Origin of the sequence: Helicobacter pylori (assembly GCF_006440215.1) — a bacterium.
Taxonomy (GTDB): domain Bacteria; phylum Campylobacterota; class Campylobacteria; order Campylobacterales; family Helicobacteraceae; genus Helicobacter; species Helicobacter pylori_CS.
In genome coordinates this window covers 1-56,832 of record NZ_VEZH01000006.1, presented here as the reverse complement: position 1 = coordinate 56,832, position 56,832 = coordinate 1, and the positions used below count along the sequence as shown (strand labels likewise).

At 39.0% G+C, this 56,832-nt stretch carries 55 protein-coding genes and 7 pseudogenes; 38 read left to right on the top strand and 24 right to left on the bottom strand.

The annotated features are described in order from the left end of the window. Positions 1–163: 163 nt before the first annotated feature. From FIM44_RS03965 to FIM44_RS03930, 8 genes are all read right to left on the bottom strand, one after another. Positions 164–628 carry a CiaD-like domain-containing protein gene (locus tag FIM44_RS03965; RefSeq protein ID WP_194148691.1) on the bottom strand — a complete coding sequence of 155 codons (465 nt, stop codon included), beginning with the start codon at positions 626–628 and terminating at the stop codon, positions 164–166. Continuing rightward, on the bottom strand, positions 619–882 hold the full coding sequence (locus FIM44_RS03960) for a tetratricopeptide repeat protein (protein WP_001951219.1): 264 nt from the start codon (positions 880–882) through the stop codon (positions 619–621). The genes FIM44_RS03965 and FIM44_RS03960 overlap by 10 nt, the downstream gene beginning before the upstream one ends. A 33-nt stretch (positions 883–915) precedes the next feature. Continuing rightward, positions 916–2,196 carry a peptidase U32 family protein gene (locus FIM44_RS03955; RefSeq protein WP_140579162.1) on the bottom strand — a complete coding sequence of 427 codons (1,281 nt, stop codon included), beginning with the start codon at positions 2,194–2,196 and terminating at the stop codon, positions 916–918. Positions 2,197–2,198: 2 nt separating this feature from the next. Then, positions 2,199–2,930, bottom strand: a complete 732-nt coding sequence (gene cheZ / locus FIM44_RS03950) for a protein phosphatase CheZ (protein WP_128067144.1) — start codon at positions 2,928–2,930, stop codon at positions 2,199–2,201. A gap of 69 nt (positions 2,931–2,999) precedes the next feature. Continuing rightward, positions 3,000–4,091, bottom strand: coding sequence for a peptide chain release factor 2 (prfB, locus tag FIM44_RS03945; RefSeq protein ID WP_033756140.1), 1,092 nt, complete (start codon positions 4,089–4,091; stop codon positions 3,000–3,002). A gap of 55 nt (positions 4,092–4,146) precedes the next feature. After that, positions 4,147–5,322 (bottom strand): molybdopterin molybdotransferase MoeA, encoded by a 1,176-nt coding sequence (locus FIM44_RS03940; protein ID WP_140579161.1) that lies wholly within the window; start codon positions 5,320–5,322, stop codon positions 4,147–4,149. A gap of 9 nt (positions 5,323–5,331) precedes the next feature. Continuing rightward, positions 5,332–6,099, bottom strand: coding sequence for a flagellar biosynthetic protein FliR (gene fliR, locus FIM44_RS03935; protein ID WP_140579160.1), 768 nt, complete (start codon positions 6,097–6,099; stop codon positions 5,332–5,334). Next, the gene (locus tag FIM44_RS03930) at positions 6,093–6,821 is read right to left on the bottom strand and encodes an EI24 domain-containing protein (protein WP_140579159.1); all 729 of its coding nucleotides are present in this window, start codon (positions 6,819–6,821) and stop codon (positions 6,093–6,095) included. The genes fliR and FIM44_RS03930 overlap by 7 nt, the downstream gene beginning before the upstream one ends. A 472-nt stretch (positions 6,822–7,293) precedes the next feature. On the opposite strand from FIM44_RS03930, the gene cbf2 reads away from it, so the two are divergent. From cbf2 to FIM44_RS08630, 5 genes and pseudogenes are all read left to right on the top strand, one after another. Continuing rightward, positions 7,294–8,193 carry a peptidylprolyl isomerase CBF2 gene (gene cbf2 / locus FIM44_RS03920; protein WP_021304722.1) on the top strand — a complete coding sequence of 300 codons (900 nt, stop codon included), beginning with the start codon at positions 7,294–7,296 and terminating at the stop codon, positions 8,191–8,193. A gap of 16 nt (positions 8,194–8,209) precedes the next feature. Then, positions 8,210–9,133, top strand: coding sequence for a class II fructose-bisphosphate aldolase (locus FIM44_RS03915; RefSeq protein WP_000960467.1), 924 nt, complete (start codon positions 8,210–8,212; stop codon positions 9,131–9,133). A 21-nt stretch (positions 9,134–9,154) separates the two neighbouring features. Continuing rightward, positions 9,155–9,718 carry an elongation factor P gene (gene efp, locus FIM44_RS03910; protein WP_000974265.1) on the top strand — a complete coding sequence of 188 codons (564 nt, stop codon included), beginning with the start codon at positions 9,155–9,157 and terminating at the stop codon, positions 9,716–9,718. Positions 9,719–9,979: 261 nt separating this feature from the next. Further along, a pseudogene (locus FIM44_RS08635) lies at positions 9,980–10,096 on the top strand (IS1595 family transposase); the annotation flags it as partial. Positions 10,097–10,213: 117 nt separating this feature from the next. After that, positions 10,214–10,378 (top strand): annotated as a pseudogene (locus FIM44_RS08630) (DNA cytosine methyltransferase); the annotation flags it as partial. On the opposite strand, the gene FIM44_RS08625 reads toward FIM44_RS08630, so the two are convergent. Further along, positions 10,349–10,621, bottom strand: coding sequence for a hypothetical protein (locus FIM44_RS08625; RefSeq protein WP_238699893.1), 273 nt, complete (start codon positions 10,619–10,621; stop codon positions 10,349–10,351). The pseudogene FIM44_RS08630 and the gene FIM44_RS08625 overlap by 30 nt on opposite strands. A gap of 205 nt (positions 10,622–10,826) precedes the next feature. Between FIM44_RS08625 and FIM44_RS03900 the strand changes: the two genes are divergently transcribed. The 4 genes and pseudogenes from FIM44_RS03900 to FIM44_RS08615 form a co-directional block, all read left to right on the top strand. Further along, complete coding sequence (locus FIM44_RS03900; protein WP_140579157.1) at positions 10,827–11,108, top strand: hypothetical protein; 282 nt, start codon at positions 10,827–10,829, stop codon at positions 11,106–11,108. An 8-nt stretch (positions 11,109–11,116) separates the two neighbouring features. Continuing rightward, complete coding sequence (locus FIM44_RS03895; protein WP_140579156.1) at positions 11,117–11,386, top strand: type II toxin-antitoxin system YafQ family toxin; 270 nt, start codon at positions 11,117–11,119, stop codon at positions 11,384–11,386. Positions 11,387–11,442: 56 nt separating this feature from the next. Next, positions 11,443–11,538, top strand: a pseudogene (locus FIM44_RS08815) (hypothetical protein); the annotation flags it as partial. Beyond that, a pseudogene (locus FIM44_RS08615) lies at positions 11,520–11,660 on the top strand (LlaJI family restriction endonuclease); the annotation flags it as partial. The pseudogenes FIM44_RS08815 and FIM44_RS08615, both read left to right, overlap by 19 nt. Positions 11,661–11,739: 79 nt before the next feature. Here FIM44_RS08615 and pseI read toward each other — a convergent pair. Genes pseI through FIM44_RS03870 form a run of 3 tightly spaced genes read right to left on the bottom strand, consistent with a single transcriptional unit; the run spans position 11,740 to position 14,681 of the window. Further along, the gene (gene pseI / locus FIM44_RS03880; protein WP_140579155.1) at positions 11,740–12,762 is read right to left on the bottom strand and encodes a pseudaminic acid synthase; all 1,023 of its coding nucleotides are present in this window, start codon (positions 12,760–12,762) and stop codon (positions 11,740–11,742) included. A 3-nt stretch (positions 12,763–12,765) separates the two neighbouring features. Next, positions 12,766–13,407 carry an ABC transporter ATP-binding protein gene (locus FIM44_RS03875; protein ID WP_053577405.1) on the bottom strand — a complete coding sequence of 214 codons (642 nt, stop codon included), beginning with the start codon at positions 13,405–13,407 and terminating at the stop codon, positions 12,766–12,768. Continuing rightward, a complete protein-coding gene (locus tag FIM44_RS03870) occupies positions 13,404–14,681 on the bottom strand; it encodes an apolipoprotein N-acyltransferase (RefSeq protein ID WP_140579154.1) in 1,278 nt (425 codons plus the stop codon). Before FIM44_RS03870 ends, FIM44_RS03875 begins: the two co-directional genes overlap by 4 nt. A gap of 228 nt (positions 14,682–14,909) precedes the next feature. On the opposite strand from FIM44_RS03870, the gene FIM44_RS03865 reads away from it, so the two are divergent. The 6 genes from FIM44_RS03865 to FIM44_RS03835 all read left to right on the top strand — a co-directional run bounded on the left by FIM44_RS03865 (position 14,910) and on the right by FIM44_RS03835 (position 20,800). Beyond that, positions 14,910–15,611 (top strand): CvpA family protein, encoded by a 702-nt coding sequence (locus FIM44_RS03865; RefSeq protein ID WP_194148693.1) that lies wholly within the window; start codon positions 14,910–14,912, stop codon positions 15,609–15,611. 9 nt (positions 15,612–15,620) lie between these two features. Then, on the top strand, positions 15,621–17,126 hold the full coding sequence (gene lysS / locus FIM44_RS03860; protein ID WP_140579152.1) for a lysine--tRNA ligase: 1,506 nt from the start codon (positions 15,621–15,623) through the stop codon (positions 17,124–17,126). Then, entirely contained in the window at positions 17,126–18,376 is a 1,251-nt protein-coding gene (gene glyA / locus FIM44_RS03855; protein ID WP_140579151.1) for a serine hydroxymethyltransferase, read from the top strand. Before lysS ends, glyA begins: the two co-directional genes overlap by 1 nt. 10 nt (positions 18,377–18,386) lie before the next feature. Then, on the top strand, positions 18,387–18,929 hold the full coding sequence (locus tag FIM44_RS03850; RefSeq protein ID WP_000138102.1) for a DUF1882 domain-containing protein: 543 nt from the start codon (positions 18,387–18,389) through the stop codon (positions 18,927–18,929). Positions 18,930–18,950: 21 nt separating this feature from the next. Then, positions 18,951–19,754 (top strand): SPOR domain-containing protein, encoded by an 804-nt coding sequence (locus FIM44_RS03845; protein WP_140579150.1) that lies wholly within the window; start codon positions 18,951–18,953, stop codon positions 19,752–19,754. Positions 19,755–20,266: 512 nt separating this feature from the next. Continuing rightward, the gene (locus tag FIM44_RS03835; protein WP_000890445.1) at positions 20,267–20,800 is read left to right on the top strand and encodes a TIGR00645 family protein; all 534 of its coding nucleotides are present in this window, start codon (positions 20,267–20,269) and stop codon (positions 20,798–20,800) included. Positions 20,801–20,805: 5 nt separating this feature from the next. Here FIM44_RS03835 and clsC read toward each other — a convergent pair whose 3' ends face one another. Genes clsC through FIM44_RS03815 form a run of 4 tightly spaced genes read right to left on the bottom strand, consistent with a single transcriptional unit; the run spans position 20,806 to position 25,987 of the window. Next, positions 20,806–22,314 (bottom strand): cardiolipin synthase ClsC, encoded by a 1,509-nt coding sequence (clsC, locus tag FIM44_RS03830; protein WP_140579149.1) that lies wholly within the window; start codon positions 22,312–22,314, stop codon positions 20,806–20,808. Between the two features lie 21 nt (positions 22,315–22,335). Continuing rightward, positions 22,336–23,073: a fumarate reductase iron-sulfur subunit gene (locus FIM44_RS03825; RefSeq protein WP_001282432.1), complete on the bottom strand. Its 738-nt coding sequence runs from the start codon at positions 23,071–23,073 to the stop codon at positions 22,336–22,338. Then, on the bottom strand, positions 23,066–25,210 hold the full coding sequence (locus tag FIM44_RS03820) for a fumarate reductase flavoprotein subunit (protein ID WP_120877972.1): 2,145 nt from the start codon (positions 25,208–25,210) through the stop codon (positions 23,066–23,068). Before FIM44_RS03820 ends, FIM44_RS03825 begins: the two co-directional genes overlap by 8 nt. 9 nt (positions 25,211–25,219) lie before the next feature. After that, positions 25,220–25,987, bottom strand: a complete 768-nt coding sequence (locus tag FIM44_RS03815; protein WP_120878020.1) for a fumarate reductase cytochrome b subunit — start codon at positions 25,985–25,987, stop codon at positions 25,220–25,222. 204 nt (positions 25,988–26,191) lie between these two features. On the opposite strand from FIM44_RS03815, the gene FIM44_RS03810 reads away from it, so the two are divergent. The 10 genes from FIM44_RS03810 (at position 26,192) to FIM44_RS03765 (ending at position 33,435) form a co-directional block, all read left to right on the top strand. Then, the gene (locus tag FIM44_RS03810; RefSeq protein ID WP_140579148.1) at positions 26,192–26,896 is read left to right on the top strand and encodes a triose-phosphate isomerase; all 705 of its coding nucleotides are present in this window, start codon (positions 26,192–26,194) and stop codon (positions 26,894–26,896) included. A gap of 9 nt (positions 26,897–26,905) precedes the next feature. After that, positions 26,906–27,733 carry an enoyl-ACP reductase FabI gene (gene fabI / locus FIM44_RS03805; RefSeq protein WP_140579147.1) on the top strand — a complete coding sequence of 276 codons (828 nt, stop codon included), beginning with the start codon at positions 26,906–26,908 and terminating at the stop codon, positions 27,731–27,733. A 9-nt stretch (positions 27,734–27,742) separates the two neighbouring features. Continuing rightward, positions 27,743–28,753, top strand: a complete 1,011-nt coding sequence (gene lpxD, locus FIM44_RS03800; protein ID WP_140579146.1) for a UDP-3-O-(3-hydroxymyristoyl)glucosamine N-acyltransferase — start codon at positions 27,743–27,745, stop codon at positions 28,751–28,753. A gap of 64 nt (positions 28,754–28,817) precedes the next feature. Beyond that, the gene (gene metK / locus FIM44_RS03795) at positions 28,818–29,975 is read left to right on the top strand and encodes a methionine adenosyltransferase (protein WP_140579145.1); all 1,158 of its coding nucleotides are present in this window, start codon (positions 28,818–28,820) and stop codon (positions 29,973–29,975) included. A gap of 66 nt (positions 29,976–30,041) precedes the next feature. Next, positions 30,042–30,455: a nucleoside-diphosphate kinase gene (ndk, locus tag FIM44_RS03790; RefSeq protein ID WP_140579144.1), complete on the top strand. Its 414-nt coding sequence runs from the start codon at positions 30,042–30,044 to the stop codon at positions 30,453–30,455. A gap of 24 nt (positions 30,456–30,479) precedes the next feature. Continuing rightward, positions 30,480–30,836: a hypothetical protein gene (locus FIM44_RS03785; protein ID WP_140579143.1), complete on the top strand. Its 357-nt coding sequence runs from the start codon at positions 30,480–30,482 to the stop codon at positions 30,834–30,836. Between the two features lie 15 nt (positions 30,837–30,851). Then, on the top strand, positions 30,852–30,998 hold the full coding sequence (rpmF, locus tag FIM44_RS03780) for a 50S ribosomal protein L32 (protein ID WP_000290428.1): 147 nt from the start codon (positions 30,852–30,854) through the stop codon (positions 30,996–30,998). A gap of 77 nt (positions 30,999–31,075) precedes the next feature. After that, the gene (gene plsX / locus FIM44_RS03775; RefSeq protein ID WP_164709374.1) at positions 31,076–32,095 is read left to right on the top strand and encodes a phosphate acyltransferase PlsX; all 1,020 of its coding nucleotides are present in this window, start codon (positions 31,076–31,078) and stop codon (positions 32,093–32,095) included. A 24-nt stretch (positions 32,096–32,119) separates the two neighbouring features. Beyond that, positions 32,120–33,112: a ketoacyl-ACP synthase III gene (locus tag FIM44_RS03770; RefSeq protein WP_140579142.1), complete on the top strand. Its 993-nt coding sequence runs from the start codon at positions 32,120–32,122 to the stop codon at positions 33,110–33,112. A 20-nt stretch (positions 33,113–33,132) separates the two neighbouring features. Then, on the top strand, positions 33,133–33,435 hold the full coding sequence (locus tag FIM44_RS03765; protein WP_140579141.1) for a hypothetical protein: 303 nt from the start codon (positions 33,133–33,135) through the stop codon (positions 33,433–33,435). Between the two features lie 465 nt (positions 33,436–33,900). On the opposite strand, the gene FIM44_RS03755 is transcribed toward FIM44_RS03765, so the two are convergent. Beyond that, entirely contained in the window at positions 33,901–34,284 is a 384-nt protein-coding gene (locus FIM44_RS03755) for a hypothetical protein (protein WP_000473886.1), read from the bottom strand. Between the two features lie 15 nt (positions 34,285–34,299). Next, a complete protein-coding gene (locus FIM44_RS03750) occupies positions 34,300–37,299 on the bottom strand; it encodes an AAA family ATPase (protein WP_140579140.1) in 3,000 nt (999 codons plus the stop codon). Between FIM44_RS03750 and FIM44_RS03745 the strand changes: the two are divergent. After that, positions 37,264–38,504, top strand: a pseudogene (locus tag FIM44_RS03745) (Mrp/NBP35 family ATP-binding protein). The gene FIM44_RS03750 and the pseudogene FIM44_RS03745 overlap by 36 nt on opposite strands. Positions 38,505–38,518: 14 nt before the next feature. Here FIM44_RS03745 and FIM44_RS03740 read toward each other — a convergent pair. Together FIM44_RS03740 and FIM44_RS08610 are read right to left on the bottom strand one after the other, a co-directional pair. After that, positions 38,519–39,556: a glycosyltransferase family 8 protein gene (locus tag FIM44_RS03740; RefSeq protein WP_238699890.1), complete on the bottom strand. Its 1,038-nt coding sequence runs from the start codon at positions 39,554–39,556 to the stop codon at positions 38,519–38,521. A 26-nt stretch (positions 39,557–39,582) separates the two neighbouring features. Beyond that, entirely contained in the window at positions 39,583–39,696 is a 114-nt protein-coding gene (locus FIM44_RS08610) for a glycosyltransferase family 8 protein (RefSeq protein ID WP_231627782.1), read from the bottom strand. Positions 39,697–39,855: 159 nt separating this feature from the next. Here FIM44_RS08610 and hofA point away from each other — a divergent pair, with 159 nt between their 5' ends. Further along, positions 39,856–41,208 carry an outer membrane beta-barrel protein HofA gene (hofA, locus tag FIM44_RS03735; RefSeq protein ID WP_140579137.1) on the top strand — a complete coding sequence of 451 codons (1,353 nt, stop codon included), beginning with the start codon at positions 39,856–39,858 and terminating at the stop codon, positions 41,206–41,208. Positions 41,209–41,311: 103 nt separating this feature from the next. After that, the gene (htpG, locus tag FIM44_RS03730; RefSeq protein WP_140579136.1) at positions 41,312–43,177 is read left to right on the top strand and encodes a molecular chaperone HtpG; all 1,866 of its coding nucleotides are present in this window, start codon (positions 41,312–41,314) and stop codon (positions 43,175–43,177) included. A 199-nt stretch (positions 43,178–43,376) separates the two neighbouring features. Here the strand turns inward: htpG and hcpA are convergent, their stop codons facing one another. From hcpA to mnmG, 3 genes are all read right to left on the bottom strand, one after another. Next, on the bottom strand, positions 43,377–44,129 hold the full coding sequence (gene hcpA, locus FIM44_RS03725; protein WP_140579135.1) for a Sel1-like repeat protein HcpA: 753 nt from the start codon (positions 44,127–44,129) through the stop codon (positions 43,377–43,379). Positions 44,130–44,614: 485 nt separating this feature from the next. Continuing rightward, positions 44,615–45,766 carry a succinyl-diaminopimelate desuccinylase gene (gene dapE / locus FIM44_RS03715; protein ID WP_140579134.1) on the bottom strand — a complete coding sequence of 384 codons (1,152 nt, stop codon included), beginning with the start codon at positions 45,764–45,766 and terminating at the stop codon, positions 44,615–44,617. 10 nt (positions 45,767–45,776) lie between these two features. Beyond that, positions 45,777–47,642: a tRNA uridine-5-carboxymethylaminomethyl(34) synthesis enzyme MnmG gene (gene mnmG, locus FIM44_RS03710; protein ID WP_140579133.1), complete on the bottom strand. Its 1,866-nt coding sequence runs from the start codon at positions 47,640–47,642 to the stop codon at positions 45,777–45,779. Between the two features lie 95 nt (positions 47,643–47,737). Here mnmG and FIM44_RS03705 point away from each other — a divergent pair, with 95 nt between their 5' ends. From FIM44_RS03705 to FIM44_RS03690, 5 genes are read left to right on the top strand one after another with little or no spacing between them, the layout of a single operon-like run. Continuing rightward, the gene (locus FIM44_RS03705; protein WP_140579132.1) at positions 47,738–49,396 is read left to right on the top strand and encodes an SLC13 family permease; all 1,659 of its coding nucleotides are present in this window, start codon (positions 47,738–47,740) and stop codon (positions 49,394–49,396) included. 12 nt (positions 49,397–49,408) lie between these two features. Beyond that, the gene (locus tag FIM44_RS03700; protein WP_140579131.1) at positions 49,409–50,209 is read left to right on the top strand and encodes a phosphatidate cytidylyltransferase; all 801 of its coding nucleotides are present in this window, start codon (positions 49,409–49,411) and stop codon (positions 50,207–50,209) included. Then, positions 50,210–51,316 (top strand): 1-deoxy-D-xylulose-5-phosphate reductoisomerase, encoded by a 1,107-nt coding sequence (gene dxr, locus FIM44_RS03695; protein WP_140579130.1) that lies wholly within the window; start codon positions 50,210–50,212, stop codon positions 51,314–51,316. Between the two features lie 51 nt (positions 51,317–51,367). Beyond that, positions 51,368–51,700 carry a beta-1,4-N-acetylgalactosaminyltransferase gene (locus FIM44_RS08475; RefSeq protein WP_194148690.1) on the top strand — a complete coding sequence of 111 codons (333 nt, stop codon included), beginning with the start codon at positions 51,368–51,370 and terminating at the stop codon, positions 51,698–51,700. Then, positions 51,675–52,535, top strand: a complete 861-nt coding sequence (locus FIM44_RS03690) for a beta-1,4-N-acetylgalactosamyltransferase (protein WP_194148689.1) — start codon at positions 51,675–51,677, stop codon at positions 52,533–52,535. Before FIM44_RS08475 ends, FIM44_RS03690 begins: the two co-directional genes overlap by 26 nt. Positions 52,536–52,550: 15 nt before the next feature. Here the strand turns inward: FIM44_RS03690 and FIM44_RS03685 are convergent. Beyond that, positions 52,551–53,182: pseudogene (locus FIM44_RS03685) on the bottom strand (YbhB/YbcL family Raf kinase inhibitor-like protein). Positions 53,183–53,247: 65 nt separating this feature from the next. On the opposite strand from FIM44_RS03685, the gene FIM44_RS03680 reads away from it, so the two are divergent. The 5 genes and pseudogenes from FIM44_RS03680 to FIM44_RS03660 form a co-directional block, all read left to right on the top strand. Beyond that, positions 53,248–53,709, top strand: a complete 462-nt coding sequence (locus FIM44_RS03680) for a helix-turn-helix domain-containing protein (RefSeq protein ID WP_194148688.1) — start codon at positions 53,248–53,250, stop codon at positions 53,707–53,709. A gap of 171 nt (positions 53,710–53,880) precedes the next feature. After that, positions 53,881–55,044 carry a NifS family cysteine desulfurase gene (locus tag FIM44_RS03675; protein WP_000941647.1) on the top strand — a complete coding sequence of 388 codons (1,164 nt, stop codon included), beginning with the start codon at positions 53,881–53,883 and terminating at the stop codon, positions 55,042–55,044. A 21-nt stretch (positions 55,045–55,065) separates the two neighbouring features. Then, positions 55,066–56,046, top strand: coding sequence for an iron-sulfur cluster assembly scaffold protein (locus FIM44_RS03670; RefSeq protein WP_140579127.1), 981 nt, complete (start codon positions 55,066–55,068; stop codon positions 56,044–56,046). Positions 56,047–56,205: 159 nt separating this feature from the next. After that, entirely contained in the window at positions 56,206–56,439 is a 234-nt protein-coding gene (locus FIM44_RS03665) for a ribbon-helix-helix domain-containing protein (RefSeq protein ID WP_000415825.1), read from the top strand. A gap of 110 nt (positions 56,440–56,549) precedes the next feature. Continuing rightward, a pseudogene (locus FIM44_RS03660) lies at positions 56,550–56,832 on the top strand (DNA repair protein RadA); the annotation flags it as partial.

The following is a 56,832-nucleotide window of genomic DNA, read 5'->3' as shown; positions in this document are numbered from 1 at the left end:
TAATTTTAGCATTTTATTATTAAAGACACCTTGAAAATATCTTAAAAATAAAAATTCAAAACATTATCATAGTTATTAATGGAATTAAGGCTTTGTTTTCATGGAATATTGAAAATTAAAGCCTTATTTTTTAATGTTTTTAAAAAATTCCTTGGCTCATTTTTCATTCTGTGTTTTCTCGCTCCAAAGATTCTAATCGTTTTTCAAGCGCGCTCAATTGGTATTGCAAGAAACGCTCCACCAAATCCAAACGCTTCAACGCTTCTTTTTCTTCTAAAGCTTGCATGCCTTTAAATAACACTAAAGTTCTCTCTAATAAGCCTTTTAAAAAAACCCGTTCGTTTGGAATTAACACTTGCGTGGGGTTTTCTTGCGTGATTTCTTCTGTAATGATTTCTTTTAATTCTTCTTCTTTTTCTTCTGTGATTTTTTCTTGCGTTTCTATTTTGGCAGCGTTTTTTGGCTCTAAAGGGGCATTAGCATTTTTAGGGTTTGGGGTGTTTTGCAAATGGGGGGGCGTTTTGAAAAAAGAGGGCGTTTTTTGCGCCACATCAAAGCCATTGTCAATCGTTTTAGCCATTTTTTCAATTTCATTAAGGGTTTCTGAAATAATGTTTTTCAATTCCATTCTACCAGCCATTGTTCTAAATTTTCAACGCTCAAAAAATCCCCTTTGATAAAATTCAAATAGTGCCGCTCTAGTATTGCGTCGTGCTTGAAAGGAGTGCAATTTTTTTGGATTTTTTCCAAACGTTTTATTTGTTTTAACGCCTCTGCATGGTCAGGGGTTTTGTTTAAAATATTAGTATAAATTTGCAACGCTTCTTCAAAAAACCCTTGTTCTTCGTAAATATGAGCGAGCGTGATGGTTTCTAAGGGCATGCGTTTCTCTTAATTATTTTTAATACCTAATCTCTAAACGCCATTTTTAGACTCTACTTGAGTGCGTAAAAAACTAAAAGCCGGTAAAGATGCGGGCAGCCGCACCAAATTCACGTTCCCGCTATGGATAGTTTCTAATTCGGTGTTATTTTCTAAAAGGATTTTATACAGCACTAAATAAGAGCGTTTGTCAAAAGTATAAATCTTGCCAATTTCATTGACTATGGGCGTGATAGCGGCATTTTTGGGGGCGATGATTTCATAAGCTATGTTAGTGGTGGTGGTGAATTTGCATGCAAAAAAACGCCCGTCTTCTGTTATTTCACCATTGACTTGAAAATCCCCTTCGCTAATGGCTGTTTGGTGGTTTTGAGTGTCTAGCCTTTCAAAAGGCCTACGCATCAAATAGCCGTCCGTAAAACCCCTGTTTTTAAGCGTGTTCAATTCACTAACATAAAAACTCGGCTTTAAGGTGTTATGGTAAAAATCATCAACCGCTAAACGATAGATGCGCGTGGTTTGCGCGGCGTAGTAACTGGACTTGGTGCGCCCTTCAATCTTAAGCGCACTAATGGCGTTGGAGCTTAAAATTTCAGCGATATGACTAGAGAGATTCAAATCTTTAGCGTTAAAAATATGCGTGCCTACGCCCTCTTCTTCAACCAACCTCATCATCACGCCGTTATCAGGGTTTTTCACATAATATTCATAATCAAACCGGCAATCATTCGCGCAACTCCCTCTATTAGGCACACGCCCCTTTTGTAAGGCCGAAATCAAGCAGCGCCCTGAAAAGGCAAAGCACATGCTCCCATGCACAAAGATTTCTAATTCCAAATCGGGTAGGGCTTTTTTAATTTCAATCGCATCATTTAGGCTCAATTCCCTAGCGCACACAATGCGTTTAACCCCTAAATCATAAAACACTTGCGCATCGAGCAAATTTAAGACATTCGCTTGCGTGGATAAATGGATGGGAATATGTGGGGCGATTTTTAAAGCGAGTTTCACCACACCAGGTGCAGCGATAATGAAAGCGTCTGGCTCTAGCTCTGCCATTTTATAAATATGCTCTTCTAAAAGTTTGAGCTGTGAATTGAAAGGGAAACCATTGATGGTCGCATAGACTTTTTTATTCAAGGCATGGGCGTAGTCAATCCCTTCTTTAAAGGTCTCTAAAGTGAATTCTTTACTCGCGCGATTGCGTAAAGAAAAATGGCTCACTCCCCCATAAACCGCATCAGCCCCATAGTTGAGAGCGATTTTAAGTTTTTTTAAATTACCGGCTGGAGAGAGCAATTCAACTTGGTTCAAAACTACTTGGCTCCAAAAGAAGCGATCAAGGCTTCAATATCATCAGCGCTGGCTAAATCTTTATCGTCATCGCCGGTGATAAAAGTCGCTGAACTCACGCGCTTAGAATCATCAATTTTGCCTTCAAAAAGCGAATTCATGTATTGGCTGAGCGCTCGCATGACATTGACCACTCGTTCAATTTTTTGGCGGTGGATGTCTTGAAATTGCATAATATCCATCGCTTGCATGGAGCTATCAGAGCAATTGGTGGCTTCTTCTTCAATGCTCTTAAGGGCGTTTAGGATTTCTTGTTGCTCGTTGAGCGCGGTTTTAAAAGATTCCACATGGGGGAAATGGCCATGCAAATTGTCAAAAATTTCTTGGTGTTTTTGCAAAGGTTCTTGGATTTTTTTAACCATTTTAGCGATTTTTTCAGCACTAGATCCGATCAAATCCAATTGATCAAAAATTTGCGTGGCTTTCACTTCAGAATCTCTTGTAACATCGTCTAATTGATGCACGACTTTATGCTCTTCAGTGGGGGGAGGGGGAGGCCATTCATTGGGGCTAATCTTGCCGTATTTTTCAGCGTCTTCTTTTTTGACGGTCATTTTTTGGCTAGAGCTTTCTTTGGATTCTTTAACCTCTTCTTTCTCTTTAGCTTCCTCTTTAGCCTCTTCTTTAGCCTCTAAGGCTTCCAAATTTTCTAAATCGCCACCATTCATCAAAGCGTCTAATTCTTCTTGTGTCATTGTTGTTCCTTGCCAATTGGTTTTAAAAAGCGTTTTTAACCATAATTCCTAGCTGTCATTTTAGCGCACTTAAGCTTTAGCAATCAAAACGCCCTCTAAAATCGCATCAATATCGCCGTCTAATATCGCTTCCACATTGCTATAAGCAATATTGGAGCGCGCGTCTTTGACTTGCTGGTAGGGGGCTAGGACATAACTTCTTATTTGATGCCCCCAGCCGATCTCGCTTTTTTCTTCATTTTTGGCGCTGCTTTGCTGCTTTTCTAATTCCAATTCATAAAGTTTGGATTTAAGCATTTTTAACGCACTCGCTTTGTTTTTATGCTGGCTCCTGTCGTTTTGGCATTGCACCACAATACCGGTAGGGAAATGCGTAATCCTGACCGCGCTTTCTGTTTTATTGACATGCTGACCGCCTGCCCCACTGGCTCTGTAATAATCATAACGGACATCTTTTTCATCAATTTCTACATCAATATCATCGTCTAATTCAGGGCTAATTTGCACGCTCGCAAAACTCGTGTGCCGTTTGGCGTTCGCATCAAAGGGCGAAATCCTTACAAGCCTATGCACCCCGTTTTCATTTTTCAAATAGCCATAAGCGTTTTCGCCCTTAATGATAAAGGCGACCCCTTTAATGCCCGCTTCTTCGCCATCTTGATAATCTAAAATCTCGCTTTTAAAGCCTCTTCTTTCCGCCCACCTCAAATACATGCGATACAAAATACTCGCCCAATCCTGGCTTTCCGTCCCCCCCGCTCCAGGCTGAATGGTGATAATAGCGTTTGAGGCGTCGTTTTCACCGCTTAACATGATTTCAATTTCTACTTTTTGCACGCTGTGTTCTAAAGTAGGAGCCTCTTCATAGAGTAAGGATAAAGTAACCTCATCGTTATCGTTTTGAGCGAGTTCAAACAATTCCACGCTTTCATCTAAAGAATTTTTCGTTTTTTGATAGGTTTCTAGCAAGCGGTTCAAGCGCACTTTTTCTTTATTAGTGTCTCTGGCTTTTAGGACATCTTGCCAAAAATTAGGGTCTTCTTGCTCTTTTTCAATGCGTTCTAATTCCTGCTTGATCTTTTCAGGCTTGATGATTAAAGCGATATTATCGCATTTGTTTTGCAAGCTTTTTAACAATTCGCTATAGGTGTAGTTATCCACAAACAGAACCTTTATGAGTGGGGTTTTAAACTTGCCATTATAGCAAAAAGCCATTTCAATTTTCAAACCTTAAAATTTCAATTTCGCCCTGAACCAATCCCACTCCTTCATCAATTAAAGCGATAGAATCCACTCGCGCAAGGGCTTGAATCGCTCCTGATTCATAGCGGTTGTTGTTGTAAGGAATGAATTGGTTGTTTAAATAGTTGCCCAAGATTAAATGCGCGCGTTTGTCTTTAAGCTTTAAGGGGGCATTGATTTGAGCCTTAAAGGGTTTTAGTTTAAAATCTTTATTTAAGGATAAGCGCTCCAATAAGGGTAGAATCAAAACCCGTAAAACGACTAAGCAACTTAAAGGATTGCCCGGTAAGCCTATAATAATGCTTTGATTGAGTTGGGCTAAAGTTACCGGCTTTCCAGGTTTGAGATTGACTTTTTCATAATAAAAAAGGGCGTTTTTTTCTTTCAAAGCGTCTTTAAAAAAGTCTTTATCCCCTACGCTCACCCCCGCGCTTGAAAGGATGACATCATAGTCTTGCAATTCAAGTATTTTAAGCTGTAAATTTTTATCATCTTTTAAAACCCCCAGAAAATGCGTGTTGTAGTTTTTAAGCATGTTAAAAACACCCACTGAATTCACATCATAAACCTGGCATTCTAGGGCGTTTTGCCCTAAAGGCACTAATTCATCGCCGCTGCTAAAGAGAGCGATTTTTAATTTTCTAAACGCTTTGACTTCTTTGAACCCTTGAGAGGCAATGAGCGCGATATGGCCATAATTCAAACGGGTATTTTTAGGGACTAACACGCTGTTTAAAGAAGCGTTCTCGCCCTTTTGACGGATATTAGCGTGAATTTTAAAATCTTTGGGAGCTAGGGCGAAATCTTTATGACTCTCTAGCATGCATTCTATGGGAACGATCGTTTCTATTCCCTTTGGCACCATCGCTCCAGTCATGATTTTAACGCATTCATTTTCTTTGACTTCTAAAGTGCTCACATCATCCCCGGCAAAAATGTGCTGGATGACTTGAGTTTTTTTGCCTAAATCTTGCATTTTAAACCCATAGCCGTCCATAGTGCTTTGATTGAATTTAGGCAAGGCGTGAATGCAAACAATATCCTCTGCCAAAACGCGCCCTATGCTTTCAAACAAAGAGATAACCTCTATTTCTAAGGGTTTTAGGGGAATGCTAGAATGGATTTTTAGAGCTTCTTTAAAACTAATCATATTGATCCTTTAAAAGATTTTGCTAATGGCGCTAAAGGCCAGGCTGATTTCTTCTTTAAAACGCCCCATGATAGCCGAAGCGATTAAAATAATGCCCACAAACCCGATCGCAATTTTAACCGGAAACCCGATAGCAAGTAGGTTGAACTGAGGGTGGGTTTTCATGATCATGCCAAAAATAATATCGCTCAATAACACCAAGCATAAAATAGGGAACGCCATAGAAAACCCTATGACAAACAAGTGCGAAAAGGCTTTAACGATATTTTTAGCTAACGCTGGCTCAAAGACAAATTGCCCTAAAGGGACGGCTTTTAAGCTGTGATCCACAAATAAAATGATTTGATGGTGGAACGATAAATCCAATAAAATTAAAATCGCTAACAATAAAAGGGCTTGCCCCACAATGGGTTTTTGCGATCCTGAAATAGGATCATACGCGCTCGCCATCGTAAGCCCCATAGAAAAGCTGATGCTATCGGTTGCAAACACTAAGCTTGCAAAGACGATTTGTAAAAAGACAGATGCGCACACCCCTAAAAACAGCTCGCATAAACAAGCAATAATAAAACTCTCTGGTGTGTAAGCGGCGTTTGAAAATTCTAGATTGGGGTAAAAAATCGCGCTCACATACAAGCTCAAAGCCCCACGCACCGACAAAGGCACTAAATGGTTTTCAAAAAAAGGGAAAAAAGACAGCACGCCACTAACCCTTAAAAACAACAAGAAAAAATCCCTGACATGGGGGGTGCTAAGCTCTTGAATAAAATCTAGCATTCTTTTTCTTTAAGGATAAAAAAGTAGTGCACTAGCATTAGGGTTTGCAACAAGGTGGCAAAAAAATTAAAAAAAGGGATTAAGGAAAAAAGATAGCAAAAAAACGAGAAACGATAATGCTTCAATCGGTGCTGTTTGAGTAGGTTTTGATAGCTTTGATGATTAAAAATCATGCTGGCTATATCCAAACTCATGGTGTTTTTGAAAAAAAGAAAATGCGGGACTATAGAAAAAAAGACCCCAAAGACCCCTATAAAGGGAATGAAATAAAAGGGCGTTAAAACCGCTAAGAATAAAAGCATAAAAGCGAGCGATTTTAAAAAATATTTAATAGAAAAAAGGATAGAGCCAAATTCTTCTAAAACGACATGGGGATAATATTTTTGGTGCAAATAAGAGACCACTAAAGGGGTGTAAAAAATGGACGCAAAAATATTGATGACTAAACTCAAAAGAATCACGATCCAAAAAATAAGAAAATACACTAACGCTTTAAAAACCCATGCGAACACACCAGCAAAAAAGCCTTGAGAATGGGAATAGCCATTCAAAGATTGCGGTAATAAAGTTTGGCAATAACCCACAATACTTGCACCATTGTAGTAAAAAACAGCTCCAAAAAAAGCCAAACTCAAAAGGATAGGGCCAAGATTGATTAAAAGCATTCTAGTGCTTAAAAAATCATTAAAGCTTTTTTTAAGGATAGATAAAGACAAAACCATAACTTGAAATCCTTCTCGCTTTGATAGGGTAATTTAAGCGCAAAGTCCCTTAATCTTACATAGTAAGCTTATCAATATGAGATTGATTAATAGAGTATAGAAGTTATTTAATATTGGGATAACATACAGCAGTAAATACATTATGGGGTAAAACAATACCATCAGTATCCAAGGACACAAAACGATTACAACAGCAATGGTAAATACAATATTCATTATTGTTTTATGAAATTTTGAATCTTCTTTAACATTCTTTTTCTTTCCAAAAAAATATAACAAACACCAATAAGGACAATAAATATTATTACAACATCTGCGGCAAATATTTTACCCACTTTGAATGGAATGAATAACTTTAAGCGTTTCTTGATCTTTAATGTGAGTTTTCTGTAATCATGATAGCTGATTTTGTTTTAATTTTGCTATAATGTAAATTTAATGATGAAAATTAGTTTAGAGTGGAGAACACACAATGAAAAAAAATATCTTAAATTTAGCGTTAGTGGGTGCGTTGAGCGCATCGTTTTTGATGGCCAAGCCGGCTCATAACGCAAATAACGCTACGCATAACACGAAAAAAACGACTGATTCTTCAGCAGGCGTGTTAGCGACAGTGGATGGCAGGCCTATCACTAAAAGCGATTTTGACATGATCAAACAGCGCAACCCTAATTTTGATTTTGACAAGCTTAAAGAGAAAGAAAAAGAAGCCTTGATTGATCAAGCTATCCGCACCGCCCTTGTAGAAAATGAAGCTAAAACCGAGAAATTGGACAGCACTCCAGAATTTAAAGCGATGATGGAAGCGGTTAAAAAACAGGCTTTAGTGGAATTTTGGGCTAAAAAACAGGCTGAAGAAGTGAAAAAAATCCAAATCCCAGAAAAAGAAATGCAAGATTTTTACGACGCTAACAAAGATCAGCTTTTTGTCAAGCAAGAAGCCCATGCTAGGCATATTTTAGTGAAAACCGAAGATGAAGCCAAACGGATTATTTCTGAGATTGACAAACAGCCAAAGACTAAAAAAGAAGCCAAGTTCATTGAGTTGGCCAATCGGGATACGATTGATCCTAACAGCAAGAACGCGCAAAATGGCGGTGATTTAGGGAAATTCCAAAAAAACCAAATGGCTCCGGATTTTTCTAAAGCCGCTTTCGCTTTAACTCCTGGCAATTACACTAAAACCCCTGTTAAAACAGAGTTTGGTTATCATATTATCTATTTGATTTCTAAAGATAGCCCTGTAACTTATACTTATGAGCAAGCTAAACCCACCATTAAGGGAATGTTACAAGAAAAGCTTTTCCAAGAACGCATGAATCAACGCATTGAGGAACTAAGAAAGCACGCTAAAATTGTTATCAACAAGTGATTGATGAGGTGTTATCATGTTAGTTAAAGGCAATGAAATCTTATTGAAAGCCCATAAAGAAGGTTATGGGGTGGGGGCGTTTAATTTCGTGAATTTTGAGATGCTGAACGCTATTTTTGAAGCAGGAAATGAGGAAAATTCCCCGCTTTTCATTCAAGCGAGTGAGGGAGCGATCAAATACATGGGGATTGATATGGCGGTGGGCATGGTGAAAACCATGTGCGAACGCTACCCGCACATTCCTGTAGCCTTACACCTAGATCATGGCACGACTTTTGAAAGCTGCGAAAAAGCCGTGAAAGCGGGTTTCACTTCTGTGATGATTGATGCGTCTCATCATGCTTTTGAAGAAAATTTGGAATTGACTTCTAAAGTGGTCAAAATGGCGCATAACGCTGGAGTGAGCGTGGAAGCGGAGTTGGGGCGTTTAATGGGGATTGAAGACAATATTTCAGTAGATGAAAAAGACGCGGTGTTGGTGAATCCTAAAGAAGCGGAGCAGTTTGTCAAAGAATCTCAAGTGGATTACTTAGCCCCAGCCATTGGGACAAGTCATGGAGCGTTTAAGTTTAAGGGCGAGCCCAAATTGGATTTTGAACGCTTGCAAGAAGTCAAAAGGCTCACTAATATCCCTTTAGTTTTGCATGGAGCGAGCGCGATACCAGATGATGTGAGGAAATCTTATTTGGACGCTGGAGGCGATTTGAAAGGATCTAAGGGCGTGCCTTTTGAATTTTTACAAGAATCCGTGAAAGGGGGGATCAATAAGGTCAATACTGACACGGATTTAAGGATCGCTTTCATCGCAGAAGTGCGCAAGGTGGCTAATGAAGATAAGAGCCAATTTGATTTGAGGAAGTTTTTTTCTCCGGCCCAATTAGCGCTTAAAAATGTGGTCAAAGAGCGCATGAAACTTTTGGGTAGCGCTAATAAAATTTAACCAACAAGGAAAGAGTGTAACATGGCAATTGGGATGAGCGAGCTCAAAAAGGGCTTGAAAATTGAATTGGGTGGTGTGCCTTATAGGATCGTGGAATACCAGCATGTCAAGCCCGGCAAGGGTGCGGCTTTTGTGCGTGCGAAAATCAAGTCGTTTTTAGATGGCAAGGTGATTGAAAAGACTTTCCATGCGGGGGATAAGTGCGAAGAGCCTAATTTGGTTGAAAAAACGATGCAATACCTTTATCACGATGGCGATACATACCAATTCATGGACATAGAGAGCTATGAGCAAATCGCTTTGAACGACTCTCAAGTGGGCGAGGCTTCTAAATGGATGCTAGACGGCATGCAAGTGCAGGTTTTATTGCATAATGACAAGGCGATTTCAGTGGATGTGCCACAAGTTGTGGCTTTAAAAATTGTAGAAACAGCCCCTAATTTTAAGGGCGATACTTCAAGTGCAAGCAAAAAACCAGCGACTTTAGAAACCGGTGCGGTCGTGCAAGTGCCTTTCCATGTTTTAGAGGGTGAGATCATTAAAGTCAATACGGAAACAGAAGAGTATCTTGAAAAGGTGAAGTGAGATTATTTTTTTGTTGAGTTAGCGCTTTAGACACAGCTTTTTTGTCATAGGGGGTGTGTTATTAGCCCCTTATTTGAGCTTTATTTAATGGGCTTCATTTAAAGCGTTTGTGGAATCTGTGATTAAAAATTATTTAAAATGGATTGACTTTTTTCATTGAGTGTTAATAAAAATATTCAAAGGCATTTTTTAAGATTAAATATAAGAGCTTGATTTAACCAAGTGGATAATCTCTTAAAAAAGCTGTCTTTATGGGGTTAGGGGGATAAAAGAGAGAAAATCTTACCCCATTTGAAAGAGTGTGAGTTTAGGTATAAGAAGAACTTGCACCAAGTTTTATTGAAATGGATACGAAAAAATACGCTTGATTTATCTTGAGCTTTTTATTATTGTTGCAATCGCTTTTAAAGCAGAACATGGTTGGTGAGTAAAATGAAACAAGGAATCAATTATCAAACAGGCTTTACAACGCTACCAATGGTATTAAGAATTTGAATGAACAAATATAATTGCATAGATTTATTTAGTGGGGCTGGCGGTTTATCATTGGGTTTTGCGAACATAAATAGATTTAATATTTTAGCCCACATTGAGTGGGAAAAACCTATGGTTACCACACTGAGAAACGATTTAATCAAACGCTTTAAAATCAGTGAAGATGAGGCAAAAAAGAGGGTTATTAAATTTGATATTCAAAAAACGGATGAATTGATAAATGGCTCTTGGAGTGGTGAAACTCTTAAAATTTATATGAGCTTGTGAGTTTTGAGTTAAAATGGAGTTTAAAACCAATGGCGAAAAGTTTAAATTTTTTTCTTGCATTTGAGTTTGGATAGTTTGCCATTCTGTTTGATTTAGTCGTAAGCGTTTGGTTATGTTTTTGTTATCAGAAAGTTTTGGCATGTTTTGTTTGACTTATCCCTTAATTTTGATTTATGGGGGGGTTCTAGGGGGTGTCCCACTAGCAAGGATAGGCGATTTTGTCGCCGTTCTTTGTAGCTACACAAAGTATCCTTGCCCCTTTACCCCCTTTAATTTAGTTTAGCATAGGTTGATTAAGGTTTTAGATATAATGGGTTCATAATGTCGTTTGATACAAGGAGCTACAATGTTAAGAGATGTAGAAATAGGAGTTAAATTTTATAAAGAGCTTGGCAAATTAGAAAAACAATTAGCTAAATATCAAAGTAAAGTTTTAGAAATTAAAAAACAAATGAGAGAGATTAAAAAGCAATATTCTCAAGCAAAGAAAGATGAGAATTTAGCTAATAAATATACTCCTAATGATGAGCTAAAACAAGATTTATTAGATATTGATAATCCTAATACGACTGAAAACTTTAAGCCTAAGAATGCTAGTGAAATTTGGCAATTCGCTCTTAATTCTTAGGGGCTTGAATGCTAGAGATTGAGTTAAAAAAGAAATTCACTAAGGATTTAAAAAAACATATTTTAAATCAAAAAATTGAGTTAGAAGTTTTTGACTTAGTGGTTGAAAATTTAAGAAATCAAATTCCATTGGATAAAAGATTTAAAGACCACTCTTTAAGTGGAACATACAAAGGCTGTAGAGAGTGCCACATTAATCCTGATGTTTTGCTTGTGTATAGAGTGAAAGACAATGTTTTAACTTTGGTTAGGCTTGGGAGTCATAGTGAATTGTTTTAAGGTTCGGATCTTGTGAAAAATTCAAAATTGCTTCAAAAAATTTCCTCACCTTTATCATAAGAGAAGCAGCGATTTTACAGACTTTCCCTAATGATTTTGAATTTATCGGATCGCAAGCGGCTTGTTTTAAAATGAGTGGAGAGACAATCTAAAGCAATATGAAAATATACAAGGAATTTTAATAGATACTAAATTTTTAATGCAAAATTATAATAAGAAATCCAATGATCTTTTAAAATTGCTAGCAAAAAATGTGGAAGAAACTAAAATATAATTTTTAAAAATTTTAATCTAAAATCAAATCTAAAACCATAAAACAAAATTAAAAACCCCATTTTTTAATCAAAACAAACCTACAATGAGCGTTCTATATCATCAGCGCTTAAAGGGGTGTTGGCTTTTAAAAATTTTGATGCCTTTTGGCCTAAAATTTCTTTATAAAATTTAGGGTGTAAGCCAAGGTTGGGGCGTAAGGCTTTGATATTGTTTTCAGTCAATGCTTCGCCTTTTTGAATGTCCTTAATGACGAATAAAGAGCGCGCAAAAAATCTTCGTTCCTCTAAAGTCTTTGGATTGATTTTTGGCTCTTCTTCGCCTAAGGCTAAAACGCTTTGCTTGATGGCTTCAACCATGCTTTTAAATTCGTTAAAATCCATGCTAAAAGTGCTGTCTGGGGTTTGTAAGGATTTGTTTAAAATGAAATGCTTTTCTATCATGCTCGCTCCTAAAGTGGTGGCTAGAATGGGGCAAAGAGAGCCAATCGTGTGATCGCTCAAGCCAAATTTAACGCCAAAGGTTTCGCCTAATTTAACCATGCTCAATAAATTAGCGTCTTCTATTTTACTGGGATAAGCGCTCACGCATTTTAAAAGGGTGATGTCAAAATTATTCACTCCTCTGCACAAAGAAATAGCGTCTTGTAATTCGGCGTGTGTGGCGATACCGCTAGAAAGGATAATGGGCTTTTGTGTGCGAGCGGCCTTTTCAATCAAGTCTAAATCAACGATTTCAAAACTAGCGATTTTATACATGGGGCAATTTAGGCTCTCCAAAAGCTCTAAAGCTTTTGAGCTAAAGGGCGAGCTAAAAATGCCTAAATCAAGCTTTCTAGCCAACTCAAACAATTCAGCATGCCATTCTAGGGGGGTAGAAGCCTTTTGATACAATCCATACAGATTTTCTTTATCCCATAAAGTGCCTTGAATGATGAAAGGATCTTCTTTAGAATCTAAAGTCATGCAGCTTGGCGTGTAGGTTTGGAGCTTGACAAAATCCGCGCCGCTTTCCTTAATGGCATGAAGGCTTTCTTTGGCTAGGTTTAAATCCTGGTTATGGTTAGCGCTCAATTCAGCGACAATTTTAGGGCGTTGTAACATTTCTTATTTTTCCTTAATCAAAACTTCTTTTTCTAAGCGATAGACTTGAGAGCAAGTGAAGGCTAAATGCTCATCATGCGTGGCTAAAACTAATGCCCCTTCGTTTTCTGTGATGTAATTTTGCAGCATGCTGATGACTTGATTAGCGCTAATGGTGTCTAAATTCCCGGTGGGTTCATCAGCGATAATGATTTTAGGTTTTTTAGAAAGCACTCTGGCGATGCTTAAGCGTTGTTGCTGGCCACCGCTCAATTCACCCACGCCTTGTTTTAGGGTGTGGGCTATGCCTAATTGTTCTAAAAGGGAATGATTTATTTCTTGCTTGGCTAGGATGGAAGCGACTTGCAAGTTTTCTAAAGCGCTAAAACCCTTAAAAAGGTAATGCGATTGGAAGATTATGCCCACTTTTAAGCGCCGTAATTCCAAAAGTTTTTTAGAGTTTAAGGCATAAATATCTTGGTGTTCTAACAAACTAATCGTCCCACTATTGGGTTTTAGCATGGTGGCTAAATGGCTTAAAAGCGTGCTTTTACCGCTCCCGCTCACGCCTAAAATCGCTAGGCTTTCTTTGGGTTTAATGTGCAAATTCACGCCATTATAAAGAGGTTTTTCAAAAGCATGAGAAATATTAACGGCTTTAATCATGATCGTTTCCTAAAAAGAATATCGCCCAATAAGCTAGGGCTTAAAATGTAAGAAGTTGAAAAATTCGCGCTGTGCAAGATGATTTTACCATAACGCCTTGCATAGTATTTTAAAAGCGTTTTTTGTAAGGTGGGTTCAATGCTTGGACTAAACCATGCGTTATTGCTCATCACGATAAAAATTTTTGAAGGGCTGTTTGAATAAGCGGGTTTGGAAGTGCCTTCATAACAAATCAGGGGGCGAAAAGTAAAATCGTCTAATGTGAAATCGCTGAAATGGGGAGCGTTGCGGTATAAATAAGCGCTCTCGCCAAAAAAGAGCTTTTCAAGGGGTTTTTGAAGAAAATTGGGTAAAGGCATGGTCTCGCCAAAGGGGGCTAAAACCACTTTATCAGCGATCTGAACGCTTTCTTTAGAAAATAAAAACGAGCTGTTATAAAGGTTATAACCTTGAGTCCGTAATGTCCCTATTAAAATAGCAATATCATCGCTTAAATCTTCTAGCTTAGCTTTAAAGGGGGAATTTTCTAAAGCGATGGGGTAGGCGGTCTCTGGAAAAACAATCAAGGTTTTTTGCTTGCTTTGAGCGAGCTTGATTTCTTTAAGAATGTTGTTTTCAATATTATTAAGGTAATTTGAATCAAATTTCAAATCTTGGGGCGTTTTTGTAGAGACTAATTCAATATTTCCAACCTTTTTTAAATCGCTCGCTTTAAAACCATTAAAATCCAACGCACCCAGTAACAATAAAACCGCTATGATCCTGTATTTTTTGAATTGTTTAGCACTCAAAAAAATGCAAGCCAAAAAAACAAGCCCTAGCGATAATTTATCCACCCTAAACACGCTATAAGAAAAAAAGCTATCCGGGACTAACCAATCAAATCCAAAGGGGTGGATAAAACCAGAGCCTAAAAAACTCAAAAGCCTAAAATAGGGGTTTTCAAAATAGAGCAACAAATAAAATAAAACCCCATAAACTAACGCTATTAAAACAACGATTAAGGGCAATAAATAAGTGAAATCCGAGTAGCGGAAGCTTAAAGCGCACCAATAAAACAATAACGCCCCCACAAAAAACCCCAAAGCAAAAGCACTGTTTCTAGGGGTTTTTAAAAACGCTAGCATGCTTAAAGGGGCTAATAGGCTTGTGAGTATGATAGAAATATAGGGGTTTTCAACCGCATAAGCGTCTAAAACAGCATTCACATACACGCTTGAAACAAACATGCACGCCAATAAAAAAGCGTTTTGATTGAACAGAATAAGACGCATGGCTAAATTTTGAAACCTTGAGATTGTTTTAGTGTATTATAGCTATATTTTAATTTAAGAATTTTAGATTGATTTTTTTAAGGGTAGTTTTTTTTAAGTTGTGTTATTATTTTCAAATTTCAAGTGAGCGTGGATTGATAGCGTTAAAAAATCATGAGCATTTTTGGGGCGTTTTTGAGCACTCACTATCTTTATGCGAGATATATGAGAGAAAGGTTTGGGTTTAGGGTGAATTATATTGATTTGGCGTTACTTGTGGTGGTGGTAGCCTTTGGGATTAGGGGATTTTATCATGGCTTCGTGAGTGAAGTGGCTGGGACTTTAGGGATTGTACTTGGCGTGTATTTAGCGTCTCGCTATTCTGTGGCTGTTGGGCATTTATTTTCACAGCATTTGTATGATTTAAGAAATGAAACCATGACGAATCTCATCGGTTTTTTATTGGTGTTAGCGTCTATTTGGGTGTTTTTTTTAGCTTTTGGAGTGTTGATAGGCAAGGTGTTAGTCTTTAGCGGGTTAGGCATTATAGACAAGGCGTTAGGGTTTATTTTTTCATGCTTGAAGACTTTTTTAGTGCTTTCTTTCATCCTTTATGCGCTCTCTAAAATGGAAGTGATGAAAGACGCTAACGCTTACTTGCAAGAAAAAAGCGCTTTTTTTCCTACCATGAAAAGCGTTGCTAGTAAGATCATGCGTCTTGATGGCGTCAAACATGTGGAGCAAAACCTTAAAGACAACCTTGAAGAAATGAGCGGTGAAGTCAAAAATAAAGAATCTTTTAATAAAAATAAAGAATCTTTTGATAAAGCGATGGATAAGGGCGTGGAAGCTTTAAAAGAAAAGGCTAAAGACTTGCCTAAAAACATGCGAGATCCAAAAGCTAACCACACCCCACCAAACCACACCCCATCTAATAAAGAACCCCTATAAAGGCATAACATGTTTTCCAACCAATACATCCAACAACGCATCCATAAAGCCAACAGCTTGAGGGAAGAAGGGAAAAACCCTTATAAAAATGGCTTAAAACGGAGCCTCACAAACGCCGCTTTTTTAGAAAAATACGCTTATGTTAAGGGTTTAGAAGAGCCTAAAGACAAAGAAAAACGCGAAAGTATTGTAGGGAGGGTCAAGCTTTTGCGTTTAATGGGCAAGGCATGTTTTATTAAAATTGAAGATGAAAGCGCGATTTTACAAGCTTATGTTTCGCAAAATGAATTGAACGATGAGTTTAAAAGCTTGAAAAAGCATTTAGAAGTGGGCGATATTGTGTTGGTGGAAGGTTTCCCTTTTGCTACCAAAACCGGTGAATTAAGCGTTCATGCCCTAGAATTTCATATTTTAAGCAAAACCATTGTGCCTTTACCTGAAAAATTCCATGGACTGAGCGATATAGAATTGCGTTACCGCCAGCGCTACTTGGATTTAATCGTCAATCCTAGCGTTAAAGATGTGTTTAAAAAACGCAGTTTGATTGTTTCTAGTGTGCGGAAATTCTTTGAAATGGAAGGGTTTTTAGAAGTGGAAACCCCCATGATGCACCCCATTCCTGGCGGGGCGAACGCAAGGCCTTTTATCACTTACCATAACGCTTTAGAAATTGAAAGGTATTTAAGAATCGCTCCAGAATTATACCTCAAACGCTTGATTGTGGGGGGTTTTGAAGCGGTGTTTGAAATCAATCGTAATTTCAGGAATGAGGGCATGGATCACAGCCATAACCCCGAATTTACGATGATTGAATTTTATTGGGCGTATCACACTTATGAAGATTTGATTGAACTCAGTAAGAGGCTATTTGACTACTTGCTAAAGACTTTAAATTTGGATTCAAAAATCATCTATAACGATATGGAAGTGGATTTCAACCAAACGAGCGTGATTTCCTATTTGGACGCTTTAGAAACAATAGGGGGCATTAGTAAGGATATTTTGGAAAAAGAAGACAGGCTTTTGGCTTATTTGTTAGAGCGAGGTGTTAAAGTAGAGCCCAATCTCACTTATGGTAAATTGCTCGCTGAAGCGTTTGATCATTTTGTAGAGCACCAACTCATTAACCCCACTTTTGTAACCCAATACCCCATTGAGATTAGCCCCTTAGCCAGACGCAACGATAGTAACCCTAATATTGCTGACAGGTTTGAATTGTTCATTGCAGGAAAAGAAATCGCTAACGGCTTTAGCGAGTTGAACGACCCTTTAGATCAATTAGAACGCTTTAAAAATCAAGTGGCTGAAAAAGAAAAAGGCGATGAAGAAGCCCAATACATGGATGAAGATTATGTATGGGCCCTAGCCCATGGAATGCCCCCCACTGCAGGGCAAGGCATAGGCATTGACAGATTGGTGATGTTACTCACTGGAGCTAAAAGCATTAAAGATGTGATTTTATTCCCAGCGATGCGTCCTGTTAAAAACGATTTTAATGTGGAGAGTGAAGAATAATGGCGTATTTTTTAGAACAAACGGATAGTGAAATTTTTGAGCTTATCTTTGAAGAATATAGGCGGCAAAATGAGCATTTAGAAATGATAGCGAGCGAGAATTACACTTTTCCTAGTGTTATGGAGGCTATGGGGAGTGTTTTAACGAATAAATACGCTGAAGGCTATCCTAACAAGCGCTACTATGGAGGCTGTGAAGTGGTGGATAAAATAGAAAGCTTGGCCATAGAAAGGGCTAAAAAGCTTTTTAATTGCCAGTTCGCTAACGTGCAAGCGCATTCAGGCTCACAAGCCAATAACGCTGTCTATCATGCTCTTTTAAAGCCTTATGACAAGATTTTAGGCATGGATTTAAGCTGTGGAGGGCATTTAACGCATGGCGCTAAAGTGAGTTTAACCGGCAAGCACTATCAGAGCTTTTCTTATGGCGTGAATTTGGATGGCTATATTGATTATGAAGAAGCGCTAAAGATTGCTCAAAGCGTTAAACCAGAAATCATTGTGTGCGGGTTTTCAGCCTATCCAAGGGAGATTGATTTTAAGAAATTTAGAGAAATCGCTGATGAAGTGGGAGCGTTACTACTAGGCGATATAGCCCATGTGGCAGGGCTTGTGGTCGCTAATGAGCATGCCCATCCTTTCCCGCATTGCCATGTGGTTTCAAGCACCACTCATAAGACCTTAAGAGGGCCTAGAGGGGGGCTTATTCTAACTAATGACGAAGAAATAGCGACTAAGATTGATAAAGCGATTTTTCCAGGGACTCAAGGTGGGCCTTTGATGCATGTGATTGCTGCTAAAGCGGTGGGGTTTAAAGAGAATCTAAAACCAGAATTTAAAGCTTATGCAAAATTAGTGAAATCTAACATGCAAGTTCTCGCTAAAGCGTTAAAAGAAAAAAAACATAAGTTAGTGAGTGGTGGCACTTCTAACCATTTGCTTTTAATGGATTTCTTGGATAAACCTTATAGCGGGAAAGACGCTGATATTGCCTTAGGGAATGCCGGAATCACCGTGAATAAAAACACCATTCCTGGCGAAACGCGCAGCCCTTTTGTAACGAGCGGGATAAGGATTGGCTCAGCGGCATTGAGCGCAAGGGGCATGGGAGCTAAAGAATTTGAAATCATAGGGAATAAAATATCAGATATTTTGAATGATATTAATAATGTTAGTTTGCAATTGCATGTGAAGGAAGAATTGAAGGCGATGGCTAGTCAATTCCCTGTGTACCACCAACCTATTTTTTAAGGGAGTCAAGATGACAGAAATGGAATTAAAGCTCATTAAGATAGACACAAGCCATTATTTTGAAAAAAAACCAGGCTTGGGGGAGAGGGTGGATTATGCGGGGCGTTGCTACTATAATAAATTCCAAAGAGTGAATGCCATGCTCACAAGCTCGCTCATTCAAAAGCATTTGAAAAGGGAGATAGAAATCGCACACAATCTCATCTTGCGTAACGATAAGGTGGAAAACATTGTGTTTGATTATAACGGGAGGAACCCGGAGCGTTTTTACCATAAGGCGCAGTTATTGCTTCGTGAGGAAGGTTTTATGAATTTTACCGCTTATAACACCAAAACGCCAGGGCATTTGCATTTGTATGTGCATAAGGGGCATACGGAATTAGGCGAGGGTGAAAGGTTGGTTAAAACTTTGTCCATGAAATTAGCGCAAGGGTTGCCTAAAGAATGGAAGGTCTTCCCTAGCAATGAATGGCCTAAGGAATTTAATATTTTAGCTTTACCTTATGAAGTGTTTGCAAAAGAGCGCGGGAGCTCTTGGGCGAAGCATTTATAACCATTTTTGAAAGGATTTTTGATGTCAGAAAAAGAAAGACTGAATGAAGTGATTTTAGAAGAAGAAAATAATGGGGGCGGCACTAAAAAGGTGTTTTTGATCGTGGCTATAGCCATTATCATTTTAGCGGTGCTTTTAATGGTGTTTTGGAAAAGCACGAGAGTCGCTCCTAAAGAGACTTTTTTACAAACCGATAGCGGGATGCAAAAAATAGGCAATACTAAAGACGAGAAAAAAGACGATGAGTTTGAAAGCTTGAATTTGGATCCTTCCAAGCAAGAAGACAAGCTAGACAAAGTAGCGGATAATGTTAAAAAACAAGAAAATGATGCGTTTAACATGCCCATTCAAACCAATCAAACTCAAACCGAGATGAAAACAGCAGAAGAAACGCAAGAAGCTAAAAAAGAATTAAAAGCTGTTGAGCACACTAGTGCTCAAAAAGAATCTCAAGCTGTAGTCAAAAAAGAAACCCCCCATAAAAAGCCTAAAGCAACCCCTAAAGATAAGGAAGCCCATAAAGATAAAGATAAGCATGCGGTTAAAGAGCTAAAAGTCAAAAAAGAAGCTCATAAAGAAGTTCCTAAAAAAGCCAATTCTAAAACCAACCTTATTAAAGGGCATTATTTGCAAGTGGGGGTTTTTGCGCACACGCCCAATAAAGCCTTTTTGCAAGCGTTTAACCAATTCCCCCATAAGATTGAAGATAGGGGAGCGACTAAACGCTATCTTATAGGCCCTTATAAGAGCAAGCAAGAAGCCCTAATGCATGCTGATGAAGTCAGCAAAAAGATGACTAAACCGGTTGTCATAGAGATTCGTTAAAGATTTTACAAACTTAAAAGAGTTTAGCGTTAGTCAAGCGATAATTTCTTGTGATGCGCTCTTAGGGGTTAGAGGGATTTATGGGGGAGAGTTTGCAAAATACCCCTATTTTCTTAAGAGTTTTGTATAAAACTAAAATAAAGTAATCCCATTTAAAAAATAAAGAGCGTTATGAATTTAATGGATAGCAAAGAATATGACGGCTTTTTAATAGCGAGCAAAATATAAGACAGCTAAAACAAAGTAATAGCATTTAGTAAAGTAGGGGTAAGAGGTAAAAAATGGAAAAACATGCGTTTTAGATAAAACATTCATACCCACTACTAGCAGTCAAGGAGAAGTAACAAACCCAGACCGCATGAAAGAATTGTAATATAAAAAAGATTAAAACAGCTTTTAAGACTATCAATCCATATGATTTTACCAAAAAGAAAGCATCAGTCACTTTAATAGGTTTTTTAAAATTAGCTATAATCAAGGCTTCAAAAAGCCATAATTAAAAGAGTTTGAACATGCTAGAAAAGTTGATTGAAAGAGTGTTGTTTGCCACTCGTTGGTTGCTAGCCCCTTTATGCATTGCCATGTCGTTAGTGTTGGTGGTTTTAGGCTATGTGTTCATGAAAGAGTTGTGGCACATGCTCAGCCATTTAGACACCATTAGTGAAACGGATTTGGTTTTATCAGCCTTAGGTTTAGTGGATTTGTTGTTTATGGCCGGGCTTGTTTTAATGGTGCTACTCGCCAGTTATGAAAGCTTTGTTTCTAAATTAGACAAGGTGGATGCCAGCGAAATCACTTGGCTAAAACACACGGATTTTAACGCTTTAAAATTAAAGGTTTCGCTCTCCATTGTAGCCATTTCGGCGATCTTTTTGCTCAAACGCTACATGAGTTTAGAAGACGTTCTATCCAGCATTCCTAAAGACACGCCCCTATCGCATAACCCCATTTTTTGGCAAGTGGTGATCCATTTGGTATTTGTGTGTTCAGCGCTTTTAGCCGCCGTTACCAATAACATCGCTTTTTCGCAAAATAAAGGGCATTAAAAGTTTTAAAGCTCTCTTTCAGGAAGGACTTTAGACCATTCTTTAATCAAGCGTAAAAAGAAGGAAGTGTCAGGCGAAGTTTTTTCATGGATTAAAATGCCTTCTTCCACCGCTTCCCAAATCACTCTATGCCGATACACCACCAAATGCCATGATTGTTGGGCATGATCTTTAAGCGACAAACGCACCCTTTTAGCAAAAGACGGGTTGTCAAACAAAACCGCGCTTTCAGTGTTGATGTATGCAGAGCGCGGATCAATATTAAAACTCCCTAGAAGCGTTAAATTGTCATCAAAAACAATCGTCTTGCCGTGTAAGGAATGTTTGGTGCTAAAGCGCCCTTTAATCTGGCGGTTGAAAAAATCGTTTCGTATTTCATAGACATTCGCGCCCATTCGCACCAATTGGTTGCGATACCTTTCCCATGCCCCATAGACCACTATCGCATCAGTAGATGAAAGGGAATTGGTAAGAATATTCAATTCAATCCCCTTAGAAATTTGATTTTTAAAGATTTTCATCATCTTTTTGCCTGGAATAAAATACGATGAAGCGATAAAAACGGAGTCCTTAGCGTTTTTAAGGGCTTTTTCAAAAGCGATTTTAATAGGCGAATACAAGGGCGTGTCAATTTTTTTGGGTGAATCAGCTAAAAAAATGGCATTCCCATAATAAATAGGGTATTGGTATTTTTGGAAACGATCTATAAAATCATTGACTTTTTTTTCAAACTGGTTTTTGTCTTCAGCGCTGATAGGGATTTTTTCATGGAGTTTAGCGATTTCTTTAGCGTTGTTTTTGAGTCTTTTATGGGTTCTTAGTAATGAAACAGGGATAGAGCGGTGGAACCTCCAATAGCGTTCAAAGCTTTCTTTGGCTTTTGAAGCAACCCCCCCAAAAAACAAAGCGTCTAAATCTAAAAAATTCGTGTCTAAATCGTTATCAAAATAATTGTCCCCAATATTGCGCCCCCCTATAATGACAGCGAAATTATCCACGATGAAAAGCTTGTTGTGCATGCGTTTTTTAATGCGCTCATAATCCGCAAGCATTTCAAAATAACGCAAGCCTTTATTGCGGATATAGTAGGGGTTAAAAATTTTCACTTCAATGTTTTTATGGAAATTTAAGAGCATAATATCTGAAAAATCTGAATACACTCCGTTATCGTCTAAAAGAATGCGCACTTTTACCCCACGATTGGCCGCATTTAAAAGTTCTTTAGCGATCACTTGAGAGGAAAGATCGTTCTTATAGATATAAGTTTGCATGTCAATGCTTTTTTGGCTCATTCTGATAAGACCCACTCTATGCAACAAGGCATCAAAGCCGTCTTCTAAAAGAATGGCCGCGCTATGGTTAGGGTTTTCTTTTAAATTTTTAGCGTATAAGCTCCCAATGGTGGTAGTGTAGGGATCATAAGAGATAGGGGGGCTTGAAATGGGAGTCTTATAGACTAACCCAAAGCACCCATTAAAAAAAAAGACGATTAGAAAGACTAAAAAGATTTTCAAAAACGACCCACTAAAAAGAAATTAGCGGCTTTTACCCACTTTCAACATCCTGTTACGCAAAGTGGCGATACTGCTTTGCAAGGGTAATTCTTTAGGGCAAGTGTCATGGCAAGCGATCAGGCTCATGCACCCAAAAACACCATCATCATCGCCCACTAACTCATAAAAATCGTCATCGCTTCTTTCATCATGGCTGTCAATCATAAAACGCATGGCTCTGTTCATGCCAGCAGCTCCAATGAAATTAGGGCGCATGAGTTTAGTCCCACAAGAAGCGATACAGCACCCGCATTCAATACACCTGTCTAGTTCAAAGACTTCTTGGGCTTCATCAGGCTCAATCCTTTTTTCCGGCTTAGTAATGTCCACTTCTTCTTTAGAATGCGCCCAGCTCTCCACCCTTTTAGTCATATCTAAAAACCAATCGCCTGTATTCACGCTCAAATCTTTAATGAGCGTAAAACTGGGCATGGGCATAAGCGTGATCACCCCGCTTTCAAAGCTAGAAGTTAGGGTTTTACAAGCCAATCTCGGTCTCCCATTAACCATCATCGCGCAAGAGCCGCAAATCCCAGCGCGGCACACAAAATCAAAGCTCAAATCCGGATCTTGATGCTCTCTAATAAGGTTTAAAGCGATAAAGAGCGTCATGGATGGCGTTTCTTTCAATTGATACTCTTTAAAATGCGGCTTACTCACCGCGCTTTGAGGGTCAAATTTTAACACTCTAACTACAATCGTTCGTTCATTATCACTCATGGTGTTCTCCTTTTAGATTAGCGTTGTGTTGGTCTAATAAATCATGGACATTGAAAGAATACAAATGTTCCCCCCTAGCCCTCACTTCTTCATCTTCTAAACGCATGTTCCTGGCTTTGTATTTTTCCTGCAATTCAAAAGGCATGAGCGCATGCTGGACTTCTATCCTGTCTTTTCCAAGCTTTTCTAGTTCTAAAATCGTTTTCAAAATCTCAGCGTCGCGTTCTTCTTTTTTGGGGTGGGGGATGAAATTGCCCTTTTTGCCATAGCCCCTAAAATCAGGGCTGATTTCCATTTTCATCACATCTAATTCTTCGTATTCAATCGTGGGCATGTCTTGCTCAGTGCTAGGCCAGCTCGCTAAAGTCCGATTAAGCCATTTTTCATCATCTCTTTTAGGGTAATCAATCCTTGTGTGAGCCCCTCTGCTTTCGGTGCGCAGTAACGCCCCTTGAGTGATGCAAAGCGCGAGTTTGAGCATTTTTTTGGTGCGGTAAGCGTCTTCTAATTCAGGGTTATTGTGTAAAACCTTGTTTTTCACGCAAATGTTTTTGGAGCGCGCATAAAGCTCTTGCAATTCTTTAAGGGCTTCTTCTAATTTTTTGCCTTCCCTAAAAACGCCCACCTTTTCATCCATGACTTCTTTCATGCGTTCTCTAATCTCATACACATCTTCCTTGCCTTCATTATGCAATAAAAAATGCATATAATCCTGGCTTTCTTTAATGAAAGCTTCAACCTTTTGCGTGTTGATTTCAATTTGCGCTTCCAAACAATGCGAGGCGAAATAATCCCCTATGATCATGCCAGCGACCACCGCTTCACTCACAGAATTTCCTCCCAAGCGGTTAAACCCATGCAAATCCCAGCATGCCGCTTCACCCGCGCAAAACAAGCCTTTTAAATGGGTTTCGCCTTTAGGGTTTGTCCTAACCCCACCCATAGAATAGTGTTGCATGGGCTTTATGGGGATCCAGCCTTTTTGCTTAGCCATTGCTTGGCCGTATTCAGGCTCATTGGCGGGCACTCCTTGCATGTTGTCTTTGGTTTGCTCTTCGCTATCAGCCGGATCAATGCCGGCAAAAGTCATGGCAATATCGCGCACATCTCTTAAGTTTTTTTCCACATGGTTACGCCCTAAAATAGCAATATCCAGCCACACATGATCCCCATAAGGCGATTTAGCCCCATAGCCTTTTTGGATATGCTCTAAAATCCGCCTTGAGACCACATCCCTACTCGCAAGCTCTTTTTTTTCCGGCTCATAAGCGGGCATGAAGCGTCTGCCAAACTTGTCTCTTAAAACCCCGCCATCGCCCCTACAACCTTCGGTCATTAAAATCCCGCTAGGCACTAAAGCGGTAGGGTGGAATTGCACCGCTTCCATGTTGCCTAATTTAGCTACGCCGGTTTCTAACGCACTCGCCGCCCCGGCTCCATCGCAAATCACGGCGTTAGTGGTGTGTTTATACACGCGCCCATAACCTCCGGTAGCTAAAAGCGTGCCTTTAGAAACATACGCTGAAATTTCGCCTGTGATCAAATCCCTTACCACCGCCCCGTAGCATTTATTATCATGATGAATGAAAGCGAGCATGTCCTTTCTGTCTTGAATATCCACTTTGTGGTGTAAGGCTTCATTAGCGACCGCATAAAGCATGGTATGCCCTGTAGCATCAGCCGTAAAGCATGTGCGCCATTTTTTAGTGCCGCCAAAATCACGGCTTAGAATATAACCATGCCTGTCGTCTCTTTCAGTAATCGTAACATGCTCACCATTGACGACCGCAGGCCTATCGCCTTTTTTAATCCTAGTCCAAGGCACCCCCCAACTGGCCAATTCCCTAATGGCTTTAGGAGCAGTGGTTACAAACATTCTAGCCACTTGCTGATCGCACCCCCAATCGCTCCCCTTAACCGTGTCTAAAAAGTGCAAATCTTCATTATCGCCCTCGCTTTTTTTAGCGTTCGCAAGGCTCGCTTGCATGCCCCCTTGAGCGGCTGCAGAGTGCGAACGCCTGACAGGCACTAGGCTTAAAACGATGGTGTTTAAACCCTTTTGTTTGCATGCGATACTAGCCCTTAACCCAGCTAGTCCGCCTCCAATAATTAGCGCATCACAATATGTTATTTTCATTTTCTACCCTTATTCTTTGTGGAATTTCCCATCAGCTTCTATGGCTTCTTGCATGGTTTTAATGCCATTGTCCTTATTTTCTAAACCTTTTTTAATGTAAGCCCCATAGGTGCAAAGCCCTAAAACAATGAAAAACACGCTCATCGCCCATTTGACTTTTCTCAAGCCTTGAATGCTCACATTCTTAAACCACCCCCATTTGATCGCTAAGCGATACAACCCAATAGAGCCATGCAGTTCTACGGCAAACAATAAGAAAATATACAAAAGCCAAAAGTTTTGCGTTACAAAACGATAGCTTGAGCCATGAGGCCCGATGCTTTCAGGCTCTGTGAGCATGACAAATAGGTGGATACTCGCTAAGAAAAACATCGCAAACCCGGTTAAGGCTTGAATAAACCACAAACTCGTATCGCCATGTTTCATCAAATGCTTGTGGGTTTTAAAAACCTTGTATTGCCTGTAATTGATAGGGAATTTTCTCAACGCTAAAAACGCATGCACGACTAAAATAAGAATAACTCCTGCTGCAACCACGCTCACAATAGCCGGCTCGCCCGCTTTTAAAAACAAGCTCCCTTCAAAAAATTTCGCCACTTTATACATGGCTTCATCGCTAATCAAGATGCTTGAGACCAAAAACATGTGCGCTATCATAAAGAGTGCTAAAACCAAGCCCGTAGCGCTCTGTAAAAAATCCAGCTTAGCATAAATACCGCTCTTTTTAAGCCCTTTACTAGCGCCATAATAACCCTCTATAATCTCTTCTTGTTGCATAAAAACTGCTCCTAAAAACTCAAATTTAACCTGAATCGCTTGACGCAAAAACACTGCCTTAATTTTACTACATTTGAAATAATTTTTCTTATAAACAAAACCTAAATTGAGGAAAAATTCAATTCAAAGGGGCTATTGTTTAAAATTTACATTTTTTGAATGCTATAATTAAGGGATAGACCACCTAAAAATAAGGATCATTCAATGACAAAAATTGCCATGGCTAATTTTAAATCCGCTATGCCTATTTTTAAAAGCCATGCGTATTTAAAAGAATTAGAAAAAACTTTAAAACCGCAGCATTTTGATAGGGTGTTTGTATTCCCTGATTTTTTGGGGTTATTGCCTAATGCGTTTTTGCATTTCACTTTAGGAGCACAAAACGCTTACCCTAGAGATTGTGGGGCTTTTACCGGTGAAATCACTTCAAAGCATTTAGAAGAACTCAAAATCCACACGCTTTTAATAGGGCATAGCGAGAGGCGAGCGCTTTTAAAGGAAAGCCCTAGCTTTTTGAAAGAAAAGTTTGATTTTTTTAAAGATAAAAATTTTAAAATTGTCTATTGTATTGGCGAAGATTTAACGACCAGAGAAAAGGGTTTTAAGGCTGTAAAGGAATTTTTAAGCGAGCAATTAGAAAATATTGATCTTAATTATCCTAATTTAGTGGTGGCGTATGAGCCTATTTGGGCGATTGGTGCAAAAAAGAGCGCTTCTTTAGAAGATATTTACCTCACGCATGGTTTTTTAAAGCAAATCTTAAATCAAAGAACGCCTTTATTGTATGGGGGGAGCGTGAATATACAAAACGCTAAAGAAATTTTAGGGATTGATAGCGTGGATGGCTTGTTGATTGGGAGTGCGTCTTTGGAATTAGAAAATTTTAAAACAATCATTTCATTTTTATAAAGGAAAATCATGGGATTTTTAAAAGGTAAAAAAGGGCTTATTGTGGGGGTGGCAAACAATAAATCCATCGCTTATGGGATCGCTCAATCTTGCTTCAATCAAGGGGCTACTTTGGCTTTCACTTATTTGAATGAGAACTTAGAAAAGCGCGTGAGGCCTATCGCGCAGGAATTGAATAGCCCCTATGTGTATGAATTGGATGTGAGTAAAGAAGAGCATTTCAAGTCGCTATACAATAGCGTTAAAAAGGATTTAGGCTCATTGGACTTTATCGTTCATAGCGTGGCCTTTGCCCCTAAAGAGGCTTTAGAGGGGAGTTTGTTAGAAACTTCTAAAAGCGCGTTTAACACCGCTATGGAAATTTCTGTTTATTCGTTAATAGAGCTGACAAACACCCTAAAACCCTTATTGAATAACGGGGCGTCTGTTTTGACTTTAAGCTATTTGGGCAGCACCAAATACATGGCGCATTACAACGTGATGGGGTTGGCTAAAGCGGCCCTAGAGAGCGCGGTGCGTTATTTAGCGGTGGATTTAGGCAAACATAATATTAGAGTGAATGCCCTATCGGCCGGGCCTATTAGGACACTCGCTTCTAGCGGGATCGCTGATTTTAGGATGATTTTAAAATGGAATGAAATCAACGCCCCTTTAAGAAAAAATGTGAGTTTAGAAGAAGTGGGCAATGCTGGGATGTATTTGCTCTCTAGCTTGTCTAGTGGGGTGAGTGGGGAAGTGCATTTTGTGGATGCTGGCTATCATGTTATGGGCATGGGGGCTGTGGAAGAAAAAGATAATAAAGCTACGCTATTGTGGGATTTGCATAAAGAACCATAAGGGGTATTGATGAAATTAAGCGAATTGTTAAGCGCCTATTCTATTGAAACGGAATTTTCAAACGATTTTGAAGTGCATGCTTTAGCGGAATTGGATAAGGCTACGCCTAATGATATTAGCTATATTGACCAAGTGCGTTACCTTAAACTTTTAAAAGATTCAAATGCCGGGGCGGTGTTTATCCGTAAAAAAGAATCTTCTAAAGTGCCAAAACGCATGCAAGCTTTAATCGTGGATAACCCGCATCTAGCCTTTGCTAAAGCTTCGCATGCCTTTAAAATCCCTTTTTTTAAAAACCCAGAAAGCGTGAATGAACCTAAACATTTTGAAAAAGTAACGATCATGCCTAATGTTGTGATTGGAGAGGGCGTAGAAATTGGCGAAAACTCTTTGATTTATCCGGGCGTGGTGATCGCTGATGGGGTCAAAATCGGTAAAAATTGCGTTTTGTATCCTCGTGTCATTTTGTATCAAAACACGATTTTAGAAGACAATGTTACTATCCATGCAGGCAGTGTGATCGGAGGCGATGGCTTTGGTTATGCGCACACCGCTTTAGGAGAGCATGTCAAAATTGAGCATGTGGGGATTGTTAGGATTCAAAAAAATGTAGAGATTGGTGCTAACACGGCGATTGATAGGGCGGTGTTTGGCGAGACTTTGATTAAAGAGGGCGTTAAGATTGATAACCTGGTTCAAATCGGGCATAATTGCGTTTTAGGCGAACACAGCATCGTTGTCTCTCAAGTGGGCTTGAGCGGCTCTACAACCACTGGCCGTAATGTGGTTTTTGGCGGGCAAGTGGGCATTGGGGGGCATTTGCATGTGGGCGACTTCACTCAAATTGGGGGTAAAAGCGCGGTGGGTAAAGACTTGCCCCCTAACACTAATTTTGCCGGAGCGATCCCTGCTATGGAAATCCATGAATGGCACCATTTCCTGGCTCATTTACGAACGAATTTCAGGAAACAGCAAAAAACGAGTTTGTTGCAAAAAGCTAAAGGGTTTTTTAAGTCTTAAAGAATGAAATAAGCTATAATAAGCCCATTTTGAATACGAATGATTATTTTAATAAGGACAACCAATGAAAGGTAGTTTTCTTTTCACTTCTGAATCGGTAACCGAGGGGCATCCTGACAAAATGGCTGATCAAATCAGCGATGCGGTTTTAGATTACATCATTGAGCGCGATCAAAAAGCCAAAGTCGCATGCGAGACTTTAGTTTCTAATGGGTTTTGCATGATCACTGGCGAGTTAAAAACTTCTGTTTATGCCCCTATGCAAGAGATTGCAAGAGAAGTGGTTAAAAAGATTGGTTATACAGACGCTCTTTATGGCTTTGATTATAGAAGCGCGGCGGTTTTAAATGGCGTTGGCGAGCAAAGCCCTGATATTAATCAAGGCGTGGATAGAGAAGATGGCGAGATTGGGGCAGGGGATCAAGGGCTTATGTTTGGTTATGCGTGCAAGGAGACTGAAACGCTTATGCCCTTACCCATTCATTTAGCGCACCAGCTCACTTTCGCTCTGGCTCAAAAAAGAAAAGACAACACTCTGCCTTTTTTAAGGCCTGATGGCAAGTCTCAAGTGAGCGTGCGTTATGAAAACAACAAGCCTGTAAGCATTGATACGATTGTCATTTCCACCCAGCATTCCCCAGAAGTTTCGCAAAAACATTTAAAAGAAGCCGTGATTGAAGAGATTGTGTATAAGGTTTTACCCAAAGAATATTTGCATGACAATATCAAGTTTTTTGTCAATCCTACAGGAAAATTCGTTATCGGTGGGCCGCAAGGCGATGCGGGTTTGACGGGCAGAAAAATCATCGTGGATACTTATGGGGGGAGTTGCCCGCATGGCGGGGGAGCGTTTAGCGGGAAAGACCCTAGTAAAGTGGATAGGAGCGCGGCTTATGCGGCCCGCTATGTGGCTAAAAATTTGGTAGCGAGTGGGGTTTGCGATAAAGCGACCGTGCAGCTTGCTTATGCGATCGGGGTTGTGGAGCCTGTGTCTATTTATGTGAACACGCATAACACGAGCAAGTATTCAAGCACGGAGTTAGAAAAATGCGTGAAAGCGGTTTTCAAACTCACGCCAAAAGGCATTATTGAAAGCTTGGATTTGTTAAGACCCATTTATTCGCTCACTTCAGCTTATGGGCATTTTGGGCGCGAATTAGAGACATTCACTTGGGAAAAAACCAACAAAGCTGAGGAGATTAAAGCGTTCTTTAAGCGTTGAAAAAATATTTTAAGGGTAATATTTTAAAAAATTTTTGTATAATCAACAATTCACAAGGAGTTTAAATTGAAACAAAGAACGCTGTCTATTATTAAACCTGATGCACTTAAGAAAAAAGTGGTAGGCAAAATCATTGATCGCTTTGAGAGTAACGGCTTGGAAGTGGTTGCTATGAAACGCTTGCATTTGAGCGTTAAAGACGCTGAAAACTTTTATGCGATCCACACAGAGAGACCCTTTTTTAAAGATTTAATAGAATTTATGGTCAGTGGTCCGGTGGTGGTTATGGTTTTAGAGGGCGAAGATGCGGTGGCTAAAAACAGAGATCTTATGGGAGCGACTGATCCCAAACTCGCTCAAAAAGGCACTATCAGAGCGGATTTTGCTGAAAGCATTGACGCTAATGCGGTGCATGGGAGCGATAGCTTGGAAAACGCGTGCAATGAAATCGCTTTCTTTTTTGCCGCTAGGGATCTTTAAGATTTAAGGGCGTTTTAAGTAAGCATGCAATTTGAAATGCGTAAAATCGCTTTTAATGCACCTAAAGCGTTTTCTTTAGAGCATGAGGGAGTGGTTTTAGAGGGCGAAGTTGTGCGAGTGGGGGCGAAATTGTTTCGTTTGGAAGCGTGCCTTAAGGGTGAATTGATGCTTATTTGCGATACAAGCGGTAAAGAGTTTAAAAAGAGCCTTGATGAGTCGTTGGTTTTGCATATTTCAGACGGGTTGTGGGATACGCAAAGCCAAAGTTTGGATTTTGATAATTTAGATGTTATTGAATCTTTCAATGGTTTTATTGATTTGAGCGACATTTTACGCTCTGAAGTGGAGTCTATTAGATTAGACTACCATTATGCAGATTGAAATTAAGGAGAATTTATGGCAGTACCTGATAGAAGAGTGAGTAAGACAAGAGCGGCAAAAAGGCGCACGCATTATAGCGTTAAGTTGGCTAAGCCCATAAAAGCTAAAGATGGCACTTGGAAGCTTCCCCACCACATTAACAAATTTACTAAAGAATACTAATATAAAAGCTATCTTTAATGATAGAAAGTATTTTAAAGGATTGCAACGGTTTGCAACAAGCCTTTTAAGGACGCATGATGAAAATTGTAATAGACTTAATGGGGGCTGACCATGGGGTTTTACCCGTTATTGAGGGAGTCTCAAGGGCTTTAGAAAATAAGAGTTTTAGTGCGGTTTTAGTGGGGGATAAAGACAAAGCGACCCCTTTTATTTCTAAAGAGTTAGCCAGCAAAGTGGAAATGATCCACACGCAAGATTACATCAAAATGGAAGAAGCCGCCACTGAGGCAATCAAGCGTAAAGAATCTTCCATTTACTTGGGTATGGATATTTTGAAAAATGGGGCTGACGCTTTGATTTCAGCGGGGCATAGTGGGGCGACTATGGGATTAGCCACCTTGCGTTTAGGGCGTATCAAGGGGGTTGAAAGGCCTGCTATTTGCACTTTAATGCCCAGCGTTGGCAAACGCCCTAGCGTGCTATTAGACGCAGGAGCGAACACCGATTGCAAGCCTGAATATTTGATTGATTTTGCTCTTATGGGGTATGAATACGCTAAAAGCGTGCTGCATTATGATAGCCCTAAGGTGGGTCTTTTGAGTAATGGCGAAGAAGATATTAAAGGGAACATGCTCGTTAAAGAAACGCATAAAATGCTGAAAGCTTATGACTTCTTTTATGGCAATGTGGAGGGGAGCGATATTTTCAAAGGGGTTGTGGATGTTGTGGTTTGCGATGGCTTTATGGGGAATGTGGTCTTAAAGACAACAGAAGGGGTCGCTAGCGCGATAGGCTCTATTTTTAAAGATGAAATTAAAAGCTCTTTTAAATCTAAAATGGGGGCTTTGATGCTTAAGAATGCGTTTGATATTTTAAAACAAAAAACCGATTACGCTGAATATGGGGGAGCGCCGCTTTTGGGCGTGAATAAAAGCGTGATCATCAGCCATGGCAAGAGCAACGCTAGAGCGATTGAATGCGCGATTTATCAGGCTATTAGCGCTGTTGAAAGTCAGGTTTGTTTGAGAATCACTAAGGCGTTTGAGAGTTTGAAGCCTAGCGTTTCTGCGTGTCAAAGTGATCAGCAAGACGCTTAAAGATGACTATGTTAAGGGGATTGAATGGAATTTTACGCCTCTCTTAAATCCATTGCGATGCATGTTCCAAGCGAGCGTGTGAAAAATGCAGAGTTTCAGCAATTTTTGGATACCAGCGATGAATGGATAGAAAAAAGGACTGGTATCAAAGAGCGCCGTTTCGCTAACGATGAAGAAAAAAGCAGCGATTTAGGGGTAATAGCGGCTAAACAAGCCATAGAGAGAGCGCATTTAACCCCAAAAGACATTGATTTGGTGGTTGTAGCGACTTTAAGCCCTGATTTTTTAGCCATGCCTTCAACCGCTTGCGTGTTGAGCGCGAAATTAGGCATTGAAAACAAGCCGGCGTTTGATATTTCAGCCGCTTGCACGGGTTTTATTTATTTGTTATCGGTGGCTAAGGCTTATGTTGAGAGCGGGATGTGCGAAAATGTGCTGATTGTGGGGGCAGAAAAAACGAGTAGCGTGTTAGATTTTAAAGATAGGGGGACTTGTATTTTATTTGGCGATGGGGCTGGGGCGTGTGTGATAGGCAGGACCAAGCGTTTAAAAGAAAGTATTTTAGATGTGCAAATTTCAGCGAACGGGAATTTTTCTAATTATCTCTATACGCCAAGGACTCTAAAACCCACGCCCTTTAACGCTAAAGAAGAAGCTTTAGAGCCCTTTTTACGCATGAAAGGCAATGAAGTGTTTAAACTAGCGGTGAAAACGCTTTTAAAAGATGCGGAAATGATTTTAGAAAAAAACGCTCTCAAACCTGAAGACGTGCGTTTGTTTATCCCGCATCAAGCTAATTTTAGGATCATTCAAGCGGTGCGGGAGCATTTGGATTTTAAAGATGAGCAAGTGGTTTTAACCGTGCATAAATACGGCAACACTTCAGCAGCCAGTATCCCTATGGCCATGTGTGAAGCTTACGAAGAGAGGCGTTTGAAAAAGGGCGATTTAATGCTTTTAGACGCTTTTGGTGGGGGATTGACTTGGGGTTCAGCGTTGGTGTATTTTGGAGGGTAAAAAGGATTGAAGGAGTATTGATGAAAAAGATGATTTTTTTATTTTTAGTGGTGTTGGGGGGGTTAAAGTCGCAAAGCGATTATTGCAGCGATCATTGCGAAGGCACGCCAGATAGCCGTATCCCTCCTATGGGGTTTCATTTTAGTTTTGTGCATTCAGTGAAATATTACTTGCAAGACCCACAAGAGCGCGATCACAAGCTTAAAAAATGCCATGAAGCTTTTGATTCGACTCTTAAGGTTAATTTTATTACGAAGTCTTTTAAAAAGGATTGCAAGCATGCGCAAATGGCTTTAGAGCAATCTCAAAAAGGAACTCCATAAAAGGGGTTTCTTTAGGGATTTTATTTCTTATAGCAGAAATTATTTTTAAAGTAAAAGACAAGGAATTTTTATATTAGTTAGAGATTTGGTAGTTATTTTACTACCTATTTTTATAGTTGGGTGTATATGTGTGGCTATTAGAAGCACTGCTCAAGCATTTAGAGGTGAATATGACGACGATGTTAATGATGGTTTTTTTAGTAGAATATGGAATAAATTTATAAAATAATTTTGGGTGTTTTATACTCATATTATGTATAGTTGGAGTCTCACTCTTTATATTACTCTTAATATTAAACTTAACCAACAACCAATTGAGAACCGAGTATAGATGAATTAATATTTTTTAGTCTGTTTTTTAAAAAGTCATCGCTTGCTAAACAAGCTTTTTGACATTAAAAAAGCTTTTAGCATTTTTGAATTTTATGACCAACACTCCATTAGAACAGAGATTAAAAACCCTTTTTATCGAGAAAACTTGTGGTAATACTCGCCCTTGTCCGTGATGATTTTAACTTCTAACAATTGGTTAGGCTTGCAATTCAGGCGGTAAAATATCTGTTGCGAGTATTTTAATTCATGATCAAAGAGTTTTTCTTTTTTAAACTTATCGCCCAATTTGGGTTCCACTTTTTTAGTCGCTTCGCATGAATTTCCCCTATTGACAATAAGATTTTTAATCACCACCGGCTCATCGTTCATGGAAGTGATGCTTAAAAGACTAGAATCCGTCATCTTCCCCATGAGTTTCCCCCCAGTCGCGCGGTAATCCAGCTTGAAATCCAAATCCTTTGCCCCCACACAAACACCGCTTATAACAATCAAGCTCAAACACATCTTTTTAAACATCAAAATCCTTTCACTTTATAATATTTGTGGGGTATTATAATCAAATTTGATATATTCTTTTTTAATTGTTGGGTTATTGCACTCTTTTTTTATCCACTCAAACAATTTTTTAAAATTTTCTTTTGTTTCTTCGCTCATTACATCGTCTTTCCCGCTATACAAAAGCCTTGTTTTGAACGCCATGGCCAATTCCATGCGCTTGTTTTTGGCGTATTTTTTTCTATCGTTTGCGCTGAAACAATCTTCAATTTGTTTGAAATTTTCATCGCATTTTGAGAGTTGTAAGATGGTGATGGGATTACCAAAATCTTCATTAGCTTTTTTAAATCGTTCGCTCGTTGCTTTTTGGTTAAAAACGCATTTTCTGTCATCATCTGTCAAAACAATGGGGTTGTTGTCCAATTCGCAAAGTTTTTGAAGGGTTTCTTTCATCTCGTTTGGATTGTTTTTAAGCCCTGAAATGGGTAAGAAAGTGAAAGGAATGGGGTTGTCTTTGTATTGTGGATTATGCTTATTGAAATACAATTTGAAAGCGCTCAAATAGCAATAATCAGTGATGCCTTCTACAAAAATGATTCGGTGTTTTTGGGGGTTGTGAAAAACATGCTGACCCACCCCTAAAGAGCGCTTGATTTTATCAAGAGCGTCGGAGTCTTTGCTCGCATTATTTAGGGGGTAGTTAAAGTGATTCTTAATTACAGAGCCTTCTGTTTCTTTTTCTACAATCCTTATTTCATCTAAGTGATCCGTATCCACCAAAAAGGGGTCATGGGTGGCTAAAACAAAAGTAACATGATTTTTATGAGCGTATTCTTTTAAAAACTTCCTAAACTCCTTTCTGGTTGGCACGCTCAAGTGGGTGGCTGGCTCGTCCATGACATAGATAATATTCTTGTTAAGGCTAAAATGTGATCCCCAATTATAGAGAAAACCAAACATGAAATTAAACGCCCATTGGAAGCCGGTGCTTTGCTGGTTCAAAATGATTGGTTCATTTTGATTGTCGGATTTTCTGCAATCATGAATTTCAAGTTTTATTTCATATGCCGTAGATTTCTTTGAATAATCATAAAATTTGTTATTGTGTCGGACACGAATTTTCAATTGGTAACTATCTTGAGGACTATCTTGAGCGATCGCTAAAAGCCTGTTGAATTCTTTTGCGATTGAAGAATCTATTCTTGATTGCATGTTGTATTCCATGATTTCTGTAAGACTTACTTCAACCATCAAGGGAGATGCATCATCTTTAGAAAATGTGAGTTGCACCATATTATTATCGCTATGATACTCACACTTTGAAAAAGGATAATCTGATCGCTTGATCTCTTTTAATAACTCTTGGTTGATTTCTTGTAAGTATTTTTCAGGGATAACAAACGATTTGTTAAGACTAAAATAAATTTCTAGATCATTATTTTTATCAAATTTTATTTGTAATTCTCGCTTAGTTTCTAAACTATGCCAAATTATATCAGGATTAAAATCTATTTTATTAAATAATGACTGAAAGAACCAATATTTAAAAATTTGAGAATGAAAATCCTCAAATAACTTAATCTTAAGATCATTATCTGTGATTTTTAGCTCTTTATATTCTCTCGTATTTGGCACAAATTCATCCAATGAATGATCTTTCAAGGGAAAATTAACTCTGTTTCTTAAACCTTGAAACGCTGTATAAGGATTACACTCTCTGCAATGCCTTATGATCTCTGAAACGCTCTCACTTTGTTTGAATTTTTCCCTGTTGTCCTTAAATTTTTCTTTGATTCCATCAATATTTTTAGGGAACAAACGAGCGCCACTCTCATTGTCTAAAATTTTTATACTCTCCCACAGAGATATTTTTGCTGATTTCAAAAGATCATCGTATTGGTATCGCCTAATTTTTGAATTTGATAACAATTCCATTTTTTCCAAATAAAACTGGCACATCATGGATTTCACATCTTTAGACTCATTGCTGACAACATGACTTGCTGTATATTCTCTGCATGTTTGTTGGATATTATCTAGCAAAACATCATCATTAAATTTTAGCGTTTTTTGATTTTTGCAGTAATATTCAATCTCTCGGATCAGCGACTCTTTTCTTCGCTCAAAATCCTTTCTTGCTTCATCATATTTCTTAACATTTGATTCAAACTCCTCAAATTGTTTTTTAAAATTTTCATTGATAGGGTATTTTTCTTCTATTTCTTTAATAATATCTTTCACTTCAGTTTCTGGTGTGAATTTTGTATTAAAGTCAGTAGTTTTAAAGATTTCATCTAAACTTTTTATTTTTTTTGAAATATATTCCATATCTTTTGTTTTAATTTCACTTCCACTAAGTTCTTTAAAACGAGAATAAATTTTTGCTAATTGATTTTGTCTGTTTTTCCCCATTATAAAAAATTGATTGGGTTTGTATTCTTTGTCAGGAGCGTTATGCTCTATAATTTCTCTCATGCACTGACAAAAATTTTTAACCAATTGATTGTTAGTGCTCAAATGTTTAATTAATTCTTTGAAAAGCAGATTGCTGTTTTGTTTAGTTGAAAATGCGCTCAATTTTAATTTTTCTTTGTAGGATTTTAAAAACGAATCTAATGCGCCATAAGACATGATGAGGTTTATAAAACTCCCCACAAAAACACAAAAAGGATAGCTGATTAATGTTTTTGATAATTCCTTTAATCCCTCGCTAATCTCTTTAGTTTGGATTTTCAAATCCACGCAAGAAAAATCTGTGATTTTATGATCAAGGATGGTTTCTTCTTCCAAGCTCAAAGTGGCTTCTTTAGATTCATGGGTTTTAAAATAATCGTTCTCATTACAAAGTTTAACATCCGCATCATTAAAGATTTTCAAGGCTTCTAAAACATTGCTTTTACCGACATTGTTTTCCCCCACCAAGATCACCAACCCCCCATGTTTTTCAAAACTTGAATTTAAAAGCAATTCCGTAGCCGAGTTTTTACCCAAATTCCTAAAATGGTGCAATTTCAAAACACGCTTATAAAATTTCATGCCCTATCCTTTTTGAAAACGCAAATTTCATTTATGATGCAAAATTAAACAAAACATGCTATAAAGAAAATCCAAATACTATCATTTTAAGGATTAAAATGCTCACCCAAGAAGATGTCTTAAACGCGTTAAAAGCGATTATTTACCCTAATTTTGAAAAGGATATTGTCAGCTTTGGTTTTGTCAAAAACATCGCTTTGCATGACAATCAATTAGGGCTTTTAATAGAAATCCCCTCAAGCTCTGAAGAAACGAGCGCGATTTTAAGGGAAAATATCTCCAAAGCGATGCAAGAAATAGGCGTGAAAGCTTTGAATTTGGATATTAAAACTCCGCCAAAGCCCCAAGCCCCAAAACCCACCACTAAAAATCTGGCTAAAAATATCAAGCATGTAGTGATGATAAGCTCGGGTAAGGGCGGTGTGGGTAAAAGCACCACCAGCGTGAATTTAAGCATCGCTTTAGCGAATTTAAACCAAAAAGTGGGGTTGTTAGACGCTGATGTGTATGGCCCTAATATCCCTAGAATGATGGGTTTACAGAACGCTGATGTGATCATGGATCCTAGCGGTAAAAAACTCATTCCTTTAAAGGCTTTTGGCGTTTCTGTGATGAGCATGGGGCTTTTGTATGATGAAGGGCAGAGTCTCATTTGGAGAGGACCTATGCTTATGCGAGCGATTGAGCAGATGCTAAGCGATATTATTTGGGGGGATTTAGATGTGCTAGTGGTGGATATGCCCCCAGGAACAGGCGATGCGCAGCTCACGCTAGCCCAAGCTGTGCCTTTGAGTGCAGGAATCACCGTTACGACTCCTCAAATAGTGAGTTTAGATGACGCTAAACGGAGTTTGGACATGTTTAAGAAATTACACATTCCTATTGCAGGCATTGTAGAAAATATGGGGAGTTTTGTGTGCGAGCATTGCAAGAAAGAGAGCGAGATTTTTGGCTCAAGTTCCATGAATGAGTTGCTAGAAGCTTACCACACGCAGATTTTAGCCAAGCTCCCTTTAGAGCCTAAAGTGCGTTTAGGGGGGGATAGGGGCGAACCGATTGTGATTTCTCACCCTAATAGCGTGAGCACTAAGATTTTTGAAAAAATGGCACAAGATTTGAGCGCTTTTTTAGAGAGAGTAAAAAAGGAAAAACTAGCCGATAATAAAGACATCCAGCCCACACAAACCCATGCCTGCTCGCATTAGTTTTAAAAGGGTTTTTAAACCCTTTTAATCAGTCGTTTCACTTTTTGTTTGGCTTTAAAAAGCAAAAATTCTATAAGGAGTTTAGAAGAAAGCTTGGGCAGAAGAAATTCAAAAGAATGCCGTCTGTCTGAAAAAGACAGGATTTTATTAAGAGCGTGGATTTCTTTATCCCTGTTTTGGATTTCTTTATCCCTATTTTGAAAGGATTCAAAGAGGTGATCTAAAAAGGGAGCGTTAAAATAAGTGCCTTTAAAAGGCGTTTCAATCAATACTTCATGCCATTTTTTCGCGCCAATGACGCTTAAGAGTTTCCAGGGTTTATCGCCCCAAAAATGCAGCATGCGCGCTTCTTTAGTGCTAGGGAATGAGGGCGTATCAAGGAAACTAGGGTGGGCATTGTATGAATAAGGCAATTCTAAAATCCTCCCACGGCACACAAAACACAAAGCATCTTGATCGCTAAATAAAAGTTTTTCATGTTTCAAAAGGAAAAATCCAATCAATTGGTTTTCAAGATTTTCTTCACGCCATGATTTTAAATTTAAGGCTAAAAACCCGGCGTTAAAGTAGTTGTCAAAAAGGATTTGAGCTTCTTTTAAATCAGGGAAAGCGTCAGCGACGCCGATAGATTTTGCGTGCATTTGGCGTAATTCGTATAAATCCTTAGCCGAATTCCTGTTCATAGCGATCAAATCTTTTTCCCTCACAGCCCCAAAATAATGCGTTTCAAGGGGGACAAAAAAGCTCTCGCTAATATCATTCACAAACAAAGTGTCCACATCAAACATGATCATCTTATCGTATTGGGGGAAAAGGGAGGCAAAAAAGAAACGGCACAAAATCATTTTAGAAAAGCGTTTTTGCGAAAAAGCATTGAGCTTTAAATACAATTTTTTAATTTCACTCGCTATTAAAACATCAAGCTTATAGTAATTATGGCGTGGTTCTAATTCTTCATTAGAAATATCTAAAAACTCTATGCTAGAAAAAGCGCTAAAAGGAGCGATCGTTTCTTCTAATTTGGCTATATTCTTTAGGCTTAAACCCTCCACCAAACAATGGATTTTATAAAAGAGTTTTACTCTCTCTCTCTCTCTCGTTTGGCGTTTGCCAGCATGGAAAATAAGCTCACGCCAGCAGGGATACAATAATTATTATCAAAAGTCACGACAATAGGGATAATCTCTTGCATGCATAGTCCTTAAATCTTTAAATTGAACCCGCTAAAAAGGGGGATTTTTGTAATCTTATCGTTTTTTTTTTTTTTTCAAAACTATAATGAGCGAACGGCTTGCGAGTTTGTTTTATGGCATAATATCAGACTTCAATAAAAAAGGTGTTTGATAAAAGGGTGCTTAATCAAAAAGTTTGGCTAGGGTTTTTAGCTTTGCATGGGGTTTTTCTCAGCGCTTTTGAGTATCAAATCAGCGCGAGAGTGGGATCGTTTTCGCGCATCGCTTTCAACCAGTCAGTCATCAATTCCAAAAAAGGGATTTACCCTACAGGGAGTTATGTAACCACTACCGGGGCTTTGCAAATTGATTCCAGTTTACTCCCTAAAGGGATTGAAGATCACAAATTGGGTTTTGGGGTGGGGGGCGAGATCGGGGCGTTAGCGTATGATTCCACGAAGTTTTTGATTGATGAGGCCAACCCTAAGGCAGGGTTTCAGCCGGCGAACTGGTATTACATGGGGCGATGGGAGGGCTATTTGATGCAACACAGCCAAAATTGGACCAGAGAGCAAAAGGCTCAAAACGCCAGGCCTTATGTGTTATATAACCTGTATTTAGATTATCAATATAAGGATATTTTTGGGATTAAACTAGGGCGTTACCCTTCTAAGGCTTTGTTTTTGAGCGGGTTTAACCAAGGGTTTGAGATTTTTTACCGGTGGAAAAAGTTTAAGATAGAGTGGTTTAGCACCTTTGGAAGGGCTTTAGCTAATGAGCAATACATTAGGGATTTTTACGCTCCTGTCAATTACAAGCAAAAAACCAACTACGGCATGCACAATTTCAACCTCATTTACGAAAATAAATACATTAGAGTCGCGCCTTTTATTTGGTTTTACCCTAAAAATTTTAACGCTCCTGGATTTGAAATCACCCATGATACAAAGTCTTATTGGAAATCTCTTTGGCGCATCCAAACGACTTTTTACGCATGGTTTCCTCTCTATAGCGATTATCTGTCTAAAGATTATTATAGGGCCGCTTTAGTGGGTAAAAAAGCAGCGAGTTTGTTTGTGTTTCAAAGGGTGCATTTTCGATCTTATCTTTTTGGTTGGAGCGTGTATAAGAATTTTGGGAACGGGAGCACTCAATTAGGCTGGAACGGCTCACCAATTGATCCTTTTTATGACACTAAAGATGACACCCCTTATGAAGACGCTTATTCCAATTTTTACAACGCTAATTCCATGACCATTAACGCTTTTATAGGAAAGAGCGTTAAAAATCTTTTGGTGCAATTGTATGGGAAATTGACCTATTCCCCAAGGGCTGATGCACAAAGCTTAGGGGTTACTTTTAAATATAACCTTAAAAAACATATCTATTTCATGCTAATGGTTAATGGCTATCAAATCACGATGCATAAGGGTTATAAGGTAGGGTTTTTTACAAGCGGTTACAACCCTGATTTCGCTCAAACCATTCAAAACAGAAGCTATTTTATGAGCTCTATGAGCTATCGTTTTTAAAAAATTAAACATTCTTTCATGTTATTTTTTTAAGCCATAGCATACCCCTTTTAAGCGCGCTTTTATTGTATAATCTTAAAAATTTTATTAAAGGAAAAGATCAATGTCTAATCAAGAATACACCTTCCAAACTGAAATCAACCAGCTTTTGGATTTGATGATCCACTCTTTGTATTCTAATAAAGAGATTTTTTTAAGAGAGTTGATTTCTAATGCGAGCGACGCTTTGGACAAGCTGAATTATTTAATGCTGACTGATGAAAAATTAAAAGGGCTCAATACCACGCCCAGCATTCATTTGAGTTTTGATAGCCAGAAAAAGACCTTAACGATTAAAGATAATGGTATAGGCATGGATAAAAACGATCTCATTGAGCATCTAGGCACGATCGCTAAATCAGGAACGAAGAGTTTTTTAGGTGCTTTGAGTGGGGATAGGAAAAAAGATAGCGTGCTGATTGGCCAATTTGGCGTGGGCTTTTATTCGGCGTTCATGGTAGCGAGTAAAATTGTCGTTCAAACCAAAAAAGTAACCAGCGAGCAAGCTTATGCATGGGTGAGCGATGGGAAGGGCAAGTTTGAAATCAGCGAATGCGTCAAAGAGGAGCAAGGCACAGAAATCACCCTCTTTTTAAAAGATGAAGATTCTCATTTTGCGAGCCGTTGGGAGATTGATAGCGTTGTTAAAAAGTATTCTGAGCATATCCCTTTCCCTATTTTTTTAACTTACACCGATACGAAATACGAGGGCGAAGGGGATAATCAAAAAGAAAATAAAGAAGAAAAATGCGATCAGATCAATCAAGCGAGCGCTTTATGGAAAATGAATAAGAGCGAGTTAAAAGACAAAGATTACAAAGAATTTTACCAATCGTTTGCACATGATAACAGCGAACCTTTGAGCTATATCCATAATAAGGTGGAAGGCTCTTTAGAATACACAACGCTTTTTTACATCCCTAGCAAAGCGCCCTTTGACATGTTTAGGGTGGATTATAAAAGCGGGGTCAAACTTTATGTTAAAAGGGTGTTTATCACTGATGATGACAAAGAATTGCTACCGTCTTATTTGAGATTTGTTAAAGGCGTGATTGACAGCGAAGATTTACCCTTGAATGTGAGCCGTGAAATCTTGCAGCAAAACAAGATTTTAGCCAATATCCGTTCGGCTTCAGTGAAAAAGATTTTAAGCGAGATTGAACGCTTGAGCAAGGATGAAAAAAATTACCATAAATTCTATGAGCCTTTTGGGAAAGTGCTAAAAGAAGGCTTGTATGGGGATTTTGAAAACAAAGAAAAACTTTTAGAATTGTTAAGATTCTATTCTAAAGACAAAGAAAAATTGGTTTCTTTAAAAGAATACAAAGAAAATTTAAAAGAAAATCAAAAAAGCATTTACTACCTTTTAGGCGAAAATTTAGACTTATTAAAAGCGTCCCCCATTTTGGAAAAATACGCTCAAAAAGGCTATGATGTTTTGTTACTGAGCGATGAAATTGATGCGTTTGTGATGCCAGGCGTGGATGAATACGATAAAACGCCCTTTAAAGACGCTAGCCATAGCGAGAGCCTAAAAGAGCTTGGTTTGGAAGAAATCAACGATGAGGTAAAAGATCAGTTTAAAGATTTAATGAAAGCGTTTGAAGAAAATCTTAAAGATGAGATTAAAGGCGTAGAGCTTTCTAACCATCTCACTTCAGCGGTGGCTTTAATAGGCGATGAACAAAATGCGATGATGGCTAATTGGATGCGTCAAATGGGGCAAAGCGTGCCTGAAAGCAAGAAAACTTTAGAATTAAACCCTAACCATGCGATTTTACAAAAACTCTTAAAATGCGAAGATAAAGAGCAGTTGAGCGCTTTTATCTGGTTGCTTTATGATGGGGCGAAACTTCTAGAAAAAGGGGCTTTAAAAGACGCTAAAAGTTTTAATGAGCGTTTAAACAGCGTGTTATTAAAGGCGTTGTAGGAAAAAACCCTTTTTAAGGGTTTGAAAACTGCTTAAACCCTTAAAATACCAATCTCAAAACGGCGTTTGGAATGAATGGGTGCGATAAACGCTTTTTATGATCATTAAAAATGATTATTCTGTAGGGTTTATGTTTTCCTTAAAATATAAAAAGCGTAAAAACCAACTAAACGCAGCCTTTAGCTTAACTTCATTAAAACTAAAGTTCTATTTTTAATTCCTTGAGAGCGTCGCATGCTTCTTTAACGCTTGATTTGCAGCCTTTTTTAAAGTTTTCTACCGCTTGCTTTTCGTCCTTTGCTGTGCCTTGGGCGTTGTATTGCATAACCCCTAAATTATAACACCCCCTACCATCTTTCAATTCGCATGCTTTAGAATAACGAACGATAGCCTCCTTAAAATTTTTTGCTACACCATACATGTATCCTGCATTAATACACCCTGGGCTGTCTTTTAAATCGCAAGCTTTTTCATACAAATCAAGAGCCTTTCTTAAATCCTTAGGCGTGCCTACGCCATAATGGTGTAGGCTTCCTAAGACCGTACACCCTTCAGCATGGTTTAATTCACAAGATTTAGAGTAATATTGTGAGGCTTTTTTGGCGTCTTTAGAAACGCCTTGTCCGTTATAGTATAAATTGCCTAGTAGGCGGCACCCATAACCATCATTTAATTCACAACCTTTAGTGTAAAATTGAATGGCTTTTTTCAAGTCTTTTCCCACTCCTTTCCCTTCTTCATAGAACGCCCCTAAAAAAACACACCCAAAACCATTTTTTAACTCACAAGCTTTTTCAAAATGCGTTTTAGCTTGAGCGAAATCTTGCTTCTTCGTGCTCTCTATGCCTAAATTAACAAGCTCTTTAGCGTCTGGCTCTGCCATTAACTCTCTTAAACACAACGCACCCAAACAAAAGACCCCAAAAAGGGTTTTTTTAACGCTTCCTAGCATGATAATCTCCTATAAAAAAATGTAATCCTTTAATAATTATAATCAAATATTGACGATTAAAGCCTTATTGAATGCCATTTTATGGTGAAATAAAAAGATGATTGAGAATCACTTCTCTTTTAATAAGCACATTCCAACGCTTGAGTTGGATTGCCATGCGATAGGGGATATTAGTGAGAAGCTGTATTAAAAGAGTTTGTTTTAAAAAGTTGATCGAGCCACCCCTTTAAGAGTGGCTTGGTAAAAGCCCTTAAGGATTTTAATTTTTAACACAACAGGAACATTAACATTAAAAACTGCAAAAAACAAAAAAGGGCTAAGAGATTATAGCAAGCTTTGGTTACTTTGTCAAGCATGACCCCACTCTTATAAGGCTATAATAAATGGATACTAGCATGTAAAGCTTGAGTTGGTTTGGTGGTTTTTGCCAGCGAAAAAAGCGTTGGTATTAAAAATAAAACCCTTACGCCAAAACCATTCCCCATTCATTTCTCGCTTAAATCCTCTAAAACCCCCAAAAACACCTTTTCTAAAAGCTCTAATTCCTTCAAGCTCACCCTTTCATCAATGGCATGGATCCTGTCATTAATCGCGCCAAATTCCACCACTTCTATGCCGTGAGCGCTAAAAAATCGCGCATCGCTCGTGCCGCCTTTGGTGTTTAAAAGGGGGGTGGTGTGGCATGTTTTTAAAATATTTTCTTTTAAAACGCTGGTAAGTTTTGAATGAGAAGCCGTGATGAAAGGCGAACTGCTTGACTCTAATTCTAAAGTGTGAGGCACGCTTTTTAAAACTTTTTCTAAATATTCTTTCAAGCTCTCTTTGGTGGTTTTTAAAGAATGGCGTGCATTAAAGATGATTTCTACGCTTGCGGGTGTAACGTTATTCGCCCCTAATCCTGCATGCAAGTTGGTGATAACCAATTTTGAAGGGTCAAAATACTCATCGCCATCGTCTAAATTAACTCCTGAAATCAAGGGCAAAACAGAAGCGAGCGCATCAATGGGGTTTTGGCATTTTTTTGGGTAAGCCGCATGCCCTTGAACGCCTTTTAAAATGAGTTTGCCATTAATAGAGCCTCTTCGGCCAATTTTGATGCTATCGCCTAGGACTTTTTCGCAAGTGGGTTCAGCCACAAGTGCCATATGGGGCAATAAATCTTTTTCTTTGAGTTTTTCTAACATGAGTTTTGTGCCAAAAATCCCTGGCCCTTCTTCATCGCTTGTGAGTAAAATAGAAAGCAAAAAAGGGGTTTTAGGGTTAAAATTTAAACTCGCGCTCAAAAACGCCCCCACGCCTCCTTTCATGTCTTGCGCCCCACGGCCGTATAAAAACCCCTCTTTAATAACGGGTTTAAAGGGATCGCTTTGCCAATTATCTCCAGGAGGCACGACATCAACATGCCCTGCAAAAGAAAAGTGCAAGGGTTTAACATTTTCTTCTGCATGCTTTCCTTTTATATGCTCTTTGGAAGGGTTAAAAATGCGGTATAAAAAAAGGTTTTTCACGCCGTTTTCTCCACACTCTAGAGTTTTAAAAGTAGGAAAAAGCGATTTAATGTATTCAAAAATACCGCATTCTTTGGGTGTAATGGTGGGGTAGCTGATGAGCTTTTGGGTGATTTCTAAAGCGTCCATTAAAAATCCTTTAAGAGTTTTTCCGCAAATGGATGTATAAATGCAAAACATCTAAATTCGCCGGGGTGATCCCGCTGATTTCTGAGGCTTCAAAAAGGCTTTTGGGGCGGAATTTTTCTAACTTTTCTACCGCTTCTAAGCTTAAGCCTGGAATGCCTTTAAACACAAAATTTTTAGGGATAGAAACTTTGAGCATGCTGTCCATTTTAGCGATATTTTCGTGTTGCTTTTCAATATAAATATTATATTTGCATTCAATTTTAATCTGCTCTAAAACCCGCTCACTCAAGGGGGCTAAAAAGCTGAAAAAGGAGCGCATTTTTTCTATATTAAAACTATCGCGTGCTAAAAGGCTAATGCCATCAACCTTGTCATTGATAGGGTTTTCGTCTAATTCGTTCAAGCGTTTTAACACTTCTTTGCTAGGGGTAAGGACGCATTCTTTAAGGCGTTTGAGATTGTCTTGTATCTCTTGTTGGTCTTTTTTTAATTCCTTATAAAAATCCTGTTCCATAAGCCCTAAACGATAGGCATGTTCGCCTAACCTAAAAAGCGTGTTGTCCTCTCTTAAAAGCAAGCGGTATTCGGCTCGGCTGGTAAACATTCTGTAAGGCTCATTCGTGCCTTTAGTAACCAAATCATCAATCAAAACGCCGATGTAAGCTTCATTGCGCTTTAAAATAAAGGGGTCTTGATTCTTTAAAGCTAATACCGCATTAATCCCAGCCATAAGCCCTTGAGCTGCCGCTTCTTCATAGCCGGTAGTCCCATTGATTTGCCCGGCCAAATAAAGCCCCTTGATTTTTTTGGTTTCTAAAGTGTGGGTCAATTCCGTGGGCTGGATAAAATCATACTCTATCGCATAGCCATAGCGCGTGATGAGAGCGTTTTCTAAGCCTTTGATAGAGTGGATGACCTTTTCTTGCACATCTAGGGGTAAAGAGGTGCTTAAGCCGTTGATATAATATTCGCTTTTGTGAATGGTTTGAGGCTCTAAAAACAGCTGGTGGCGTTCTTTTTCGCTGAATCGGTTGATCTTATCTTCAATGCTAGGGCAATACCTTGGGCCTATGCCTTCAATTTGACCGCTAAATAGGGGGGCTCGGTGGAAATTATCCCTAATGATTTGGTGGGTAATAGGGTTGGTGTAAGTGATAAAACATGAGAGTTGGGTGGGGTTAAAATCTTTGGTTTTATAGCTAAAATAGGGAGGGTTTGTGTCCCCAAAATGCTCTTCTAAGCCTTCAAAATCAATGCTATTGCCTGCCACTCTTGGGCAAGTGCCGGTTTTTAACCTTTCCACCTTAAAGCCAAGCTCCCTTAAATTCAAGGCTAAAGAATTAGAAGCGTTTTCCCCAAAGCGCCCGTTTTGGTTTTGGTGCGTGCCAATATGCACCACCCCTTTTAAAAAAGTGCCTGTGGTGATGATCACTTTTTTAGCTTTATAAGTGTTGTTAATGTTTGTGGTTACGCCCACTACCTCATCATTTTCAATGATTAAACTTTCAGTCATTTCTTGAGAGACGCTCAAATTAGGGGTGTTTAAAACAAGATTCCTTGCAAAAATGCGGTAAGTATCCATATCAATTTGCGCTCTAGTCCCTCTAACTGCTGGCCCTTTAGAAGCGTTTAACACACGATATTGCAAACCGCTATTATCCGTAATAATCCCCATAGCCCCCCCTAAAACATCCACTTCTTTAGTCAAATGCCCTTTACCCAAGCCTCCAATCGCCGGGTTACAGCTCGCCAAACCGATCGTGTCTATGAGCATGGTGATTAGATGCACTCTAGCCCCCATTTTGGCTGCAATCAAGCTCGCTTCAATGCCTGCATGCCCCCCACCAATCACTAAAATATCACTTTCTTTTACCACTCTTTTTCCTATTTTAATATGATTTTTCTAAAATCTTAGTTTTAAATGAGTTTTATTGTAGCATGGAGGTTAGTAATTTTAAAGGGTAAAATAAAATGGAAAATCATTCGCATGCCAATACGCATACAGATACGCGCACCGATGATAAAAGCACTAAGATCGTGCGCTTGTTAGGGTTAATAGGAGGGGTGTCAATCGCGCTCATTATCTATTACGCTTTAAACGCTCAACTGCCTCATATTGTAGAAGAAATCCCCAAGCTTAATTCCTTAAATTATAAGGCGATGCCTGTTGTGGCTGGGGTGGCTGTTTTAATGGGGGTATGGTGGATGACTGAAGCCATTGACTTGCCTGCAACCGCGCTTTTACCTTTGGTGCTTTTTAGCGTCTTTAGCGTGGATCAATTCGCTAATATCAGCTCTTCTTACGCATCGCCGATTATCTTTCTTTTTATGGGAGGGTTTATTTTAGCTTTAAGCATGCAAAAATGGAACTTGCACACGCGCATCGCTTTAAGCATTATTTTATTAGTAGGCACAAGCCCTAGGAGGTTGATTTTAGGTTTCATGATAGCTACAGGCTTTCTGTCTATGTGGGTGAGTAATACCGCAACGGCGGTGATGATGCTCCCTATTGGCATGAGCGTTTTGCAATTAGTCGCTAAACTTGTGGGCAAAGAAAACGCCTCTAATTCATGGCATCAAAAAGAAGAAATCACCAAAGCGCATGGGGGTATTATGGGAAATATCGTGCATAAGGGCAAAGATATTACCCAAGTCATTCAAGAAAAGACCATCATTTATCGCACGAATTTCAGTATTTGCTTGATGCTTGGCATCGCTTATGCGGCTTCTATTGGCTCTTTAGGCACTCTTATTGGCACGCCGCCTAACGCTTTATTAGCCGGCTATATGAAAACCGCTTTCAATATTGAAATTGATTTCGCTCAGTGGATGGTGTTTGGGACGCCGTTAGCTTTCATCATGCTCATTTTAGCGTGGCTCTTGCTCACTTATGTGATCTTCCCTTTAAAGATTAAAGAAATCCCAGGGGGTAAGGAAGTCATTAGGGTAGAGTTAAAAAAATTAGGCCGTTTGAGTCAGGCGGAAATCTCTGTGGGCGTTATTTTTATCTTGGCGTCTTTAGGGTGGATTTTTTTAGATACGATTTTAAAATCTTGGGGTGTTAAGATAGATAAAATTGATTCAGTGATCGCTATGGGGGTTTCTGTGCTTTTATTCATTTTGCCCGCTAATAATCAGGGCGATAGGCTCATTGATTGGGACACTACCAAAAAACTCCCTTGGGATGTGTTGCTTTTATTTGGTGGCGGGTTAGCCTTGAGCGCGCAATTTTCTAAAACCGGGTTGAGTTTGTGGATCGGGCATTTAGTCTCTGGCTTTTCGCATTTACCGATTTTATTCATCATTGTCATGGTCACTTTAATGGTCATTTTCTTAACCGAAATCACTTCTAACACCGCCACTGCTGCGGCGTTTTTACCGGTGATTGGGGGAGTGGCGATGGGCATGGGTTATGAAAACCATCAGAGCTTGTTATTGACCATTCCTGTAGCCTTGAGCGCGACTTGCGCGTTCATGCTCCCTGTAGCCACCCCACCCAATGCGATAGCTTATGGCTCTGGGTATGTTAAAATAACGGATATGATTAAAGCCGGTTTGTGGCTTAATTTGGTAGGGGTTGTTTTGATTAGCGCGTTCAGCTATTGTTTAGTTCCGCTGGTATTTAATTGATTAAGGAAAAAAGTGAAAGAAGAGTTATTTAAAGAAAAGTCTCGTTACATTACAGGGTTTGTTTTAATCGTTGCGGCAGGTTTTATTTTGTATGCGGACAATTTGTTGTTGTTTTGGGCGGTTTTAGGGGGGATTTATCTAGTAGGGTTTTCTGAAGCGTTAAGACTATTCCAAGTTAAAGCGAGTTTTAGCCTGTATCTTATTTTAGTGTTGTCATGGGTAGCGGCGTATTTTAACGGGCACCCTATAGAATGCGCTCTTATCAGTGCCATGGTCATGGCTAGCATCATCGCTTATCAAAAAGCACACCATAGCGAAGCCATTTTACCCTTTTTATACCCGGGCGTTGGGTTTTTTGCGCTTTTTGGGGTTTATAAGGATTTTGGTGCGGTAGCGATCATTTGGCTTTTAGTCGTGGTGGTTGCAAGCGATGTGGGGGCGTTTTTTGGAGGCAAGCTTTTAGGCAAAATCTCTTTCACACCCACTTCGCCGAATAAAACCTTAGAGGGTGCGTTGATTGGCGTTGTTTTGGCGAGCGTTTTAGGATCGTTTGTGGGCATGGGGAAATTGAGCGGAGGCTTTCTTATGGCGCTTCTATTTAGTTTTTTAATCGCTCTTATGGCGGTGTTTGGGGATTTGTATGAAAGCTATTTGAAAAGAAAGGCCGGGATCAAAGATAGCGGTAAGATTTTACCTGGGCATGGGGGCGTTTTAGATAGATTGGATTCCATGCTTTTTGGGGCTTTAGGCTTGCATGCGTTGTTGTATTTTTTAGAAGTTTGGAAAGAAACGGCGGTGTTTTTAGGGGATTGAATGGTTGTTTTAGGAAGCACCGGCTCTATTGGGAAAAACGCCTTAAAAATCGCAAAAAAATTTGGTGTAGAAATAGAAGCCTTAAGCTGTGGGAAAAATATCGCTTTAATCAATGAGCAAATCCAAGTTTTCAAACCCAAAAAAGTAGCGATTTTAGATCCTAACGATTTGAATAATTTAGAGCCTTTGGGTGCGAAAGTGTTTGTAGGGTTAGAGGGCATTGATGCGATGATAGAAGAGTGCGTTTCCAATTTAGTCCTTAACGCTATTGTGGGTGTGGCAGGATTGAAAGCGAGCTTTAAAAGCTTACAAAGGAACAAAAAACTAGCCCTAGCGAATAAAGAAAGCTTAGTGAGCGCGGGGCATTTATTAGACATTTCCAAAATCACGCCCATTGATAGCGAGCATTTTGGTTTGTGGGCGTTGTTGCAAAACAAGACTTTAAAGCCTAAATCTTTAATCATTAGCGCGAGTGGGGGGGCTTTCAGGGACACGCCTTTAGAACTCATTCCTATTCAAAACGCGCAAAACGCGCTCAAGCACCCTAACTGGAGCATGGGATCTAAAATCACCATTGATTCAGCGAGCATGGTCAATAAGCTTTTTGAAATTTTAGAAACTTATTGGCTTTTTGGGGCGTCTTTAAAGATTGATGCGCTGATTGAAAGAAGCTCTATCGTGCATGCTTTGGTGGAGTTTGAAGACAACTCTGTCATCGCGCATTTAGCGAGCGCGGACATGAAACTACCCATAAGCTATGCCATTAACCCTAAATTAGCTTCCTTGAACGCTTCCATTAAGCCCTTAGATTTATACGCCTTAAGCGCGATTAAATTTGAACCCATTAGCATGGAGCGCTACACTTTGTGGCGTTATAAAGACTTGTTGTTGGAAAACCCAAAGCTTGGCGTGGTGCTGAATGCGAGCAATGAAGTGGCGATGAAGAAGTTTTTAAATCAAGAAATCGCCTTTGGTGGCTTTATTCAAATCATTTCTCAAGCCTTAGAATTGTACGCTAAAAAATCTTTCAAGCTCTCTACTTTAGATGAAGTGCTAGAATTAGACAAAGAAGTTAGGGAGCGTTTTGGAAGTGTAGCGAGAGTGTAGTATAATAAGATTTCGCTTTTTAATAGCGTTTTATTTCAATTAGGAGTTTTTATGGGGTTAAAAAATAAAATCAAGGGTTTTGTTAAAGAGAGAATGCCTTTTGTAATGAGGTGCGTTCGTGGTTTAAAAGAGGCAAAAAACACCCATGAAAACGCCCATGATAGGGACGCTTATTGTGGAATCAATCATGAAATTAAGGAAATGTTAGAGGCTAAAAAACTTCGTTCTCTTCAAGAAGAAGCTTTATTCAACCATGATTATCAAGAAAGCGTGTTTTTAGCTATCGCTTCTTTAAATAATGAAAGCTTCATGGAACGCAATAGGAGTATTTATAAAAATAGTTCTCTTAATTATAATTATGGGGGGGGGTCATTTAGAAGATAGGGTTATCCATCCCACTTTAACTCTACCCAATCCCACGCATTCAGGTTATTTTGACTACGATAAAAAAAGTCAAAACCCTAAAAGCCCTCTAAACCCATGGGCTTTTATTAGAGTCAAAAATGAAATCGTTACTTTAGAAGAGAGTTTGTTTTCTATGCTTCCTGCCATTCAAAGGGGGGTCATTGGTTTTAATGATTGCGATGATGGCTCTAAAGAAGTGATTTTAGAGTTTTGTCAAAAGTTCCCCTCATTTATCCCTATCAGCTATCCTTATGAAGTCATACTAAAGGATTGCCCGAGTTTGTGGCACCAACTTTATCATTACTATAATTATACGCTTTCTTTTATCCCTAAAAATGAGTGGGTAGTAAAAATTGATGTTGATCATATCTATGACGCTAAAAAGCTTTATGAAAGTTTTTATATCCCTAAGAGCATTAAAGAGGTTGTGATGTATTCGCGCATTAATTTTGTGGTGCAAGATTTTGAAGTGTTTGTTCGTAATGATGGGGATTTTGGTTTTTTAGACGCATGGGGGGATCATTGGTTATTGTATAACGATTGCGAGCCTTTTGAAATTTGGCGCTACAATGATGAAAGTTATGAAGTCCTAAAGCTTAAAGACAAACACCATATTAGAGATAAGGAAATGGTGCAATGGCACTTCCCTTTAGCTAAAAAGAGACGAAACGCTATCGTTTATGACGATTTGATCCCTTTACAAGAATTTAAAAAGCACCATGCCGACTTGATAGGCACAAGGATTGAAGAAAGCATGCTAGATGAAAAGAGGATTTTAGAGATGTATCAAAAATTCAATTTAGCGGAAAGATAGCTGCAAGCATGCAGCCTATTTCCTTACAAACTGCTTGTATAAAAATTCCTTTCTCCCTATGGCGATGATATGGTTGCGCATTTTATCATGCAAATCGCCTAAGAAAAAAGGGGCTTTTAATTCAAGTTTAGGAATGTCTAAGGCATACACTTGAATCAAGTAATGGTGATCGCCATTAGGGGGCATGGGACCGATATAGACGCTGTTAATGAGATTGGAGCGTTGTTTTTCGCTTTCATTAAGAGGAGAACGGATAAAGCCTTGAGTGAGCGAATTGACCCCTTGAGTAATCCTTTTATCCATCATGGAAGCGTTTTCTTCTAAAACATTATGAGCAATATTGCCTACGACCCAATGGACAAACGACATGCCGCACACTTTTTGAGCGTCATGATCGATGAGTTCTAACGCATAGCTTTGAGCGCCTTCTACTTTTTGCCATGAGATTTTAGGCGAATAAGTGGGTAAGCCGTTTGGATTGAGAAACGCTTTAGGAGCGTTACCGCCAAATTTAGCGTCCAAATACCCTTGCGAATCGGTTTGAATCATCACTTCAAAAGTTTTCATTTTAAGCCCTTTTTCTTTGAAATCGTTTTGCGTTTTCTTATTGTAGCATGATCATAAAAATACATCTTAATTTGGAGCATGATATTAGAATAATCATTTTTAATGATTAAATAGCTATTTATTTTTAGTGGTTAGTATTGAACGCATGGAAAGTAAAATAAATCGTTTGAGCACCAAGATAGACGCACTATTGGAACAGCAAAAAAGAGTGATTTCTTTACTAGAAACTTATTTGAGCGTTTATCCCGCCCAAGAGACTTCAAATAAGTTTTTTAAAAGCGTTAGTCAAGGGATGGAGTTAGCCCCAGAAATCGCACAAGAAGATGAAGAAAAACGCCTTTATGTGTTGCAATATTTAAGCCATGTGGATATTACTAAAAACAAGCAAGACTCCCAACTCAAAAAAGATTGTTTGGAATTTATCCAAAGGTTTAATATCCCAAAACCCATTATCGTTACCGCTCTTTATAACCTTAGGGGTATTAAACCCACTAAAAAAGAAGTAGCGAAACAATTGCAAAAACTCTATGTGTGGGAGAAGCGTTACCAACAAGGGGGGATAGATGCTTTAAAAGATAGGCGTGGGAGACCCCTTAAAAAACCTTAAGCGGGTTGGTAGCGGCTGTTGTTGGTTTTTAATGGGGGTATTCGCATTTCTCAAAATGTTTTCAAAAATTCATCTTATTTTAAGTTAAAATTAAGAAAATATCTTGTATTTAATCATAATTTAGACTTAGATAAGAAAATCTATGTAAAATTTTTGAGGAGAATATTAACTTTGTTACAACGAATTTATTTAGACAATAACGCTACAACTAGAATTGACCCTAAAGTCAAAGAGATCATGGATCCTTTTTTAAGGGATCATTATGGGAATCCTAGCTCGTTGCACCAGTTTGGCACAGAAACCCACCCAGCCATTGCAGAAGCGCTAGATAAGCTTTATAAAGGCATTAACGCTAGGGATATAGATGATGTGATCATCACTTCTTGCGCGACAGAAAGCAATAATTGGGTTTTAAAGGGCGTGTATTTTGATGAATGCTTGAAAAAAGGCAAAAACCATATTATAACCACGGTTGCAGAGCATCCGGCAGTGCGATCCACTTGCAATTTTTTAGAAAGCTTGGGGGTGGAAGTTACTTACTTGCCCATTAATGAGCATGGGAGTATCACCGCCGATCAAGTCAAAGAAGCGATCACAGAAAAAACCGCTTTAGTGAGCGTGATGTGGGCGAATAATGAAACCGGTCTCATTTTCCCTATTGAAGAAATTGGGGCTATCTGTAAAGAAAAGGGCGTGTTGTTCCATACCGATGCGGTGCAAGCGATTGGTAAAATCCCTGTAGATGTGTTGAAAGCGAATGCGGATTTTCTTTCTTTTAGCGCACACAAGTTTCATGGGCCTAAAGGCATTGGGGGGTTGTATATTAGAAGTGGGGTGGGATTAACCCCTCTTTTTCATGGCGGGGAGCATATGAATGGCAGGCGCAGCGGGACTTTGAATGTGCCTTATATTGTGGGCATGGGCGAAGCGATGAAATTAGCCGTAGAGCATTTAGACTATGAAAAAGAAGTGGTAGGGAAGTTGCGCGACAAACTAGAAGAAGCGCTTTTGAAAATCCCTGATGTGATGGTGGTGGGGGATCGAATCCATCGTGTGCCTAACACGACTTTAGTCAGCGTGAGAGGGATTGAAGGAGAGGCCATGCTGTGGGATTTGAACCGCTCTAATATCGCTGCTTCCACAGGGAGCGCGTGTGCGAGTGAGGATTTAGAGGCTAATCCTGTCATGGTAGCGATTGGAGCGAGTAAGGAATTAGCTCATACCGCTATCAGGCTTTCATTGAGCCGTTTTAACACGGAAGCTGAAATTGATAAAACGATTGAAGTTTTCTCTCAAGCGGCTATAAGATTGAGAAACATTTCAAGCTCTTATTAAAAAGAATATAAAGGAATCAAAATGGCAAAACATGATTTAGTGGGTTCGGTTCTCTGGGATGCGTATTCTAAAGAAGTTCAAAGGCGCATGGACAACCCTACGCATTTAGGGGTCATCACCGAGGAGCAGGCTAAAAATAAAAACGCTAAGCTCATTGTGGCGGATTATGGCGCAGAGGCATGCGGTGATGCGGTGAGGCTGTATTGGCTTGTAGATGAAAGCACGGATAGAATTATTGACGCGAAGTTTAAAAGCTTTGGTTGCGGGACGGCGATCGCAAGCTCAGACATGATGGTGGAGTTGTGTTTGAATAAAAGAGTCCAAGATGCGGTAAAAATCACGAACTTAGATGTGGAAAGAGGCTTAAGAGACGATCCGGACACGCCGGCTGTCCCTGGGCAAAAAATGCACTGCTCGGTGATGGCGTATGATGTGATCAAAAAAGCTGCCGGCATGTATTTAGGCAAAAACGCTGAAGATTTTGAAGAAGAAATCATCGTGTGCGAGTGTGCTAGGGTGAGTTTAGGCACGATTAAAGAAGTGATTAGGCTCAATGATTTAAAAAGCGTTGAAGAAATCACTAACTACACTAAAGCCGGTGCTTTTTGTAAAAGCTGTGTGAGGCCTGGAGGGCATGAAAAAAGGGATTATTACCTGGTGGATATTCTTAAAGAAGTGCGCGAAGAGATGGAAGCTGAAAAACTTAAAGCCACCGCTAATAAATCCCAAAATGGGGAATTGGCTTTCAGGGAAATGACTATGGTTCAAAAGATTAAAGCCGTGGATAAAGTCATTGATGAAAATATCCGCGCTATGCTTATGATGGACGGAGGGGATTTAGAAATTTTAGACATTAAAGAAAGCGATGATTACATTGATGTGTATATCCGCTACATGGGGGCATGCGATGGGTGCATGAGCGCGACTACCGGGACTTTATTTGCCATTGAAAACGCCTTGCAGGAATTATTGGATCGCAGTATCAGGGTGTTACCGATTTAATTTATTTTGATATTTTTAGGGGGTCAATGCCTTTTTCAAGCGAGTGCTAATAAACTTAAGATAAGGAATGATTAGTGCTTGTGGCATTATTCATTATACGCTACTTTTATGCTAATATGCTATTTTGAAGCGATTTGCGATGATGATTGAAGGAACTTGATGGAAAAGACAGAAAACACAGATGAAACTCACTTAAGGGGAACTAAAAATAAACTAGGACGCAAACCAAAAGCAGACGCTAATAAAAAAACTCGTGCTGTAAGCTTGTATTTTTCTGATGAGCAATACCAAAAACTAGAGAAAATGGCTAACGAAGAAGAAGAAAGCGTCGGATCTTATATCAAACGCTATATTTTGAAGGCTTTAAGAAAAATAGAACAAAATGGCCCTTGATAACTTTTTAACTTGTTTTTAGTCTAGCTTTATGAGTTTTGCTATAGAACAAAATCAAAAGTCCGTTTTTATCTAGTTTTTAGCTGTGTGATTTTAAAAAGAGTGGTATTTTGGCTAAAAAAACTTCTTTATTTGAGTGTCAGCATTGCGGTTTTACAAGCCCTAAGTGGCTAGGCAAGTGCGTTCAATGCAACGCATGGGAGAGTTTTATAGAATTGAACCAAGCCCAAAAGGAAGTTTTAAACACGCTTAAAAATCCGATCCCACAAGCGCAAAAAAGCGTTTCTATCGCTGAAATTGAGCATGAAGAAGTGGTGAAATTTTCTTCCACTCAAAGCGAGTTGGATATTGTTTTAGGTGGGGGGATCGCTAAAGGGGGGTTGTATTTAGTGG

What these genes read in the sequence shown, in the direction of transcription:
- dapE (WP_140579134.1), bottom strand. Translation starts at nt 45,766, where the DNA reads ATGGACGCTTTAGAAATCACCCAAAAGCTCATCAGCTACCCCACCATT.
- FIM44_RS03845 (WP_140579150.1), top strand. Translation starts at nt 18,951, where the DNA reads ATGTCAGAAAAAGAAAGACTGAATGAAGTGATTTTAGAAGAAGAAAAT.
- FIM44_RS03770 (WP_140579142.1), top strand. Translation starts at nt 32,120, where the DNA reads ATGGAATTTTACGCCTCTCTTAAATCCATTGCGATGCATGTTCCAAGC.
- rpmF (WP_000290428.1), top strand. Translation starts at nt 30,852, where the DNA reads ATGGCAGTACCTGATAGAAGAGTGAGTAAGACAAGAGCGGCAAAAAGG.
- FIM44_RS03900 (WP_140579157.1), top strand. Translation starts at nt 10,827, where the DNA reads ATGTTAAGAGATGTAGAAATAGGAGTTAAATTTTATAAAGAGCTTGGC.
- FIM44_RS03750 (WP_140579140.1), bottom strand. Translation starts at nt 37,299, where the DNA reads ATGAAATTTTATAAGCGTGTTTTGAAATTGCACCATTTTAGGAATTTG.
- fabI (WP_140579147.1), top strand. Translation starts at nt 26,906, where the DNA reads ATGGGATTTTTAAAAGGTAAAAAAGGGCTTATTGTGGGGGTGGCAAAC.
- FIM44_RS03850 (WP_000138102.1), top strand. Translation starts at nt 18,387, where the DNA reads ATGACAGAAATGGAATTAAAGCTCATTAAGATAGACACAAGCCATTAT.
- FIM44_RS03665 (WP_000415825.1), top strand. Translation starts at nt 56,206, where the DNA reads ATGGAAAAGACAGAAAACACAGATGAAACTCACTTAAGGGGAACTAAA.
- FIM44_RS03895 (WP_140579156.1), top strand. Translation starts at nt 11,117, where the DNA reads ATGCTAGAGATTGAGTTAAAAAAGAAATTCACTAAGGATTTAAAAAAA.
- FIM44_RS08625 (WP_238699893.1), bottom strand. Translation starts at nt 10,621, where the DNA reads ATGCCAAAACTTTCTGATAACAAAAACATAACCAAACGCTTACGACTA.
- FIM44_RS03670 (WP_140579127.1), top strand. Translation starts at nt 55,066, where the DNA reads ATGGCAAAACATGATTTAGTGGGTTCGGTTCTCTGGGATGCGTATTCT.
- cbf2 (WP_021304722.1), top strand. Translation starts at nt 7,294, where the DNA reads ATGAAAAAAAATATCTTAAATTTAGCGTTAGTGGGTGCGTTGAGCGCA.
- lysS (WP_140579152.1), top strand. Translation starts at nt 15,621, where the DNA reads ATGTTTTCCAACCAATACATCCAACAACGCATCCATAAAGCCAACAGC.
- FIM44_RS03870 (WP_140579154.1), bottom strand. Translation starts at nt 14,681, where the DNA reads ATGCGTCTTATTCTGTTCAATCAAAACGCTTTTTTATTGGCGTGCATG.
- glyA (WP_140579151.1), top strand. Translation starts at nt 17,126, where the DNA reads ATGGCGTATTTTTTAGAACAAACGGATAGTGAAATTTTTGAGCTTATC.
- FIM44_RS03875 (WP_053577405.1), bottom strand. Translation starts at nt 13,407, where the DNA reads ATGATTAAAGCCGTTAATATTTCTCATGCTTTTGAAAAACCTCTTTAT.
- htpG (WP_140579136.1), top strand. Translation starts at nt 41,312, where the DNA reads ATGTCTAATCAAGAATACACCTTCCAAACTGAAATCAACCAGCTTTTG.
- fliR (WP_140579160.1), bottom strand. Translation starts at nt 6,099, where the DNA reads ATGCTAGATTTTATTCAAGAGCTTAGCACCCCCCATGTCAGGGATTTT.
- FIM44_RS03755 (WP_000473886.1), bottom strand. Translation starts at nt 34,284, where the DNA reads ATGTTTAAAAAGATGTGTTTGAGCTTGATTGTTATAAGCGGTGTTTGT.
- FIM44_RS03705 (WP_140579132.1), top strand. Translation starts at nt 47,738, where the DNA reads ATGGAAAATCATTCGCATGCCAATACGCATACAGATACGCGCACCGAT.
- FIM44_RS03765 (WP_140579141.1), top strand. Translation starts at nt 33,133, where the DNA reads ATGAAAAAGATGATTTTTTTATTTTTAGTGGTGTTGGGGGGGTTAAAG.
- hcpA (WP_140579135.1), bottom strand. Translation starts at nt 44,129, where the DNA reads ATGCTAGGAAGCGTTAAAAAAACCCTTTTTGGGGTCTTTTGTTTGGGT.
- FIM44_RS03965 (WP_194148691.1), bottom strand. Translation starts at nt 628, where the DNA reads ATGGAATTGAAAAACATTATTTCAGAAACCCTTAATGAAATTGAAAAA.
- FIM44_RS03785 (WP_140579143.1), top strand. Translation starts at nt 30,480, where the DNA reads ATGCAATTTGAAATGCGTAAAATCGCTTTTAATGCACCTAAAGCGTTT.
- FIM44_RS08475 (WP_194148690.1), top strand. Translation starts at nt 51,368, where the DNA reads ATGGGGTTAAAAAATAAAATCAAGGGTTTTGTTAAAGAGAGAATGCCT.
- FIM44_RS03810 (WP_140579148.1), top strand. Translation starts at nt 26,192, where the DNA reads ATGACAAAAATTGCCATGGCTAATTTTAAATCCGCTATGCCTATTTTT.
- lpxD (WP_140579146.1), top strand. Translation starts at nt 27,743, where the DNA reads ATGAAATTAAGCGAATTGTTAAGCGCCTATTCTATTGAAACGGAATTT.
- FIM44_RS03915 (WP_000960467.1), top strand. Translation starts at nt 8,210, where the DNA reads ATGTTAGTTAAAGGCAATGAAATCTTATTGAAAGCCCATAAAGAAGGT.
- FIM44_RS03690 (WP_194148689.1), top strand. Translation starts at nt 51,675, where the DNA reads ATGGGGGGGGGTCATTTAGAAGATAGGGTTATCCATCCCACTTTAACT.
- FIM44_RS03825 (WP_001282432.1), bottom strand. Translation starts at nt 23,073, where the DNA reads ATGAGTGATAATGAACGAACGATTGTAGTTAGAGTGTTAAAATTTGAC.
- dxr (WP_140579130.1), top strand. Translation starts at nt 50,210, where the DNA reads ATGGTTGTTTTAGGAAGCACCGGCTCTATTGGGAAAAACGCCTTAAAA.
- plsX (WP_164709374.1), top strand. Translation starts at nt 31,076, where the DNA reads ATGAAAATTGTAATAGACTTAATGGGGGCTGACCATGGGGTTTTACCC.
- FIM44_RS03680 (WP_194148688.1), top strand. Translation starts at nt 53,248, where the DNA reads ATGGAAAGTAAAATAAATCGTTTGAGCACCAAGATAGACGCACTATTG.
- FIM44_RS03930 (WP_140579159.1), bottom strand. Translation starts at nt 6,821, where the DNA reads ATGGTTTTGTCTTTATCTATCCTTAAAAAAAGCTTTAATGATTTTTTA.
- metK (WP_140579145.1), top strand. Translation starts at nt 28,818, where the DNA reads ATGAAAGGTAGTTTTCTTTTCACTTCTGAATCGGTAACCGAGGGGCAT.
- FIM44_RS03835 (WP_000890445.1), top strand. Translation starts at nt 20,267, where the DNA reads ATGCTAGAAAAGTTGATTGAAAGAGTGTTGTTTGCCACTCGTTGGTTG.
- cheZ (WP_128067144.1), bottom strand. Translation starts at nt 2,930, where the DNA reads ATGACACAAGAAGAATTAGACGCTTTGATGAATGGTGGCGATTTAGAA.
- pseI (WP_140579155.1), bottom strand. Translation starts at nt 12,762, where the DNA reads ATGTTACAACGCCCTAAAATTGTCGCTGAATTGAGCGCTAACCATAAC.
- FIM44_RS03960 (WP_001951219.1), bottom strand. Translation starts at nt 882, where the DNA reads ATGCCCTTAGAAACCATCACGCTCGCTCATATTTACGAAGAACAAGGG.
- FIM44_RS03940 (WP_140579161.1), bottom strand. Translation starts at nt 5,322, where the DNA reads ATGATTAGTTTTAAAGAAGCTCTAAAAATCCATTCTAGCATTCCCCTA.
- efp (WP_000974265.1), top strand. Translation starts at nt 9,155, where the DNA reads ATGGCAATTGGGATGAGCGAGCTCAAAAAGGGCTTGAAAATTGAATTG.
- FIM44_RS08610 (WP_231627782.1), bottom strand. Translation starts at nt 39,696, where the DNA reads ATGCAAGAGATTATCCCTATTGTCGTGACTTTTGATAATAATTATTGT.
- FIM44_RS03820 (WP_120877972.1), bottom strand. Translation starts at nt 25,210, where the DNA reads ATGAAAATAACATATTGTGATGCGCTAATTATTGGAGGCGGACTAGCT.
- FIM44_RS03815 (WP_120878020.1), bottom strand. Translation starts at nt 25,987, where the DNA reads ATGCAACAAGAAGAGATTATAGAGGGTTATTATGGCGCTAGTAAAGGG.